Source organism: Campylobacter sp. CN_NE2 (assembly GCF_027797465.1).
Lineage (GTDB): Bacteria > Campylobacterota > Campylobacteria > Campylobacterales > Campylobacteraceae > Campylobacter_B.
Genome location: NZ_CP115608.1, coordinates 115,344 through 173,014, shown reverse-complemented (window position 1 = coordinate 173,014; position 57,671 = coordinate 115,344). Strand labels below are relative to the sequence as shown.

Here is a 57,671-nt window from a genome sequence, read left to right as displayed (position 1 = left end):
TAAACTAAACGCACTAAATAACGCTAAAATCGCACTTAGAGAAAAATATGGAATTTGAAAAATTTAATGCTAAATACCGAGCCGTTTTGCGAGAAAACAAAATCAAGCTTTTTACGCCAAATGATGAGATAATAATATCAAATCAGATAAATTTTGATATAAAAAGCACGGAAAAAAGTTCGCTTGATTATTTCGCAAGTAGCCTTTTAGGTGGAGTTTTGGCTGGAATTTATGAATTTGCAAAATTCAAAAAAATCGCCATTTTAGAAATGGAAGGCAAGATTAAATTTGAAATTTCAAATTCGCTAACCATTTTAAATGTCATCGGCTATGATGATAGCCCAAAAATCGAGCTTTGCGAGATAAAAATTTACATTTCAAGCGATATGAGCGATGATGAATTTAGCAAATTTACAAACGAAGCGTTAAAGCGAAATTTGATATATCAAAATTTGCAAAATTCACTAAATTTAAAGATTAAATTCGAACAAATAATTTAATTATTTTTTCTTTTCTGCACTTTTTTATCCGATTTTTCCGTAGGTTCAGGGATTTTTATGTAACCAAGCTCAACAAGTTTTTCATAAATTTGCTTTACTTTTGGACCGGCTGCACTTCCGCCGCCGCCGCCATGCTCGACTAGCACGGTTACTGCATATTGTGGTTTTTCATAAGGTCCAAATGTCGTCATCCATGCGTGTGAGCGTTGATAATACTCCATATCGGCTTCCTTCATGCGAGTTTTTTCCGTTTGCGAAATTCCTACGACCTGAGCCGTGCCTGTTTTAGCTGCAATCGGCACAACGATACCTTGCAAAACCTTTGTTGCAGTGCCTTTTTCGTGATTTGCAACTTCAAACATAGCCTTTCTTATCATCGGTAGTTGCAACATTTCTGTCGGCGTAAAAAGCTCTTTTGGGGCAAATTCTATTTTTTCGCCTTCGATACTTTTTAAAAAATGCGGCGTCAAGCCATGCCCCGAAGCTAGTTCGGCTGTGTGTTTTGCCATTTGCATAGGTGTAATCAAAATATCGCCCTGCCCGATTGAGGCATTTACGGTTTCGCCTTGATACCACGGGCGCTTAAATTTTTGCATTTTCCATGCTTTATTTGGCACGGTACCTACAAATTCGTTCGGCAAATCGACATTTGTTTTGCGACCAAAGCCCATTCTATCAAGATAACTCGCCATATAATCAATGCCCACAATCAAACTTCCTTCATAAAAATAGACATCGCAACTCTCTCTAATGGCATCGTTTAAATTTACCTTGCCGTGACCCCAGCCTTTCCAACAACGAAATTTACGCCCGCCAAGCTCCATTACACCGCTACAATGTGGCGCCCAATTTTCGGCGATTTTGCCCGAATTTATAAACGACATTCCAATCGCCATTTTTATAACTGAACCTGGCGGATAAAGCCCATTTACAAGCTTATTTGTAAATGGGTGGCTCAAATCGTTTATAAGCTCGTTCCAATTTTCAGCGCTAATGCCCGTTACAAACTGATTTAAATCATATTCAGGAAAGCTTCCCGCCGCTAGTATCGCTCCGTCTTTTATATCCATGACTATGGCGACTCCTGCGTCTTTTTTAAAAATTTCACGCAGGTGTTTTTGCAACTGAATATCAATAGTAAGCTCTATATCACTACTGCTAGGCGGCACAAATGAAATTTCTTCGACGACTTTATTTAGGGCTGTAACTTTTGTTTTTCGCTCACCGATACTGCCTTGCAAAATTCCGTTATAATACCCTTCCACGCCGCTTCTGCCGACATATCCCGTTAAACGCGACATATAGTTTTTTTCTATATCTTTCGAATTTGCACGACCCACATAGCCGATGACATGCGAAGCAAGGGAATTTTGCGGATAAAGCCTTTGAGAGTTTGGCTCGATTTTTAATTTATCTCTTAAATTTAGCGTGGCAAAATGTTTTACGGTTTCGTTATAATCCAAAAATTCGACAACTTTTATAAAATTTTGATTGTAAGGCGAATTTTGTTTTTGATAATCTTTTTTTATCTGCGTAGCATTTAGTTCTGAAAAAATTTCCGTTAAAACTGAAATTTCTTCTTCTAATTCGCTACCCATTTTCAAATGTGGGGCAAGCCAAATCGAAAATCCAAGCCTATTTATGGCTAATGGTGTGCCTTTGGTATCTAAAATTTGCCCTCTAACAGGAGCGATGAGTTCGCTTTTTACCACATTTTGTTCGGCGATTTCTTCGTAATATTCATTTGATTTGATAGAAAGATAGTAAATTCGCACCAAAAGCATAGCCCAAAATATGAGAATAAACGAAAAAACCAATTTTAATCTCATACCAATCTTCCCCTAAAAATAAGAAGTCCGATTAAAATTTCAATAAAAATATACCAAAGATATTCGCTTCCAAAAACCAAATATCCGCTTTTTTTGGCATACGAAATAGCATTGCTAACCAAAAAAGTCCCCGCATAACCGATAAGAACATAAAGTGCGATGAGCAAATTTCTAAATTTAATAAATTTGATCGAAATTTCAAATATAAAAAGATAAAAAATGATAAATGTAACGGCAATTGAAAATAGATGAAATCCGTGAATTTGCTCAGCTATAAAAAGATAAAGTATGCCTATATACCACATTGCGCCGTAGCTTTTAAATTTGTTTTCATTTTCAAATCTTAGCACGATTTGATGAAGAAAAAATAGCCCTATTAGCGGCGGTAATTTTTGATTCATTGAAGTTAAAATCAGATAAATAAACAAACACGCTATCAAAAAAGCATTTGTTATAGCGTATAGATTACTGCGATTTCGTTGCATACCGGAAATTTTTTGCATTTTATACAATCTGCCCAAATTTTCTGAGCTGGAAGCTCTTCTTTTGAAATTTCTTTAAAGCCCAATTTCTCAAAAAAACCTTTTTGATAAGTTAGAGCAAAAACCTGCTTTAAGCCGTAAAATTCGGCTTCTTTGATAAGTTCTTCTACTATTTTTGCGCCTATGCCTTGCTTACGAAAATTCGGCGATACAACCAAACTTCGCACTTCGGCTAAATTCGCATTAAAAATTTTCAAAGACGCAAAACCCGCTAGTTCTCCGTCACGAAAAGCAAGAGTATAAGAACGAATATTTGTCGCAATCTCTTCGTCGCTTCTTGGTAAAAGCACCCCGCTTTCGACCTCATCTTTTACTAAATTTTGCATACTTTCAATATCGCAAAGTCTAGCTTTTTTTAACTCTATCATAAACCAAAAACCCCTTTTATAATGCTTTGTCTAGCGTTTTCTATGCCAAAATTTTTTGAAACTGAGATAAATTTTGCTTCGTTATCAAATTTTAAAACTTTGGCTTTTTCGCTTTGATTTAATTTATCACTTTTTGTGTAAAATTTTATGATTTTTTGATCGTTTCGCAAAAAACTTTTTAGATAATCTTGCAAATTTAAATCGATTTGTAAATCAAACTGGCGAGAGTCGATTAAATGCACAAAAAGCTTTATATTTTTGCGTTCTTTAATAAATTCGTCCAAGTTTTTTTGCCAAATTCCGTGCATTTTTTTTGAAACTTTTGCATAGCCAAAACCGGGCAAATCGACAAAAATAAGCGAAAATTTTTCACTATTTTCGCCCAAATTCTCAATAAATTCGGCTTCGAAAAAATTTACAAGTTGCGTTTTTCCGGGCGTTGAGCTTGATTTTGCTAAGCTTTTTTGACCCACAAGGGCGTTTATAAAGCTACTTTTTCCGACATTGCTCCGCCCTAAAAAGGCAACTTCGCTTTTGCCAAAATCAGGGCTATCGCTAAGCCCACTAGCAGAAGTGATAAATTTAGCCCCGCAAACCTTTATCACTTATTATCCTCGACTTGAAAAATCAAACGAATCGGCTTTTTCTCCGCACCTGAACCACTTTTTACTTCGTAAGTGCCTTTTGTGCGATTTACGATAATCTTATCGCCATAAACTTGTTTTTTTGTTTCAGTTTCATGTAAATATGCGTTATTTTCAAGGGTGTAAATTTCGCTTTCTGGCGTATAAGTTAGCATTCCGCCTTTGCCGTCGTAGTGTTTGCCGTTTAGCAAAATTTTAAAATTTGCATTTCCTGTGGCTGTGTATTTTGTAGGCTGTCTATTTTTATCAAAAGTTATAGTTAGTTTATCCGATTTTAGCGTATCGTAACTTCCTTTTTTTATAGTAACATTACCGCTTAAATGGCTAATTTGCTTCACTTCATCGGCAAAAAAATTATCCGCCATAACTTCGACTTGCTCGCCTGCACTCAAATTTAGTGCAAAAACCGCCAAAAAGGCAGTTAGTTTGTAGAATTTTGATCTTTTATCTGATACCATGCGTGAATTCCTTTTGCGTTTGTCTGCTTTTTATTAATATCATAAACAATGCTTTTTCCACCGACCCTATCTTCGCCTTGCCACATAACAAACGGCACATTGCTCGAAACGATTTTTTTCTTTGTATTGTAAATGATTTCTTGTGAAGTATAGTTTATATTGTCGCTATTTTGGTAGTTTGCGTCTCCTTTAAAGGTCAAAATATCGCCCTTTCTGATAGCCGTTTTTGAACTAAGAGTATGATTTAAATCGACTTCTAAGTGAGTTCCGTTAAAATCCATAAATTCGTCATAATTTTTATACCTAGTTCCGCTTTTGGCTGTGATTTGCAAATTTATTTTTTCTCCTATTTCATAATCATTTATGCCAATCATCTCCATATTTGCAATTGTATTATCTTTTTTAAAAGCTTCCGTTAAATAGGGATCTTGAAGACTTAAAAACACCATTGCCACGCTAAAAATGGCGATTGCCACATAAAAAATTTTTATAACCACTTGCTATTCCAAACTTCTCTCATATCGTTTTTATCGACTAAATATTCGATCATTTCTCGCACAGCGCCTTCTCCGCCGTTTAAATTTAGCGTAATGTCAGTTTTAAGCGAAGCAAGAGCGTTTTTTGGTTTGAAACTCACACCAACTGCTTTTAAAAGTTTTGCGTCATTTAAATCATCGCCTATCGCGGCTGCCTGTGAAAATCTAAGCCCAAGTTCATCTAAAATTTCAGTCGCTTTGGCGAGTTTGTCTTTTACGCCTTGAAAAACAATGTCGATTTTTAGCTCTTTTGCCCTATTTGCGACGATTTGTGATGTTTTGCCTGTGATTATGGCGACTTTTTTGCCACATCTTTGCCACTCTTGGATTCCAAAGCCGTCTTTGACATTAAATTTTTTCATCTCTTCGCCGCTGTTTGAGTGATACAAACCACCGTCCGTCAAGCAACCATCGACATCTAAAAATATAATCTCTATCATAATTTACTCGCTTATCTAAATTTGATGATTTTAGCGAATTTTGGCTGAATTTAACGAATTTTATAAATTTAAAGCAAATTTACATAATTTTTATAAATTTTTTGCGATATATGGAATTAACGATAAAACGCTAAAAATAACAGCTCCGATGATATATTTTCTTGTCTGTTTTTTTGTTGCTGTGATTAAAAATTTCGCTTCATCATCATCTCGTTTGCCAAGACGAATCAAATCAGAAGTGCCATGAAATGTCATAATTATAAAATAAATAGCGATAATTGGGCAAACTAAAACCGAAAAAAAAGAAAAAAAAGAGCCTCCCATTTTAAAAACCTTATTATTAAAATCCCGCAATTTTAGCTAAATTTAGCTAAAAATTTTAGAATTTATTATTTTATCCCAACATATCCGCTTTGCTCGATGATTTCTTGACCTTGTGGGCTCAAAATCCACTCTAAAATTTTAGCGATATTTTCATTTTTATTGTTTTTATCATAAACTGCGTAAATCTCAGCCGTTATCGGATATGAGCGATTTTTTACATTTTCTTTATTTGGGTAAATTCCGTTTAAGCTTAGCATTTTAACCTTACCGTTTGCAACCAAACTCTCCACATAGTAGCGAAACGAAAAGCCAATGGCTGAGCCAAAAAATCCAAGCCTGTTTCGCTTCATTTTTTCATCTTTCATAAATGCACTCATCGCACTTTGCGAACCGCTACCTTCGTTTCGTTGCACAGCATCGATATATAAATTTGCCCCACCCACCTGCGACCATTTTGTGATTTTTCCGCTATAAATTTCCTTGATTTGAGCGGTGCTTAAATTTGATACGGGATTATCTTTATGGACGATAAAAACAAAGGCTTCAAGCCCAATTGGGACAAATTCTAAATTTGCTCCTTTGCTTTTGGCGTATTCTAGTTGCGATTTTGAGGGCTTTGCGACAAAGATAATATCAGCCGTGCCGTCAGCCACTGCCTTGTAAGCACCACGAGTGTTTGTGTATTTTAGTCTGCTTTTTTCGCTGAAATTTTCGCCGTCAAATTCTACTCTATCTTTTGGATAAATCGCACCCACAAAAGCTGAAAACACAGGGAAAAGTGCCGCTGCTCCGTCGATGACGGGCAAGTCGCCTTGTAAATTTAAGTCTGCTTTTGTTTTGTAAATGTGTGAATTTTCATCAAATGGCAAAAATTTGCTAATTTCGATTGATTTTGCCTGCATTTCGGGGTTTGTGGAGTTTTTGTAGCGTTTGGTAATGCCATGATAAAATGCCAAATCAAACGCCAAAAACGCTAAAATAAGCGAAATGATTATTAAAATTTGAGATTTTTTCACGGCTTATTTTCCGTTTGCGATATACGAAATAATCGAACATTTGCTTTGCAAATCAAAAGTATAAGAAATCAGTCCAGCCACGCTAAATGCCCAAATAACGCAAATCGCAAGGATTATTTTATAAAATTTTTCATCACTCATAAATTTTCCTTACATTGTAGCACCGGGCAATGACATTAAAATCATAAGCACCACAAAAGAAGAAATAAGGACAATCGCTACAATTACAAGAGATAAAATTATATAAATCAATGTGTTGGTAAGTTTTGAGCCGTCCCTTGCTTTAAGATAAGCTCTAATTTTTTTATCGACAATTCCAACTCCGACAAGCAATAAAATCGGAATTCCCCACAAAAGTTCGGCAAAAAACAAATCGCTCATTTTAAAATTTTCCTAAATTTACATATGAAAAATTGGCTTTTGGAATATTAAATTTGTAATATATAAATCAATTGTAATAACTGCACAAATGCAGGTTATAATGGTAAATTTTAAGACTACTTTTTTTAAATTTTGATAATCCGAATTCTCTTTATCGCTTTTTTTTAGCTCAATAAAACCATATAATGAAATGATTAACAAAACTATTGTTATACTAATTGGGATAAATAAAAAATACGAAAGTATCCAAAAAAATCCAAAAATCCCAAATAATATATCCATACGCTACAATACGCCTTTTGTGCTTGGAGTTCCTGTGCGTGGGTTTTTAGCCACTGCTCTTCTAAATGCCACTGCAAATGCCTTAAATGTGGCTTCTGCTATGTGATGAGCGTTTTCGCCACGCAAATTTATGAGATGTAGCGTGATACCAGCGTTAAACGCAAGGGCTCTAAAAAACTCAGCTATCAACTCGGCGTCAAATTCGCCGATTTTGCCGGTTTTTAGACCTTCATAAACCAAAAATGCTCTATTTGAAAGATCGATTGCACAGCTAGTTGCCGCTTCGTCCATAACAACCACGCTATCGCCGTATCTCTCGACATTTTGAATCGGATAAATCGCTTCTTTTATCGCTTCACCTAGCACAATCCCGCAATCTTCGACGCTGTGGTGAAAATCCACTTCCAAATCGCCCTTGCAAACAAGCTTCATATCCATTAGCGAGTGCTTACACAAAGCCGTTAGCATGTGGTCAAAAAAGCCAATGCCTGTGTTAATCTCAGCCTTGCCTGAGCCATAAATTTCAAGCTCTAAGCTAATATCAGTTTCTTTTGTAGTTCTTTTTTTGCTTATCATTTTTATTCCCTTACGATAAATGCGCCGCTAAACGGACCGCCATGAGCGAAATCTCTTGCTTCATCTTCGCTTTTAAATCCACTTAAAAATACCCTATAAATCGGTTCTCCGTCAAGCTCAAACTCTTTTACGATAGTTCGGTAACCGGAAGTATTATCAAATTCGCTCTTATACGAATTTGCACCATTTGCGTTTCTAAACGCTCCGATTTGCACCATAAAATTTCCGCCGATCACTGTCGCCTTTGGCGAATTTTTTGCTATCATCTCTCCGCTAAATCCGACAACTTCGAGCTTAACAGGAGCTGTTCCGTTAGCATAAACGCTAAGTTTTTGTGCTGCTGTTTTGCTTAAATCAATAATCCTGCCACTTACAAACGGACCACGATCATTTATGCGAACTACGGCATTTTCGCCTGTGTTTGTGTTTGTTACTTTTACCATAGTATTCATAGGAAAGGTCTTGTGAGCAGCAGTCATAGCATGCATGTCATATCTTTCGCCGTTGCTAGTTTTTTTGCCGTGAAAATTCGGACCATACCAACTTGCAATGCCCTTTTGTGTATCTCCTACGCTGACATGCTCAGGATAATATGTCTTGCCGTTTATGGTATAAGGTCGCATGGTAGCGGGAGTTTTTGAACCACTTGGCTTTGTAGTCGGCGTTTTATGCGAAGTGCTTTTATGCGAACAGCCACTAATGCCAAAAATCAAAAAAAGTGCCAAAAAAATGCTAAATTTACGGTATGTCAATGTTATCTCCGACTACAATCTTACCGTCTTTTATATCGTTTATAGCAACCAAATCATTTATATTTACAGAAAACATTTTTGAAATTCCTGCAAGCGTGTCGCCGTTTTGGACGATATATTTTTTTGTGCTTAAAAGTCTGTCGGCTCCTTGCGGAATTTTGATTTTTTGATTTACTAAAATTTTATCGCTTTTTAATTTATTTGCTACCTTTAAATCTTTTACGCTAACTCCCCATTTTTGAGCTATGACTTTTAAATTTTCATTAGCCGCAACCAAGTGTGTTTGATAATTTTCTCCGCTAACGCCAAATTTATCATCTTTTTTATTTTTATAGTTTGCAACAAAAAGATTTAGCTTGTTTTCAGGGATATAAAAATGATATTTCCCATTTGACGGGGCTGAGCCATTTTTGATATGAGCGTTATAGTTTGACATTTCATTGGCAGAAATACCGATTGATTTAGCCACGCTTGATAGTTTTGTACCGGGCGCTACAAAAATTTGCTTAAAACCCAATGGCTTGTTTTTAAAATCTAGTGTAGCTCTAATATCGCTACTTGTAGCAATATAAGAGTATCTTATGATTTTTTTAATAAAACCGCTTGTTTCTTTTGGTAAATTTCCACTACTCATCAAAGCTTCCAAATCATCGCTCCCTGTTTTTGCGATAGCCTTTTTTAGCCTTCCTTCGCCACAATTATACGCCATAAGTGCCAAATACCATTTTCCAAAATTCTTTTTTAGATGTGAGAAATACGAAAATGCAGCCTCAGTTGAAGCTCGCGGATCTCTTCGTTCATCTACAAATTTATCAATCCTAAGTCCAAAATTTTTAGCCGTAACAGGCATAAATTGCCAAATTCCGGCAGCCTTAACACCAGAAGTTGCTTTGTTTGATAGTTGCGATTCAACCATTGCAAGATAAAGCAAAAATTCAGGCGCTTCAAGCTCATCAAGCTCTTTTTTTATAAGATAAGCATTGTGAGATTTTGTTTTTAGAATTTTACGAAACAAATCTCTATCGGATTTTGGTATATCTTTGTAAATAGAATAAACAAGCAATTTATTTGTCGTATTATTTTCTATGTCGAAATCTTTTAAAACTTTATCGTGATTTATGGTCGAAATTGTCGGTTTTGCAACAGCAAAACAGGTGCATAAAATCACTAAAAGCAGACACCTAAAACTTCGCATTTTTCTCCTTATAAATTTAAATCGAAAACAGCCTAAGAGCATTTTCGGTTGTGATTTCTTCTACTTTTGAAATTTCTAAATTCAAAAGATTTGCTATTTTCTCTGCAACGAATTTAGTATAACTTGGCTCATTCCTTTTCCCCCTAAAAGGCTCAGGCGTAAGATACGGCGCATCGGTTTCGATTAAGAGTTTTTCAAGCGGAATCTCAGGCAAAATTTCAACCAAATTTTTAGCATTTTTAAATGTTAAAACGCCACCGATTCCGAAATAAAAACCATAATCTTTTAAACTAAGAAGCAACCTGCTTGCATTGTAACAATGAAGCACCCCGCCCACCAACTTATCACTATTAGCTTTTAAAATTTCAAAGCTATCTTCGTTTGCATCTCTAATATGGACGATTAGCGGTTTTTGCAGTTTTGCCGCTAAATTTATCTGAGCTAAAAAAACTTCCTTTTGAAGCCTTTTGTTTTGCTCTCTTTCATCGTCGCTTTCAAAATCACTTTTAAGTCTATAATAATCTAATCCACATTCGCCTACCGCAACGCACTTTTCGTCGTTTGCAAAAGTCTGCAAAATGCTTAAATCAAAATCGTTACAATGATACGGATGAACGCCGACGGCAAAGTAGATATTTTCGTTTGCATGAGCTAAATTTCTAGCTTTTTGCAAATCATTTATATCCGCACCCGGAATTATGATTTTGCTAACTCCGTTTGCCTTAGCTCTATCTAAAACTTCGCTAAAATCGCCATCGTAACTATCATCGTCAAGATGACAGTGCGTATCTATAATCATCAGACTCTTTCCAAAAAAAATTTAAATCCGACAAGACAAAAATTTCCTTTTTCCAAAACATATTATTTTATCAAAAAAATTTCTTTACAAGCTTAAATGAAAAAATTATATACTAGCAGACTAATTTTTTAGCGAATTCTAGGGCTTCTTTGGTTATAACTTCGCCGCTTATCATACGGGCTAATTCATTGATTTTCTCATCTTTTCTTAAATTTGTAACAGACGAAACACCTTCGCTTTTGCTGACTAAAAAGTGAGTATGGGCTTTGGAGCTAAGCTGCGGCTGATGAGAGATAGCAAAAATTTGATAAAATTTTGAAATTTTTTGCAAAACAACGGCGATACTCATCGCCTCTTTTCCGCTTAAATTTGAATCAATTTCATCTAATATCAAAACACCGCTTCCGCAACCTGAAATATCTAAATTCGCCGCTATAAAGGCAAGGCGGAGGCGATTTATCTCGCCGGAGCTTAAATTTTTAAACTCGGTTTCATTGATACTTACAAAAACTTCATCGCTTCCGTTTTCATCAATATTTTTTTCTTTGAAATTTAAAATTACATTATTCATATAAAGTTGCGACAAATACGAATTTATCGAATTTTCAAGCAAATTTGCCACGCTTTTTCGTTTCTTTGAAATAAAATTTGAACTTTTTAAGATTTCATCTTGCAAATTTGCAAATTTGCTTTGTAAATCCCGCTTTTCAAAGCTAATTTTTTCATAATGTTCTAGCTCATTTTTTCGAATTTGCAAAATTTTAAGAGTCTCTTCAATGCTTCCGTATCGCCTATTTAAGCCACTTAACGCTTCTATTCTATCTAAAATTTGCTCTATGTCGATCTCGTCAAGTTCGTCCAAATTTAAGCTTTCTTTTTTTACTCTTAATTCGTTCATACAATCTTCAAAAAAACCGCTATCAAATCCGCTTAAATTCAAAGCCTCACTTACGCTTTTTTCCAACTCAAAAATTCGCTCTGCCTTGTCCCAAAGCTCGATAATCTTATCTTTTTTGCTAAGCTTTTTTTTGATTTCTATAAGCTCGTCGTATTCGCCAAATTTAGGCGAAATAGATGAAATTTTATCGATTTCAAATTTAGCAAATTCTTTAAGCTCTTCGATTTTATTTTCTTCTTCTTCGATTTTTTTAAGTTCTTTTAAAACTCTTGAAAATTCGGCAAATTTTGCCCTAAAATTTGATAAAAATTCTCTAAATTCAGGCTCGTTTTTGCAAACTAAAATATCTAACAAATTTAATAAATTCTCGCTACCAAGCTCATCTGCATTTTTAGCGCCTAAAAATTTTATGTATGAACCAACTGCCAAATTTAGATTTTTCTTTGAAATCATCTGCGAATTTACAAAATACCTTGCAGATTTTTCCTTCAAAACTCGAAAATTGTTTGGCTCTTCATTTTCTATGCCAAATTCATCAAGATCAAATTTATGCCCGACATCGGCTTCAACGACATTTGCTTCGCTTTCGCACAGCCCAAACACCGCTAAAATCGCACTCATTAGCACTGATTTTCCAGCCCCGCTAATGCCCGTAAAAACATTTAAACCGCCTGAAAAAACCAGCTCACTCTCTTTAAAGCCGATTAAATTTTTAATGTAAATTCGCTCTATCATTAGGCGTTTTGCCCCCAGCCAAGCTTTTCTTTTAAAATATCGAAATAATCAGCCTTTGCATTGCGAATTAACGAAATTCTAGTTTTATTTATACCCACACTTACGCTTTTAAATTCGCTCATATCAAAAGCGTCTTGTCCGTCGATAACTATGCTAACTTCCGAACCACCGCTATTTTTAAAGCTTACCATACAATCTTTTGGCAAAATCAAAGGTCGTTGCGAAAGACTATGCGAACAAATCGGCGTTAAACAAAAAACATCACAAAGCGGATAAACGATAGAACCGCCCGAGCTCATATTATACGCAGTTGAACCAATCGGCGAACTTACCAAAACACCGTCGCCAAAGTATGTGTTAAAATATTTTCTATTTAAAAACGCGTCGATTTTTGCCATTGAAGAAGTTAGGCTTCTAGTGATAACAACATCATTAAATGCTACTTTTTTAATAACTTTTCCGTTTTTATTTTCAAGCACGACATCTAAAATTATCGGTTTTTGAATTTCATAATTTCCGCCCAAAAAATCGTCCATAAATTTAGCAAATTCATCTAACTTTGTATCGGTTAAAAAACCCAAAGTCCCTGCATGAACGCCCAAAATAAAAGCATTTTTAAGTGCTAGTGTTCTTGCTGTGCTAATTAGCGTGCCGTCCCCGCCAAGGCTGATAAAAACATTTGTGTTTTCTAATATTTCTTTAAATTCGACACCTTTTAAGCCAAAAAATTCGGCACTGCTTTTTTCAACCAGCAAATTTATATTTTTTTTCTTTAAAATTTTAACGATTTTTTCGATTTGCGGTGCGATTTCTTCGCTTTTTTTAGCAACTAATCCGATAGTGTTTAAATTTAGATGAATTTTGTTATTTTGATTTTCCATTTTGGTATTTTATAAAAAATTAGCTTTGTAAAAGCAAAATTTAAATATAATATCAAGTTTTATATTTTTTAAGGAGAAAATTTGCGAAGTCATTATTGCACTGATTTAGGTAAAAACGACATCGGAAAGGAAGTTAGCGTTTGTGGTTGGGTAAATTCTTATCGCGATCACGGCGGTGTTGTTTTTATAGATTTAAGAGATAAAACAGGTCTAATTCAGCTTGTTTGCGACCCAAAAGATAGCAAAAATGCTTACGAAGTTGCAAACGAAGCTAGAAACGAATTTGTTCTAAGAGCAAAAGGTAAAGTTAGAGCCAGAGGCGAAGGTTTGGTAAATCCAAAGCTTAAAACAGGCGAAATCGAAATCGTCGTGGAAAATTTGACAATCGAAAATCCAAGCGAGCCGTTGCCGTTTGTCATCGGCGATAAAAGCGTAAATGAAGAAATCAAACTAAAATATCGCTTTTTGGATTTACGCACAAACGAAAACTACGAGCGATTTAAACTTCGCTCAAAAGCAGCTATTGCGGCACGAAATGCACTCGATGAGCTTGGTTTTATCGAAGTTGAAACTCCGATTTTAACACGCGCTACACCGGAAGGCGCAAGGGATTATTTGGTTCCTAGCAGGGTTTATCCGGGAAGTTTTTACGCGCTTCCGCAAAGCCCACAGCTTTTCAAACAGCTTTTAATGTGTTCAGGATTTGATAGATATTTTCAAATCGCAAAATGTTTTAGAGATGAAGATTTGCGAGCAGATCGCCAACCTGAATTTACTCAAATCGATGTTGAGATGAGCTTTTGCGAACAAGAAGATGTTATAAATGTCGGCGAAAAAGTGCTTAAAGACATTTTTAGCGCATGTGGTCATGAGATCAAAACGCCGTTTCGCCGTATGGAATACAAAGAAGCTATGGAGCTTTACGGCAGCGACAAGCCTGATTTGCGTTTTGAAATGCCGTTAATCGATGTTGCCGATATTTTTGAAAAATCAAACAACGAAATGTTTGCAAATTTGGGTAGTGATAAAAAGAAAAATCGCGTAAAAGCACTTGTCGTCAAAGGCGGAGATAAAATTTTTAGCAAACGACAAATGCAAGGCTTTGAAGAATTTGTTCGCAAATTTGGCGCTCAGGGACTAGCATTTATCCAAGTCAAAGAAGAAGGACTAAAAGGACCTTTGGTTAAATTCTTTGCCGAAAATGAAATCAACGAACTTGTAAGCCGTTGTGATTTAGCTGTCGGAGATGTCGTGTTTTTCGGCGCAGGAAAGAAAAAAATCGTGCTTGATTATATGGGACGATTTAGAATTTTCCTTGCAAACGAGCTAAATTTGATAGATGAGAACAAATTTGAGTTTTTATGGGTTGTAAATTTCCCAATGTTCGAGCAAAATGACGACGGAAGCTATTCAGCGATGCACCACCCATTTACTATGCCAAATAACCCTGACGAAGCAGACATCGAAGATATAACTTCTATCGCTTATGATGTCGTGCTAAACGGCGTTGAGCTGGGCGGCGGAAGTATTAGAATTCACAAAGCAGATATTCAAGAAAAAGTTTTCAAACTGCTTAAAATCGAACCAGACGAGCAAAGAGAGAAATTTGGCTTCTTGCTTGATGCGCTTAGCTTTGGTGCGCCACCACACGGTGGTATCGCCATCGGCTTTGATAGACTTATGATGCTAGTAACCAAATCAAGTAGCATTAGAGATGTCATCGCTTTCCCTAAAACGCAACGAGCGCAATGCCCTATGACAAAGGCTCCTAGCGAAGTAAGCCTTGATCAGCTACAAGAATTAGGTCTAAGAATAAATTTAAAGGATAAAAAATGAAAAATCTATTTTTAATCATCGGAGCGCCGGGCAGCGGTAAAACCACCGACGCAAACATAATCGCGCAAAATAACGAAAGTATCGCCCACTATTCAACAGGCGATTTGCTTCGTGCAGAAGTCGCAAGCGGAAGCGAACTAGGTGCTAAAATCGATAGCTTTATCTCAAAAGGAAATCTCGTTCCACTTGAAATCGTAGTGGGAGCTATAACTTCTGCGATAAAAAATTCGCCAAAAGATTTTGTTATAATTGATGGCTACCCAAGAAGCGTAGAGCAAATGAGTAAATTTGATGAAGTTTTAAAGGACGAAGATGAAATCGAGCTTTCAGCAGTCATCGAAGTCGCCGTTAGCGAAAATACTGCAAAAGAACGAGTTTTGGGTCGTGCAAGGGGCGCTGATGATAACGAAGAAGTTTTTTACAATCGTATGAAAGTTTTTAACGAACCAATCGGCGCAATCCGCGAATTTTACGGCAACAAGGGCATTTTTTACTCAGTCGATGGCGAACGCACAATCGAAGAAATTGTTGCCGATATGAACGAAATAATTGCGAAAAAAATCGCAAACGAAGAGTAGAATTTAGGAAATTCCTGTGAAAACTATTTTTAAATTTCTCGCCGTTTTTGCCGTTTTGATTTTTTTCAGCGGTTGCGAAGCAAAAAAAATCAGTTAATGCCGGTGCTAGTAACGACGGCGGCGGAGTTTTCACGGGATTTTCTATAAATGCGTGGTAAATTTACAAATTTAATAAAAAGGACAAAAAATGGATATTTCTAAAATCAAAGCAGGTTCAAACCCTGATAAAATCAACGCTGTAATCGAAATTCCTTACGGCTCAAACATAAAATATGAAATCGACAAAGAAAGCGGTGCAGTGTGCGTCGATCGCGTTATGTATTCGGCGATGTTTTACCCTGCAAACTACGGCTTCGTGCCAAATACACTAGCAGATGACGGCGATCCTGCCGACATTTTGGTACTAAATGAATATCCGCTTCAAGCAGGCTCAGTTATCCCATGTCGCTTAATCGGCGTTTTGGTTATGGAAGATGAAAGCGGAATGGATGAAAAACTTCTAGCCGTGCCGGTTAGCAAAATCGACCCACGATATGAAAATATCAAATCTCTAAGCGATTTGCCAAAAATCACGCTTGATAGAATCAAAAATTTCTTTGAAACTTACAAAGCATTGGAGCCAGGTAAATGGGTGAAAGTTAAGGATTATGCTGATGCGAAAAAAGCAGAAGAAATCCTAGAAAAAGCGATTAAAAACTATAAATAAATTTGCAAATTTGGCGTGAATTTTGATAAATTTACGCCAAAATTCAGGCTTTTTAAGATGATTTTTTTAGCTCAAACAGATACTACCGCGGGATTTTTAAGCAAAGATTTTACCGAACTTAACAAGGCAAAAGGAAGAGCGCTAGATACGCCGTGCGTAATAACGCTAAGTAAATTTAGTAAGCTAAAAAATTTTGTGCGAGTGCCAAATTTGCATAAAAATTTAATCCGCAGAGCCAAAAAAACTACGATTTTGTATCCAAATTCCCTTGCCGTGCGTGTCGTCAAAGACTGCGAACACTCAAAATTCCTTGATGAATTTGGATTTATGTATTCGACTTCTGCAAACCTGCACGGGGAAAAATTTGATTTCAAAACTGCTGAAAAAATCGCCGATTTTGTCGTCGATAGTGAATTTACCGAAAACCCCCCGTCAAAAATTTTAAAAATTTCAAAAAGTAAAATCAAAAAAATTAGGTAAATTTTACAGATTTTTAAAAAAAATCTACTTCGTAAATGTTTTGATTGATTATTTTAGAAATTTAAATACTGGCGATTGCGAGAAATTGAGCCAATTTGCCTTAATTTACCAACAAAATATTCAAGACAGAGTGGGCGTAGTAAAGTGCAAATTTAGGCGATTTCAAACGAAGTTACCTGTGTTTGGTAATGAGTGCAGAAATTGCCTAAATTTGCACTTTAATCCGTTTGGTATGGGGAATTAAAAGCTAGGCTGGGTTCAATTACAAATCAAACTATAACCGCAAAGCCAAATGAGAAAAATAGAGCCATCAACGCACACACTCCCCCAAACTCAAAGGCGTTTTCGGCGATAGTGCCAAAATACAATGCACTTGCGAAAAATCCACCACAAAATGCGATGAAAACCATAAGAAATCTTGCCAAATTTGCACCAAAAAATGCAAATTTATAAATTAAAATTATTAAAATAAATGAAAATAAAAACCACAAAACGGCAGAAATTTGGCTTTGAAATTTAAGTTCGTTTGTCAAATTTAGCAAATTTAAAACTAAACAAACAATCCAAAAAATGGTAATAAATTTAAAAATTCCGCCCGAATTTTGCGAATTTGAGATATTGTTAAAATTTTCATCTTGCAAATTTTGCTCGTTTTGTAAATTTTTTGGCTCTTTTTTGGGGCGAAATTTAAAAACCTTAACCATTTTCTTCGCCTTTTTGCTCTAAATTTTCATCTTTAAAATTCGGCACAGTATCGTCATCGCTATCGTTTGTAAATTTTTTATGTTTAATTTGCAAATAAATGACAAAAGCAACAAACAAAATCGCGCTAAGCCCGATATAATAGCGATTTTTAAAAAGCAAAATTCCGTCAATCAATCCTGCAATCAAAGCCACAAAAACGGCACTTAAAAACGGAAATCTGGCAACTTTTTTCTCAAAAATCGCCAAAATCACAATCAAAATAACAAAAATCGCCGTCGTTATAAGTCCGATTAAAAGCTTAATTTCGCGAAATAAATTTGGATTTACATTTGCCAAAATCAACAAAGCAAAACCAAAAATGGCAAAAATCACCAACAGCCAAAGGATAATCTTTTTCATTTTACTAGCCCTTTTTTGAGTTTTCGTATCAAAAATCTATTTGGATTTAGCTCATTTGCCACGCTTTTTACCACGCAAAGCGGACGATTTAAAATATAATCACACAAAAGTTCAGCCCCTAAAATTGCCGTCGTTAGCCCACGCGAACCATGCGCCGTTGTGATATATAAATTTGGCAGATATTTTGGGCGTAAATTTGAAGGCTTATTTTTCGTCCAAGGCAAACTTTTAAAATCCCTTATAAATTCATTTTCGCTTACAAAAGCCCCGACTAGCGGAAATCTATCGCCACTATATGAGCGATAGCCGACATTTGAAGCGATGATTTTTGGTTTTTTGCCAAAAAATTCGCTAACACTTTCTAAATTTCGCAAATCATCTTCTTTGCGAGGACCATCGTGGTATAAAAGCCTATCGTAAGTTGCACCGATGAGTTGGCGATTTTTAATCGCAGGGCATATATAGCCACGCGCCGAAAGCGGAATTTTTGTTTTCACGCACGGCTTTAAAAGCGTGGTCTGGCCACGCACAGAGCTAATTTGCACGAATTTATTAAGATTTGTTTTTGGATTTTGCCCTTTGCCAAAAAGTTCTTCGCTATGGCTACCACAAGCAAAAATCAAAATGTCGCAAAAGTCGATTTTTTCGCCTTTTGGCGTAGAAAATTTTACTTCGTATTTTTCGTTTTTTCTTGTAAAATTTATAAATTCGTGCGAAAATAAAATCTCAAATTTTGTTGATAAAAATTTGCAAATTTTCTTTGGTCTTGCCAGTGCTCCGTTTTTGATAAAAATATAGTCATAAGGCTCGTTTTTGGCGCTTTTTTGGCAAAATTTAAAAATCTCGCTTTTGGCATTTTTGTAACGCTCTTTTAGCTCGCCATCATAAGCAAATTCTTTCACGCCGTTAAATTTTATTAGCTTTTTTGGGGCAAATTTTTTATAAAATTTATAAGCCTGTAAAAACGCACAAATATGCATTTCACCTAGTTTCACGCCGTTTTGCGTGATAAGTGGTTCAGCCACACCGCAAAAATTACTACTTCCGTTTGTGGCGACTTCGCCCTGCTTTTCTGCGATTTTAACGCGAAATCCAAGCTTTTTTAGTTTTGTTGCCACCACAAGCCCTGCAATCCCCGCTCCCACAATCAAAACGCTTGTTTTTTTTGGCAAATTTATCGAAATTTTAGGGCGAGAAAAATGGCTATTTTTTATAAATTCATTATTTTTGATTTTTTTGGCTCGTATCATTTCGCGTTTTTTGCCAAAACCCTGCACCTTCTCTACTTCAAAACCATTTTTTTCAAGCGAATTTGCAACATTTCTAGCACTTGTATAAGTTGCGATTTTTGTGCCTATTTTGCTTAAATTTGCGATTTTAAGGATAATCTCATCGCTCCACATTTCTTGGTTTTTACTAGGCGAAAAGCCGTCTAAGAACCACACATCAGCGTCAAATTCAAGCTCACCCAAAATCTCGCTAACATCGCCGACACACAAATCCAAAATAATATTTTTGCTAAAATTTATTCGGTTAATGCCGTGGATTAAATTTTTTGGATATTTTTTAACTAACCTTTGCCAAAGTCCGTTAAATTCGCCAAATTTAGCATAAATTTCTTTGAGTTCTGATTTTGAAAAAGGATACTTTTCGATACTGACAAAGTGCAGTTTTTTACCACTTTTTGCAAATTTTTTGCAAAGCGTTAAAAAATTTCGTCCTATGCCAAAGCCTGTTTCAGCTACGATAAATTCGCTCTTGCTATCCCAAATTTCATTTAAAACACTAGCAAAAACAAACTCGCTCTCGCCAACGGGGCTATCAGAGTTGAAATAAAAATCGTCAAATTTCTCGCTATAAAGTGTGTTGTTTTTGTAAATCATATCTATTTATTTTTATAAAAATACGCATCTACGCCGTTTGCGATGCCGTTTGCAAGTGCGTTTTGATACTCATTTTTGCCTAGCAGTTTGCCTTCATCAGGGTGACTTATATATCCAAGCTCGATTAAAACAGCAGGCATTGTCGCACCCACTAAAACCCAAAACGGCGCTTCTCTAACACCACCGTCTTTGGACTTGAATTTTTGCACAGAGTTAAGAATATAGCCTTGAATATCGATAGCAAGTTTGTTTGAGGCAATGATTTTTTCGCGATTTAAAAAATTTAAAAATGTCTCTTGCGAAAATTCGTTCATATCTTCTAAATCGCCCTTATTTTCAAGAGCGGCGGCATTTTTCGAACGCTCGCTTCTAGCAGGACTTAGAAAAAATGTTTCTACACCGCTGAAATTCGGTGCTTGTTTTTTATTTGGAGCAGCGTTTGTATGAATAGAAATAAACATATCGGCATTTTTCTTATTTGCAAATGCCGTGCGAGATTTTAAATTTATAAATATGTCGTTTGATCTCGTATAATGCACCTTATATCCTCGTTTTTTAAGCAACTCGCCAAGCTTTTTTGCCGTATTTAAAACAATCGTTTTTTCTTTTAATCCGTTGCCAAGAGCGCCCGGATCTTTGCCGCCGTGACCGGGATCAATTACGATAATTTTACCTTTTGTGGAGTTATACTTTGTGCTTGTCGTGGTTGCCGAACTCGGAGTCCTTGAAATCGGCGCAGGAGTAGAAGCTGTTTTTTTGCTCTCATTTTGCGAATTCGCTTTGTCGGTTTTTTTATCATAATTTGCGATTTTTTGAGTGTCTTGAACGACTTTAATGGTTAAAATATTTTTATCAAAACCTAAATTTGCACTAAATTTTTCTATTGAGCTTAAAACTATTCGAACACTTTTTAAATCTCTTTGCGCAATCCTAATTTCATCAACCAAAATTCCATTAAAAAGCTTATTTTTGGAGTTTTGCACCCCGTCAAAATCAATCACAAAGCGATAGCGTTCGCTGTTTTGCAAAACAAAATTTTTAAATTCTTTTGGCGAAATTTCTCTGTTAAATTCAAGCATTAGCTCATTTTGAGATACTTGTGCCGAATTTAGCGATAGTTTTGCTGTTTTTGGATCTAGTTTTTTGGCTGTCTTTATCTCTTTTGGATTTTGCGAATTTACTATCGTTGGTTGCGAATTTTGCGAATTCGAATTTGAATTTTGTGGCTTTAACTTTTCTAGCTCATTACTAGAATTCTTTGGTGGATTTGATGCAACATTTTGTGAATTTTGCGAATTTTTAGTGCTATTTTCCTTTTTTGTAAGGGTTAAATTCGCAGGATAATCATACTCCCCGCCGAGCCTTTTTAGCTCGCTTTCATAACTATTTGCATTATAATCAAGCGCTTTTGAACTAAAAATCAGCCTTTTTAGCGCATCTATGCGATACTCTTTTTGAGAACTTGTCGAAGTGCGAAGATAGACATTTTTTAATTCATTGTGCAAATTTTGTTGTTCTTGTAAATTCGCACTCTTAAATGTTTTGTCGAATTTGGTAAAAAATTCATCATATTCACCGGCGTGCAAACAAATCGCACATAAAAAAATGAGTAAAAATTTAACTATTTTCGCCATTTACCAATTTTTTAATCAAATCCTTAACGGAAATTATCTCTTTTAGCTTGTAGCCGTTTGCGCCTGTGAAAAACAACCCCGTTTCTTTGACACCGTGATACGCATCGGCTAGGCGATCGGCAATACAATACCCTACTTCTTTTGCGCCCTTGCCCCGTTCGCACGGACTTACACAGTTGCTAACGCACTGAATTTTTGGTCCTTCTTTTTTAGCAACCAAATTTATCAAATTTGTTCTAATTCCACGAGCTGGGTAACCAACGGGCGATTTTAAAAGCTCAATTGTCTCTTTTGTCGAATTTAAAATAACTTCTTTAAAACCATCAGCTGCGTCGCACTCAAAAGTGCCGATAAATCTGGTTCCCATTTGAACGCCGTCAGCGCCCAAATTCATGGCTCTATCTATGTCATCTTTATCCCAAATTCCGCCAGCTGCGATTAACGGAAAATCGCCCCACGCTTTGATTTCTTCTTTTACTTGCGGAATTAGTTTTTCTAGTTGATACTCTGGGTCTGTGCATTGCTCGTAAGTAAATCCTTGATGACCGCCGCTTAGTGGTCCTTCTAAAACAACGGCATCAGGCAAACGATCGTATCTTTGCGTCCAGCGTTTGCAGATGATTTTTAACGCTTTTGCCGATGAAACTATCGGCACAAGTGCGACATCTTTAAAATTTGCCGTAAATTCGGGCAAATTTGTAGGAAGCCCGGCACCACTTACGATAATGTTAATCCCTGCTTCACAAGCATCTTTGACAACTCTTGCATAATCACTCGCCGCATACATAATATTTACGCCAAGCGGCAAATCGCCACAAATTTTTCTAGCATTTTCGATAACTGCTGTTAGACCTGCTTTTGAGTAGAAATTATCGCTTCCAAAAGGTTTAGAATTTATCTCTTTTGTGATATGTGCCCTATTTTCATAATATCCCGTTCCAACGGAGCTTACGATGCCAAGACAACCATTTAAGCTAACGCTTCCTGCTAATTTATCCCAGCTAATACCAAGACCCATTCCACCTTGAAATATCGGATATTTAATCTCGTATTTGCCAATTTTTAAGCTTTGCATTTTATTCCTTTTTTTACTCTACAATAAGTTTTGCAAATTTTTTCTTACCGACTTGTAAAACATATTCGCCCGAACTTAGTTGAAGCTGCTCGTCTGTTACTTTATTTTGATCTAGGCTAACGGCATTTGATTTTATTAAGCGTCTAGCTTCCGAGCTAGATGGCGCTAGTTTGCAAGACATAATCGCCTTTACAATCCAAGCAGGAGAGCCGATTTTAAATTCAGGAATTTCGGTAGGAAGCTCATTATTGCCATGAACTTTATCAAATTCTTCTTTTGCTTTTAGTGAAATTTCTTCACTATAAAATCTAGTAACAATCTCCATTGCCAAAGCTTCTTTTGCTGCTTTTGGGTGAATTGTACCGTCTTCGACAAAATTTTTGATTAGAGCCAATTCTTCGTTTGAATTATTGCTTAATAGATTATACCAATCCCACATCAAATCATCGCTAATACTCATAATCTTGCCATACATATCATTTGGCTCGTCGGTTACGCCGATATAGTTATTTAGGCTTTTACTCATTTTATTTACGCCGTCAGTTCCCACTAAAAGCGGCATCATAACGACGGCTTGTTCTTTTCCGACACCATAAGTGCGTTGAAGTTGGCGACCCATAAGAAGATTAAATTTTTGATCTGTTCCGCCAAATTCGATGTCAGATTTCATACAAACACTGTCATAACCTTGCAAAAGAGGATACAAAAATTCACTAATACTAATTGGTTGTTCATTTCTAAATCGTTTTGTAAAATCATCTCTTTCTAGCATTCTAGCGACATTGTAGGTGCTAGCAAGCTCTATCATGCCAGCTGCTCCAAGGCGATTTGACCACTCTGAGTTAAACATAACTACGGTTCTATCTTTATCTAAAATTTTAAAAACTTGTTCTTGATAAGTTTTAGCATTTTTTAGCACAGTTGCGTGATCTAGTTTTTTTCTAGTTTCGCTCTTACCGCTTGGATCTCCGATTTGAGCGGTAAAATCGCCGATTAAAAATTGCACTATCGCTCCGTGTTGTTGCAAAAATGCAAGTTTATTTAAAACAACAGTATGCCCTAAATGCAAATCTGGCGCAGTTGGATCAAGCCCAATTTTAATATGATAATTTTGTTTTTTATCGTAATAATTTTTTATAAGAGCTTCGATTTGCTCTTCGCCGATAATTTCGGCAACACCTCTTTTAAAATTCTCCATAATCTCTTTTATGTCAGCCATTTCTTGCTCCTTTATTAGTTATTATAAACATCGTTTTGTGAAACAAAATCAACTATTTTATAGCGATTTCGTAATTTTTCTCTTATGAAATTTGAATTTAAACTTTCATTTAATTCTATCGTAATTTCAAAGAAATCGGATGAAGTTTCTGAATTTTCGCTAAGTCTAATTGAGACCAAATCCACCTGTAACTTAGACAAATATGTCAAAAACTCAGCCAACGAACCTCGTTTGTTTTCAAGTTTTAAGATGACATTGTAACGATGTGGCGCATTTCTCGTCCATTTTACAAAAATCATCTCATCATTTTTCATCAAATTTGCCGCTCTTTCACAAAGTTTGTGATGAACGGTTACATTATGATGACTTCTAAAACCAATTATATCATCTCCCCTTTTTGGATTGCAACAATAATCGAATTCTACCGAATTTATTTTATAATTTGAATAAACTACAATATTATCGAATTTTTGCTTCTCCACGACATATTTATCACGAATTTTAAAGAGCTTTTCTTTAAGCGGATATTTTTTTAGCGCATTGACAACATCTTTTAAATATACGCTATCGTAAGCTGCTTTTGCTATTTTTTTTATTAAATTTTCACTTTCTAGCCAACTTATGATTTTATCTTGTTTTGTGCTAAATATCGCAGATAATATATTGATTGCTACTTCGTGATTTAAATCTCTTATCTTTTGTTTGCAAAAACTTTTGATTGTAGCCCTTGCTTTTCCTGTTTTGACCGAATTTAACCAACTACAACGATAATGCGGCTCATTTCCTGTGATGATATGAACAATATCTCCGTTTTTAAGCTCGGTTAAAAGTGGTACTTTTATGCGATTTACAAAGGCTTCTGTCGCTTTTAGGCCAACTTGCGAGTGGATTTCGTAAGCATAGTCTAACGCCGTCGAACCACGTGGAAGCGTAAAAATTCCGCCTTTTGGCGAATAAACTGCTATATCTTCGACATATAGGCTATCTTTTGCATATTCATATAAATCTTCTGCGCTTGTTTCATCGACCTCTTGCATACTAATGTCGCTAAGCCAATCAAGCTTTGGATTCATCGATCCACTATATTTATATTTCCAGTGAGCCGCCACGCCAAATTCGGCGGTATTATGCATATCAAAAGTGCGAATTTGCGCTTCAATTATCATACTATCGTTAAAAACGGTTGTGTGTATGGTTTGATAGCCGTTATGTTTAGGAAGTGCGATATAATCCTTAAAACGCGAGATAAGTGGATTAAATTTAGTATGCAAAATACCCAAAACAAGGTAACAATCCATAGGTTTTTTAACCAAAATTCGAATCGCCAATAAATCCAAGACCTCTTCGATAGAAATGCCTTTTCTTTGCATTTTCAAAAAAATCGAATAGTAATGTTTCAAGCGTTTTTGCATTTCAAAACTATCTTCGCTAAAACCATTTGTAAGCAAAAGCTCTTTTACTCTTTCGCTAAATTTGTTTAAATTTATTTGAAGTTGTTGTTTATGCTCGCTTACATAATCATGAATCGTTTTATATTCATCAGGCATAACATACTTAAAGCTTAAATCTTCGAGCATATTTTTTACAGATGAAATTCCAAGCCTGTGAGCGATAGGCGCATAAACTAGAAGCGTTTCTTCGCCTATGCGTTTTTGTTTATCAGGTCTTAGAGCGTCCAAAGTCAGCATATTATGAAGTCTATCACAAAGCTTGACAACCAAAACTCGCACATCTTCAATCGAAACTAAAAGCATTCGCCTAAAAGTAAGCGCAGTTGTGCGAAGTTTAGAATTTGTATCGCTTGATGGGGCAAGTTTATCTTCTCTGATATTTACGATTTTTGTTAGCCCTTCCACGATTTTAGCGACTTCTTCGCCAAATCTCTCTCCGACTTGATCGGCTGTAAAGTCTGTATCTTCGACAACATCGTGCAGAAGCGCAGAAATCACCATATCATCGTCCCCGCCCATAAACGAAACTATACAAGCGACCAAAATCGGGTGAATCGCATAAGGCTCACCGCTTTTTCTAAACTGACCTTCGTGCTGAGTGATACACAAATTTATCGCATCGACCAAAATCGGCGTCGGCTCTTTTAGATGATATAAAAGTTCCTTTGCAGAATTTATATCTTTAATACCGATAATCTCTTCAATGAGTCTATCTAAATAACCCTCATTTATCTGATTCAGTAATTCCATCTAAGCTTATTTTACCTTCTGCAAGTTCCATTATAGCAATGTCTGCGAATTTCATTTTTCTTGTATCAACATCTTTTAAAAGTGTCGGTTCGCCTGCGCTTAGTTGTTCAACTCGTTTTGTAATCATCAAAGAAAGTTTATATCTATCTCCGCCTGTTACTTGCAAAGCTTTTGCTACTATTTGTTCTGTTCTCAAATTTTTCTCCTTATTTTACGATTGAGCAAAAACTCAAATCGCCTTCTTTTGTGATTTTGTGTAAATTTCCGCTTTTAAACATATTGCAAACTATAATCGGAAGTGAATTATCCTTTGCTAATGCAATCGCAGTATCGTCCATAACCTTGATATTATCGTGCAAAGCTTGATCGTAAGTTATTTTTGATAATAGTTTCGCATCATCAAATTTATGCGGGTCTTTATCATAAACACCATCTACTTTTGTCGCTTTTATAATCGCATCAGCACCGATTTCAACGGCTCTTAGAGTTCCTGCTGTATCAGTTGTAAAAAATGGATTTCCCGTTCCTGCTGCAAAAATAACAACTCGGTTTTTTTCCAAATGTCTTTTTGCTCTGCCGATGATGAAAGTTTCGCAAATAGCTTCCATTTTGATAGCACTTTGAACGCGAACATCGATTCCCATATATTCGAGTGCTTCACGCATAGCAATGGCATTTATAACGGTTGCTAACATTCCCATGTGATCGCCGCTTGTGCGTTTTATGATACCGCCTTGCGCTGCACTTACGCCTCTAATTATATTTCCGCCGCCAATAACAATACCAACTTCGATTTTGCTATCAACGAGCTGTTTTATCTCACCTGCGATAAATTTAACTATTTCATTATCGATACCAAAGCCGTTATTTCCGGCTAATGCCTCACCTGAAAACTTAACCAAAACTCGCTTATATTCAGCCATAACAATCTCCTTACAAAACTTAATATAATAGCAAAAAAGTCTTTAAATTTAGATAATTTTGTAAAATTTAGATATAATCAAAAAATGAAAAATTTTAAAATATTTTTTAAATTTATACTTATCTGCATATTTCCCATTGTGATTATTGCAATTCCGTATATATTTTTTTTGTTATTTGTAATTGGCAATGACTATATTTACGAAAAAAATATCATAAGTCATGACAAAAATTTACAACCAAAAATAGAACTTATTTTAAAAAGTGATGAATTTATAAATTTACAAAAGCAATGCGATAAAAACGATTATTTTGCTTGTAATAATTTAGCCTATGAATTTGAAAAAATAGCGTATTTACACAACACTTATGATTACGGCGATAAATATTATCAAGAAGCATTAGAAAATTATGAAAAAGCTTGTTTAGGCGGTTTTATAGCATCTTGCACAAGTGTCGGAAAGCTATATAGTTATAGCCCAAACTATCCTGGCAAACAGGGGCGATTGGCTAACTGTTGGGCAAAAAAATTATATGACAAATCAGAAAAATATCTTAAATTTGCTTGTGAAAATTCCGACTACGGTGCTTGTAAAGATCTAGGATTATTATATAGAGATTGCGGAAGACACTACACGCAAAATTATAACGAAATAGCAAAAAAATATTTTGATTTAGCTTGTCAAAACGGAATAAATAAATCTTGCAAAACAGATACAAAAGCTATTTATTAATCCATTAAATATAGAAATTAGCTATTTCAAACTTATCAAATCAAGCGGATTTATATGATAATTCTGCTGCGTAACTTCAAAAGTCAGTTCCGAATTTATCCGTCCTAAAACATAGCCCTTTTTTATACTACTTCCTACTTTTATGGTCGGTGCGATTTGGCTTAAATGCGCATAAATCGTATGAATTCCGCCTGAATGCTCCAAAATCACAACCTTATCAAGCACGGCGGTATCTTTGGCGAAAACAACCTTTCCAGCCAAAACGCTTTTTACCTGCGTATCAGAGCTTTTTGAACCAAGCACGATATTTTCGTTAAAAATTTTAATATTATAAACAGGGTCTTTATAATTTCCAAAATTTCGCTTGACATAAGCCCCGCTTATCGGTGATATAGTTTTCGCACCTGTATATTTTTTCACTCTACTTGCTTGATAGCTAGAACCATATTGCTTCACCTTTTTATCGATTTTAGCCACCCGTTCATCTTCGATAACAGGCTCAGGTTCGCTAGAAAAAATTTCTTCTACCTTTTTGCCCTCTTTTTTAGCCTTTTCTTCGGCTTTTTTTCGCTCTTTTTCTAGTTTTGCTAGGCGTTCTTTTTCTGCTTTTTCAGCTTTTTCTCGCTCTTCTTTATCATTTATGATTTTAAGCTCTTCTAACGCTTTGCGAATTTCGTCTTGTTCGTTGCTAAGTTTTTCAAGCTTTTTAGCGTATTCGTCTTTGTTTTTTTTCAAATTTGCTAGTTTTTGCTCTTGGAGTTTGCGTTTTTGGCTCAAATCATCTTTTTTCTTGTTGTAATCTTGCATGCTGGCTTTTATAGTTTGTATCTTTTTATCTTGTTCGTCGATTAAATTTTTATTATTTTCATAATCTTTCATAAGTGCACTAAGCTCATTAGACATTATATCGCCTAGCAAATTTAGCACCTCATCGGCGATGATACTATCGCTACTTTTGGTTAAATTTATATCACTAACCAAATCAAAAGAAAGCTCTTTTGAAATCGCATCGATGATCTTGTTTTCCAAATCGCTTTGAGTATTTAGCAAAAAAGCATTTTGCGAATTTAACTTTTCTACCTCTTTTTCTTCACTTGCGTGTTTTTCTTGAAGCTCTAAAACTATCTTTGAAAGCTCTTTTAACTCGCCGTCTTGCTTTTTGGCGTCATTTTGTTCTTTTAAAATTTCATCTGCGATTTCATCTATTTTTTGGCTAAGTTTTTTCTCTTCCTTTTGTGATTTTGCCAAATTTTGCGTGGTTTGCTCGATTTTATCTTTTGTATTTGGTGCTGAAAATACCAAATTCAGGGCAAGTGCTAAAAATAAAATCTTTTTCATTGTTTTTTACTTCCGCTTTCGATCATAACCAAACTAACCGCAATCAGCGATAAAACAATCGCAATGCCAAAAAGCACAAGCCCGTCATAAGGTAAATTTATCGCCACATTTAGATCGGCTATGCTTTGCATGGTGTTTGTAAAAAGCTCCCAACTTGGCAAAAATAGATAAAACGCAATTACAATCAAAGTCGCTATCACGCTATCTACGACCGCCATGCGATAAAGTTTTCCACTTTTGATGATAAAACTTGCGCCAAATAAATCCATAATCTCAATGCGAGATTTATGCTCATAAACCCAAATTCGCATTTGTTTATAAATCAACATTAACCCCAAAAGCACGATTAAAAGGGCAAATCCATAAACCAAACTTTTTAACAAAAGTAAAATTTTAAAAATATCATCATGGGTTTTTTTGAAAATTTCAACCCTATTTAAATCGCCTATATTTTTAAGTTTTTCTTCGATGATTTCAAGTTCCCTTGAATTCGGAAACGACGAGAGTTTTACGCTATAAAATTTAGGCAAATTTTTATTTAAATTTACCAAATTTTCATTTGAAATTCGCCCTTTTAATCTATCTGTTATAGTTTTTGTGCCGATTTGAGAGATACTTGCGACTTCGGGCGCTACTTCTTTTATAGCTTCCAAACTAAGCTCGTTTTTTGCTACCAAAACTATGTTGTATTCGTTTTGAATAGAAATTTCGTAGCTTTTTATCAAATTATTTATAAAAACGCCAAACTGAACCGAAAACAAAAGCGCAACAAGCGAAATAATCACGCCAAAATGTGTTTTAATTGATTTCATAAACTTTTGCGTCCTTTATCTCAAAATGTCTATACGCAAAACGAAGCGTAGCCGGTCTTTTGTGCGTAACTACAACCACACACGCACCCCAAGCTTCTCTTGCCGAGCGAAGCAAACGCCAGATGATTTCGCTTGATCTATCATCAAGGTTTCCTGTTGGTTCGTCGCAGATTAAAAGTTGCGGATTGTGTGCTAAGGCTCTTGCCATCGCCACTCGTTGCTGTTCGCCACCAGAAAGCTCCATAGGAAATTTATCGGCTTTATGCAAAAGCTCGATATGCTTTAAAAGCTTTTCTGCTTGACTTTTGCAAACTTGCGGTGATTGCCCCATTATCATCAACGGAAGCATTATGTTTTTTTCGATAGTCCACTCATTTATCAAACGATAATCTTGAAAAATAATGCCGATTCGTTTGCGTAAAATTCGTAGCCCACTTGCACTAATATCTTTTAAATCACACAAACAAACATTTAAATAGCCGCTTTTTATGCCAATTCCGCCGTAAAATGACTTTAAAAGCGTAGATTTACCGCTTCCGCTAAGTCCTGTTATAATGACAAAATCATTTACTTTTATGCTAAAATCAGCTTCGCTAATAATATCAATGTCGCGTTCATAACCAAGTGTGAGCTTTCTAGCCGTGATTATATCGGGTTTTTCGTCGTTTAAATACTGCATTGCCATTTTTCTAGTATCTCCGTAACTTTTTTGTGTGCCTTAAAAGTTTGCCTGATGACCAAAGGAAATTTGATAAAATATGACGAAAAATCTTCGCCGATAACCAAATAGCATTGTTGTGGCAAATCAAAAGCACCAAGCGAAACTCTTATAAAAATTTTCTCATCGTTTTTGTAAATTTCTTCAAAATGCACAAAAAAATCATCGCCTTTAAAGGCTTCATTTGTGAAATTTTTATAAATTTTATCTTTGTCAAATTTTGGAAATTCCAAAACAAAATTCTCTTTTAAATCGTCCGAAATTTGCGAATTTTCAAAGATAAAATCAAAAATATCTTTATCCATTTTTTTCCAGCGATCTTCATATTTGCTTGAAATTTGCAAATTTTGATTTTTAAAAAACTCGCTTTTGCCAAATTTGCTAAATTCGCCAAAAATCTCTTTTGCAAATTCAAAATATAGCTTGCTATCGGTTCTAAGCTCGAATTTACCGCCAATTTTGAGCGTTCTAACACACTCTTTTGCAAATTCGTGCGAAATCACTCTTCGGTGCGGCGCATCGTCCCAAGGGACGGGAAAATGAAGAAAAATTTTATCAATTAAATTCGAATCAATCATACTTAGCAAAATTCGCGCATCGGTATTTATCAAAGCGACATTTTGTAAATTTTCTTTGATTGCTAGTTTTGCGACCTGCTCGATTGCAGGTTTGTAAATTTCGATGCCGATTACCAATGTATCGCTATTTTGCCTAGCTTGAAAAAGCAAATGTCTGCCAGAACCAAAGCCAATTTCGATAAAAATTTTGCTAAATTTGTATGCTTTTATCAAATTTAAAACTTCGTTTTCATCTAAAATTTTTGTAGTTTTTTCTATCAAAGATTTATTTTTAAAAGCAAAAGATTCGCTTACGATTTCATCACAAAATTCATCTTTAAAAATTTGCAAAGCTTTTTGTAAATGCCCTATTTTAGCTGGTTTGCTAACCTTTTCGCCTTTTATGATAAATTTATCCCCGCTTGGTTTAAGAGTGATAAAAAACTCGCTATCAAAGCTTTTTGTGTGGATTAGATCTAGCTTTCTACCGTTTATCAAAGATAAAAATTCCGTCTCGCCCAAGCGAAACGGAAAATTTAGCTCTTTGATTTTTTTTGCTATGAAATTTGGCATTAATTAACTTCAACGCTTAATGAATTTGAAGCTGGCGAAGTTACGCCGTATTCATCGACGCCATAAACTTTGTAATAATAAGTCTTGCCTTTTTCGATATTTGTATCACTAAACGAATTTCCGCCCGTGACTTCGAATTTTTCATCAGGCACCATGCCTAGAATTTGACTTTTTTCAATGTGATATTTTACAACCCTTGTATCAGAATTTTCCCAGACTATGCGGACAGCCTTGCCTTCTTGCGTTACGCTTTGAAGCGATGGTGCATTGGGCGCATCTAGCGTTTGACCTTTTACGGCTTCGCCTTTTGGACTTTCAAGTCCGTCTTTATCTACTGCTGTTACCTTATAAAATCTTACTCCGCCGTTATCATCGATATAATCATCATAGCTATTTGCCGTAGTTTCGCCAAGTATCGTAAAAGGCAAATACTCATTTCGTGAGCTATAAACTCTATAAGTTTTAAAGTCTTCTGCTGTCGTGCCGACCCAAGAAATGTTAATTCGTTTTGGCAAATTTGAACTTGCCGTTACTTGGCTAACGCCGTTTGGCAAATTTTTTGTTGTGGCTTGAAGTATTTCGCTTGGTTTTGAAAGTTCGCCGCTAGCGGTTTTTACAAAAATTCTATACTCATAGCTTTGTCCGCTACCGACTTTATCAATATATTCGGCACTTAATCTGCCATTTACTTCGGCTCTTTTGCTCCAACTTTGACTACCCAAGCTTCTGCGTTCGATGACATAAGATTTCACACGCAAATCAGGGTGCGGTCGCCAAATGATTTTTATGCGTTCAGGCAAACCATAAATCGCTTGTGCAAACGGAACAGAATCCATTAGTTTTGTGGTACTTGCGACCGTTACCGGCGCACTCTCTGATACTGCGCCGCCGCCGTAGGTTTTAACCACATATTTATAAGTCGTTTCAGGGGCTAATTTTGTATCGACAAAGTGAGTTGAGTATTTATCTTTGACGACTGCTACGCGTTTCATCTCGCCACCGTTCATCTCGGCTCTAAAAATTTGAAATCCTTGAACATCGCTGTATTCGGCATAGCTTGGCCATTCAAGTCCGATTTCAGTCGTTCCGCTTATGGTTTTTACATTTGTTACTTGTGGTAAATTCGCATTTACACTCGCAGTATCTGGGCTAGTGTTAGCGCAACCTGCTACAAATAAACTCAAAGCTGCGCTCAATGTTAGTCGGTAAAATTTTCTCATAAATTTCGTCCTTTTTAGCTGATTTTGCTATCAAATTTTCAAATTCTTTTGGCAAATTTGCCGTTATTTTTAGCATTTCGCCCGTTCGTGGGTGCGTAAAATAAAGCAAATATGCGTGTAAGAAAATTCGCTCAATTTTATCATTTTGGCTCTTAAATCCATATAAAGTATCGCCTAAAATGTGGCGATTTAGACTTGCTAGATGAACTCTGATTTGATGAGTTCTGCCTGTGAAAAGTTTTGCACCGATTAGGTTAAATCCTGCTTCACTATGCAAATTTACAAACGCACTTTTTGCAAATCTTGCATCACTCGCACTTTGGCTAAGAACTGCCTTTTTTAGGCGATTTGACGGATTTCGTCCAATGAAATTTTCTATCACGCAGTCATCTTTTAACGCTAAATCCGTCATCGCTAGATAAATTCGCCCCATTGATTTATCGCTTAGTTGTTCGCTTAAATTTGCATGGGCAAAATTTGTTTTAGCCACCACTAACGCCCCGCTTGTGCCTTTATCAAGGCGATGAACGATTCCGGCGCGAATTTCGCCGTTAATCGTCGAAAGCGTGTAAGAATTTTGCTTTAACCAATCCACAAGCGTAGGCTCTTTGACACTTGGTGCGCTATGCACGACCAAATTTGCGGGTTTATTAATGACTAATAAATCATCATCTTCGTATAAAATTTCCACTTCGAATTCGCAAATTTGCGAATTTGCCCCGTCCTTGTCGGTAGTATCGGGGTAAAAAATTTCCACAAGATCGCCCAAATTTAGCTTAAAAGACGGCTTATTTGCTAAATTTGAATTCACAAAAACGGCGTTTGATTTTATCAAATTTGCGATTTGATTTCTCGAAATTTGCAAAACGCCACTTAAAAAAACATCAAGTCTAGCCGAATTTTCTGCGATAAATTTATCCAAATGAAACCTTTTTTCGTTATAATTTCGCCAAAAATATTAAGGATTTTCTTGTTTAAATTTGACAAAAGCATTTTAGCACATTTTGATTTTATTCAACCTTTGTTGATTTTGCCGATTGTTTTTTTATCTCATCTTCTCATAAGCGAAGCAAATTCGACACTTGCGATGAAACAATATGTCTATTTTGCAGTTGGAGCTGTGCTTTTTTTCGTTTTGTTTTTGCTTCCGCTTCGCAAATTTTCATACCTTGTGCCGATTTTTTACTGGGTAAATATATTTTTGCTTATAAGTGTCGAATTTTTCGGCGTTAGCAAACTAGGCGCGAAAAGGTGGCTTGAAATCCCGTTTGTGCATTTTACGATTCAGCCAAGTGAGCTTATGAAACCTGCATTTGTCTTAATGCTTGCATATCTCATCAGAAAATTTCCGCCGCCGCAAAACGGATATAATCTCAAAGATTTTGCCAAAATTTCATTTCACATTTTATTGCCTTTTATTTTGGTCGCAAAAGAGCCTGACTTAGGAACTGCGCTTATTTTATTTTTGACAGGTTTTGCGATTTTATTTATCGTCGGGGTTGATAAAAAAATTTGGCTTAGCATTGTCGTTGCTGTCGGTATCGCTTCGCCCGTGCTTTATAACGGACTGCATGATTATCAAAAAAAGCGAATTACCGATTTTATCAGCGAAGAGCCGTCTTATCAAGTCAAACAAGCCATCATCGCTATCGGAAACGGTGGAATTTACGGCAAAACAAAAGACGAAGCCACGCAAACGCACTTTAAATTTTTGCCGATTTCTACAAGCGATTTTATTTTTGCTTATCATATCGAACGCTTCGGATTTGTCGGTGCTGCGGGACTTATGCTACTTTATATGCTGCTCATTATGCACCTTTTAAGTCTAAATTTTCACTTTAAGGAAGATCCGTTTTTGCGGGTTTTTGCCACGGGCGTGGCGTGTTTGATATTTATTTACGGCGGCGTTAATATCGCTATGGTTATCGGTTTTGCGCCTGTTGTGGGTGTGCCGCTACCTTTTTTTAGCTACGGGGGAAGTAGTTTTATAACTTTTGCTTGTCTGTTTGGAATTTTGCAAAATTTAATAACATTTCGTATAAAAGATGCCTACGAAACTACGCATATTAGGTTATAGCGTGTTTGCGATAGAATTATAAGCGTAAATTTATTTTGTCATTACGAGTTTTACGAAGTAAAACGAAGTAATCGCCAAAGTTTAATTCACTGCTTGGTTTTTTAAATTTATCGTAGAGTTGGCATTTTGCCCACCATAAGGTTACCGAATTTTTGGTGGGCAAGGATGCCACCCTACTCATAACGGCAAATTCTAGCAATGACAGATTAAACAAATTTACGCCTGTTTAATCGCCGTTTCTACCTTTGTTTTCGCTGATTGTAGTAGCTCGTTAGCTCTTACTCGCAAAGCAAAGGATTGTTTTATTTTTTCGGCAATTTGAGTTTGAATTTGCAAATTTATTTTTGGAATTATGATATTTTCAAGTGAATAATTTGAAATTTTAGGTTGTGCTGTTTGCGTAAATTCTCTCGAAATTTGCTCTTGCACGAAAATACTTCTTAAAAGCAATTCTAAAAATTCAGGCAAAATATAATTATCAAACAAACTAAATTTGGAAGTATTGTTTGAAATAAAACTTCCGTTAAGTTCTTTTGGTATTAAATTTACTTTTCCGATAGTATTACCGATAGTTGCGATAACAAAATCATTTTCTTTTACGGTTGTTTCATTTTTTGCTTCAAAATTATCATCAATAAAAACACTTTCTGCAATTTTAATCGGTTCGTTAAAAGAAAGTTCTTTTATGCGAATATAGGCTCTTTGAGCTTTTTCTACATAAAAATCTTCTGAAATCAAACTGCCATTTTTAAACTCGCCTATATCTTTTAGTTTTAAATATCCACCACTATAATTTTTAATCACCTTTTCGATTTCGTCGTATTTGATTTGATAATATTCGCTATCAAGGCGACCTGTGGTATGCAGACTTTCTTTAAGCGTTCGCACGGAAAAGTTCAGGCTCTGTGAAACAGGCGTGATAGTGGCTAATGGATTTTGCGGATTTAGCCCGAGTTCTTGGTATAACAAAACTTCCGCTTCTCGGTAAAGGTCTTTGGACTGCTCCAAACACTCGTGCGACTGACGCACCATTTGCTCAATTTGTTGTTGAAATTCAAGGGGGAAAAGGGGGATAGGTAATTTTCTTAATCTTGACATTGCTACTGTCGGCTGTGCTGATAATGTTTTTTCCTTATCTAAAATGATTTGACCTATTTTTGAGTTAAAAAAGGTAGATACAACAAAAGGACTAACATTATTTTTAATTTGTCTAATTCTGCAAATATTCGGACCAAGTTGAAATTCCTGTTTGGTTTGCATTACTAATGAGCGTCTATATTCACCAGTATAAGACAAGACAACATCGTGCTTTAATATTTTTGAACGAATTAAATTTTTATCAGCAACATTTTTATCAATAGTAATATAATCCGATATGTCCAATCTTTCATTTTGAATATTTTTACTTGTTAATGCTATATAGTTTTCGCTTGAATTCATATTTTCTTCTAAAAAATACTTAGTAAATTCAAAACCTGCCAATTTTGAAATATTATAATCTTCTCCTAAAATAATATGTGGCATATTGCAAATTTTATTCAATAGCATTAATGCAGACTTTTTAAAATATTCTGCATCAATTCTTTTACACTCATTATCTTTCATAGCGTCTGAATATTTCAAAACGCTAATTTCCAAATTCGGATATTTATTTTGCAATGTTTGGTTTAAATTTAAAGCCATTTTGTTGTCCTTTTTTATATGTTAAAAATTATGCTATTTTTAACATATTTCTATAATATGTTAAAAATTTTGATTTTTTTTAACATGTTATTCAATAATCAATCCTTTCTTTAAAATCTTAAATAAACGAATATTAATAAAATAATTTATTCTACCGAGCTTTACACATTCAAATTCTCCCAAGTTCTCACATATTCTTAAATATTTAGAAGCTGTTTGCCTTGAAATACCCAATTTGTTTTTTACGGATTCGATTTTTGTATATGGATAAGCAAATAATAATTCCACAAAATCTTTACTATAAATTTCTGGTGATTTATCTTGCAAAAGACTACTAAAATCCGACATAGCTTTGTCTATACTTTTGATTAAATTTACCGAAGCAATAGAAGTTTGCTCAATACCTTTTAAAATATATTCTATCCAGTCATTCCAGTTTGAATTTTTACTTACTTGTTCTAATAAATGATAATATTTAGATTTGTTTTTTATAATATACGCACTAAGATATAAAATAGGCAAATCCAAAAGACCTTTGTATGTAAGATACAATACATTGATTATACGCCCAGTTCTACCGTTACCATCATAAAATGGGTGTATGGTTTCAAACTGATAGTGAATAATAGCAAGTCTGATTAGTGGGTCTAAATCGTCTAATTCATCATTTATATATTTTTCTAAATTTGACATTAAGCGAAGTATATCAGCACTATTTTGCGGTGGAATATGCTTGATTTCGCCTGTGGCTGGGTTTTTAAGCATTGTTCCGCTTTGTGTTCGAAATCCTGCGGAATGGCGTTCTAATCGCCTTTGAATTTCTAAAATATGGCGATTTAAGAATAATCTATCTTTTTTAATTAGCAAATATCCTTTTTTGAGTGCTTTTTCGTAATTTATAACTTCTTTGGCTGACTGTGTAATTTTAGCTTCATCTATTTTAGCTAAAAATAACTCATCATGAGTTGTTATAATATTTTCGATTGCATTAGAATCTTTGGCTTCTTGCAAAACCAATGAGTTGATTAAAATATCTTGATTTGGTATAGTTCTAATAAAACCATTTAATTCACCTAATTTTCTTGAAGCATTATTTAAAGCTTTATAAATTTTTGGAGTTATTTCAAAATTTACAGGCAACTCTTGTGGAATAAATTCTTTCATATAATCTCCTTAACTCAATTTTTTTACAAATTCTCGTAAAAGCCAGTATGCGTTTTCATACGCTTGTTTAGTTTCTGTGTTCTCTGGGTCTATTTCACTATGAAATAAAGCATTTCTCATTGAATAGATTATTTCAATAAATGCTCGATAAATATCTTTTTTTTCATCATCAGTTAAAGTTTCTTTGTTTGATAATTTTGTTATCAATGGTGTTATATCTTTGACATAACTATTTATCTCATTTGTTATATATGACCTTACTCTATTTTTTTGTGTATCTGTTAATGAAGAATTATTTAATTTATTTTCAAATTCATTATATGGACAGTCTATTATTTCATTGTTATCAATTCTTACAATAACTCGCCCATTGGACAGTATTTTTATATAATATGTTTTTGTATAATGTTTTTGATTCTTACAAATTTCATTATCTTGAAAAGATTTAATTTTTACATGTTCAAAACATACTGGTTCATTATCGTTTATAATAAATCTATTAGATAATTTATTCTTTAATTCTATTAAATTTTGAATAAATAAATCTTCTTTTAATAATCTTGTGAATATTGAAGAATTTGCATTTTTCATTTTGTCTATTTTATCTCTATCTGCCTTGCAGTTAGAAAATTTATCTTTTAAATAACAATTAAAAGCAAAATAAGCCTTTGCAAAATAGGCAAAATAATCTATTTCCATTTGTTCTTTATATGCTTTTAATTGCCCACTCATTTATTCTCTCCAAAAACTCAAATTCTCAGCTTTGACAAAATCGGCAAAGGCTTCGGCGATGCCGTCTTTGTCAAATTCGGCATATTTTTGGAGATTGTCTTGATACTCCGTTAAGCGTTTTTGAAATGTGTCTTCGCTTTCGTCCTTTTTGCGTATAGGCTCATCTCCTGCTAAATGTGGATTAAATAAATCGTGTTCTACAACCCAATGCCCGTGCGTATCTTGCAATGGATAGTAGATTTTATCGCCAGAATTATCCTTGCTTGGCTTACTCATCGTGGCAAAAAATATATTGTAATCGTCCCTTTTAGGGCAGAGTTTATCGTCCCATTTCTGCACAAATAAAACGCTTGTTTTAGTGCCTGTGTGTGGCTTAAAAACATTGCCGTGAAGCCCCACGACTGCTAGAATTCGTGCGTGTTCGCTAATAAATTCACGGATATACTTATCGCTTGAATTATTAAATCTACCCTGTGGCAAGACAATCGCCATTCTACCGCCTGATTTAAGCATATTTAGGTTGCGTTCGATAAATAAAATATCTCGCCCCACTTTTTGTTGCCATTTGCCGTTAGCGTTTTTGCCAAGTTCGTAAGCGTGAAGTATGCGTGGCTCTTTAATATCACCTGCAAATGGTGGATTTGCCATTAAAATATCAAATTCAAAATCTCGGTTTTCGTTTTTGGTTGAACGCAGATTTTTAAGGCGTTTAAATCCGTCAAAATAAATATCTTCCCACTCTTCGTCTTTGGTAAATTCGTCCCAACGGGCATAGTCAATGGAATTGAGATACAATACATTGGTGTGTCCGTCTCCTGCGATTAAATTTAGCATTTTAGACACTCGCACACTTTTTTCATCAAAGTCTATACCAAAGACTTTTTCTTTGACATAGTCTTCGCATTCGGGAATTTTCTTTTCGGCAGTAAATAAATCAGACGGTTCTAAACCTTTGCTTTTGTAAATGTTTTTCCATACATAAAAACAAGTGTGTATCGGAAAACCGCAACTACCACTGGCGGTGTCTATCATAGTTTCATCAGGCTTTGGATTTAGCATTTTTACGCACATATCAATCACATAACGGGGTGTGAAATACTGCCCTTTTTCGCCTTTGGCGGATTTATTGACTAAATATTCAAATGCGTCATCAATGACTTCTAAATTTGAATTAAATAATTTAATGCTTTCTAATGACGCTACGCAAATACTCAAATGCGACGGCGATAGTTTGATTTTGTCATCGCCTGCAAAAACACCATCCCATTTTTTCTTGGCTTTTGAAAAAAGATTTTCGATTTTAACTTTAAGTTCGCCATCGCTCTCGCCGTAGTTTTTAAACTCTAAATTGCGTGTTTCATTTCTTGCGCCTTCTAATTCGTCAAATAATTTAATAAAAATCAGTTTAAAAACTTCTTCAAATACATCAACTCCTGCATTGGCTAAAACTTCGTCTTCCATATCCAATACAATGCTTTTAAGCGTGATTTTTTGTGTTTGCAGTTTGTCGGCTTTTTTTAAATCATCAAATGTAAAGTCTTGTTTTAAAACATCTTTTAAACTTTTGCCACTTTGTGGAATATTTGGAATTGGTTCGAAATAATTCGGGTCTTTGCGGTGATAATATGAGATTACTTCACCATTGCTCCATACGGCAATGGTTGCTCCTGTGGAGTTGCAATAACTTTTGAGTTGTTCTTTGCCGTCTTTGGCTTTTGGTTTTTTGAGTTCTACGATAATATACGGGGCAGTGATTTGAATGTCATCAAAGATAACAATATCTGCTCGTTTGACTTCACGCCCAAAATGCACGGGATATTCTAATTGTATGCGTGTTTTGGTATAGCCGTATTCGCCAATTAGCTTGTCTAAATATAGTTGGCGAACGATTTCTTCGGGGGTAAGTTTGACTTCTTTATCGCGGATTAGACATTTTGTATAGTAGGTAAAGCCCACCCCACTTGCGTTTTTGTTAGGTTTTTGTGTTATTTGCTTTTCTAAATTTTGTATGCTAGTAGGCGAAAATAAATCAAGTTTATAATCGCTATCTTTTAAAATTTCGCTGATAATTGACATTTTTTAACCTTTTAAATTTGCAAATTTGAACTTTGAATTTTAGCTAAATGTTTATAAAATCGGAGTTAAAATGAATTTTGGAATTTGTAAATTTAGATGATAACGACGATGATTTCAGAATAAATTTGCAAATTTAAAACGCCTGGTCAGCGTGGCTGGATTGCTTCGACTTGCCTAACGGCAAGTCTCGCAATGACAATTTAAAGCAAATTTGCAAAATAATTCAATGCAAATTCTACGCTACTACATTAGGAAATTCAAAAACTACACGACCGCTTTTTATAGTTAGCACACACGCACCTTTTAGCTCTTTGCCAAAAAGTGGCGAATTTTGCGATTTTGACTTATTGATTTTTTCGTCATAAATGTATTTTAGCTCAGGGTCAATTATAGCTATGTCAGCTAGTTTGCCAACGGCGATTTCGCCTTTGTCCTTTAAATTTAAGATTTTCGCAGGATTATACGAAGTTAAAAAAACCATTTTTTCTAGGCTGATTACGCCGTCTTCCACCAAACGCAAAGTCAAAGGAACTAGCGTTTGAAGCCCCAAAATCCCAAACGGCGCTTTGTCAAATTCGACAAATTTATCGTCCCAGCTGTGCGGTGCATGGTCTGTGGCGATGACATCGATTAAGCCGTTTTTTAAGCCCTCTCGCATAGCCTCTACATCGGCGTTCGTGCGAAGCGGCGGGGACATTTTGAAATTCGTATCATAGCCCATAAGTTCGCTCTCATCGTATGTGAAGTGGTGTGGCGTAACTTCGCAGGTTACATTTATGCCTTCTTTTTTGGCTTGTTCGATGAGTTTTAGCGACCACGCCGAGCTTACATGGGCTACATGCAGGTGTCCGCCCGTTTTTTTGGCTAACAAAATGTCGCGCGAAACCATAATCTCTTCTTTTTCACTTGCCATGCCTTTTAGCCCTAAAATGGCACTTACCTTGCCTTCGTTCATCACTCCGCCACGACAAAGTGAGCAGTCTTCGCTGTGATTTGAGACAAACGAGCCAAAGTGCGCCGTGTATTCAAGCGCTTGTCGCATGACCGAGCTATCGGTTACGGGAAGTCCGTCGTCGCTAAATGCTACACAACCGGCTTCAAGCATTTCGCCCATTTCGGTTATGCGTTCGCCTTTAAAGCCTTGCGTTATCGCACCAAACGGCAATAAATCGATAAGTCCGCGTTTTTTTGCTTTTTCTATCATCGCTCTTGTGATTGCGGCGTTGTCATTTACGGGCTTTGTGTTAGCCATAGGAAGTGCCGTTGTTACGCCACCTGCGACGGCTGTTTCGCTACCTGAATTTACATCGTCTTTATACTCAAATCCCGGATCTCTAAAATGCACATGCATATCTATAAGTCCGGGCATGACGAATTTGCCCGTTGCGTCGATGATTTTATCGGCGTTAGGCTCGTCTTTTGTAAGTGCCAAAATTCTGTCATTTTCTATTAAAACATTGATTTTTTCTTTGCCGTCGTGGTTGATGACGGTGCCGTTTTTTATCAAAATTTTCATTATTTGTTCCTATTTAAATTTAGTGTGTGAAGCACCGCCATACGCATTGCCGTGCCGTTTTCGACTTGATCTAGTATGCAGGTAAATCGTGGGTCATCAGCCACATCTGAATTTATCTCCACGCCCCGATTTATAGGACCTGGGTGCATGATGATAACTCCGTCTTTGGCGTGGAGCATTTTTGATTTTGTTAAGCCAAAAAATTTGCTGTATTCTTTCACGCTCGGAAAGCTTGGTTCGCCGTCTTGGCGTTCTAGCTGAATGCGAAGCATGATGATGACATCGGTGCCTTCGACGGCTTCTTCCATGCTTTTGCAAATTTGGCAACCAAACGCATCGCAATCTCGCATCATCATCGGCGGTCCAAAAAGTTTCACGCTAATGCCTAATTTTCTCATCGCCCAAATGTTTGACCTAGCAACTCTACTTTTAAAAATATCGCCGATGATAGCAACCGTAAGCCCATCAAATTTGTCCTTAGCTTCGTAAATCGTAAATAAATCTAAAAGCGATTGCGTTGGGTGTTCGTTTAAGCCGTCCCCTGCATTGACAATCGAAGCGTCGCAGTTTGCGGCGATGAATTTTGGCACGCCCGAGCTTTCATGGCGAACGACGAAAATATCGCTACGCATGGCTTGCATATTTTTTATCGTATCGATTAGCGTTTCGCCTTTTTTGGTGCTACTTGAACCTGCGCTGAAATTTATAGCGTCCGCTCCAAGCCGTTTTGCGGCGATTTCAAATGAAATTCGCGTTCTAGTGGAATTTTCAAAAAAAGCGTTGATGACGGTTTTTCCGCGAAGCGAATCGGTTTTTTTTACAGGTGTGCGATTTAACGCCTTAAATTCCTTTGCCAACTCAATAAATGAAAAAATGTCTTCTTTGCTTAAATCTTGCATACTTAAAAGGTGTTTAAGTTTGTAACTCATCTGATTTCCTTGCGAGTTTTGAATTTTGTAATTTTATACAATTTTATCTGATAGGCTGATAAATTTTTGGAATTTAATAAATAATAAAATTTGAAAATTCGCCTAATGATTTAAAAAAATTCAAGACAGAGTTGGCGTAGTAAATTTAAAAAATTCATTACCAAATTTGAAGACCAAATGCCGACGATTTCACGCCGAATTTGCATAAGATAAGACTTATTTCGTCTATCGTTGCAAATTCGGCGTGAAAGCTAGGCTAAATTCTATGTCAAATTTAAATTTGAGCGTTTGCAAGCATTAATTTTATGCGGTTTTCTTGATTTACCGCACTTGCACCCGGGTCATAGTCTATCGCTGCTATGTTTGCGTCCGGAAAATTTTCTTTGATTTTTCGCACCATGCCACGAGCTATGATATGATTTGGCAAACACCCAAAAGGCTGAGCACAGACGACATTTTCTATGCCGTGACTTACAAATTCGACCATTTCAGCAGTTAGCAACCACCCTTCGCCCATTTTCACGCCGTGGCTGATATAACCATCAGCTGCCTTTCGCACAGCTTTAAACGGCGTTGGAGCGCGAAATCCGTAGCTTTTGATAAGCGAAATTAACCTTGCTTGGATAAATTCGATTATTTTTGCCACTGCAAATGACGCATAATACGCCACTCCGCCCTTGCCGTAAAGCTCTTTGTCATAAATGGCGTCATAAATGCAAGTTAGCACAAAATCCATAAGCCCCGTATTTACGGGCTCTGCGTTTTCTTTGATTAAGTATGAATTTAATCCGTTATTGCCAATTGGCGAGTATTTTAGATAAATTTCACCCACAATGCCGACTTTTACCTTTTTTTCGTCGCTTCTGTCGATTTTAGCGAAATTTGAAAGTATAAATTTAAAGTTTTTTCGCAACCTAAAAAAGCTTTTTTTAGCCACCAAATCGCAAATATGATTTACGCAAAGCTCAAAAATTTCATCGGTAAAATCTGGCTTTTTTTCATAAGGTTTGCATTGATTATAAAGGCACATTAGCAAATCGCCGTAAAAAATGGCTCCAAAAAGCCTAAGCAAGGCTTTTTTTGATAGCACAAATTCATTTTCATCAAGTGAGCTAAAATTTAGCGAAATCACAGGCACATATTCAAAACCGCTGTCTTCAAGGGCTTTGCGAAGTAAATTTATATAGTTACTAGCCCTACAACCGCCGCCCGTTTGCGATATTAGCAAAGCGACTTTGTGCGTATCAAATTCACCACTTTTAAGCGCATCGATAAACTGCCCGATGACAAGAAGCGCCGGATAACACATATCATTATGAACGCTTTTTAAGCCCTCTTCTACGATATTTTGGCGATTTTCTGAGAGCAAAACGCTTTTGTATCCATCAGCTGCTAAAACGCCTTGCATAAAGCGAAAATGCGGATCTATCATCGTGGGAATTAAAATAGTATGGGTTTCTTTCATATCTTTTGTAAATTTGGCAAACAATTATTTTCCTTTTTTTGCTGATTTTGCTCTTTCAAAAATGGCGGCTTTCAAGCTTCTTAGGCGAATTTTTACAGCTCCCAGATTTGTAACTTCATCGATTTTTAGCTGGGTGTAAATTTTGCCTTTTTTGGCTAGTAAATCTCTAATCTCATCACTTGTAATGGCGTCGATTCCGCACCCAAAGCTAACAAGCTGAACAAGTTCGAGATTGTCAAATTTAGCTACAAAATTTGCCGCATTATACATTCTAGCGTGATAAGTCCATTGATTTAGGCTTTTGGTTTGGACATGTTCAAGCGGCAAACAATCTTCGCTAAGCACGACAAATCCGATAGAATTTAGATATTTATCGATTCCGTGATTTACAAATTTATCTATATGATACGGGCGAGACGCCAAAATAACGGCATTTTGATTATTTTCTATGACGAATTTCAAGGTTTCTTCGCCTTTTGCAAGGATAGCTTTTTTGTATCTATTTAACTCTTTTTGTCCGTGATATACGGCGTTTTTGATAGCTTCTAGGCTAAATTTAAAGCCAAATTTTTCAAATTCATTTTTTAGCGAATTTGACATAAATTCTAAATCATTTATATCAATATGCGGATAGATAAATTTGGTATCTTTAAGTGCTCCTACATTTGCTTTGATGAGTTCTGGGTAATACGCCACCACAGGGCAGTTGTAGCAGTTTTCGCTGATTTTTTCGTCGATATTGTAGCTCATGCACGGATAAAAAATAAAATCAACTTCTTTTTTAAGCAGGTCATAAATATGTCCGTGCGTGATTTTAGCGGGATAACACACAGTATCTGACGGTATGCTTTGGCTTGATAAAAATAGCGTCTCTTTTCTAGGACGATTTGAAAGCACCACGCTAATGCCTAAATTTTCAAAGAATTTCGCCCAAAACGGCAGCATTTCATACATATTTAGGACAAACGGGATTCCTACTTTTAATTGCCCTGTTTTTGGTGCTTTTTTGTAGCGTTTCAAAAGCTCATTTTTAAACTCAAACAAATTTGGCAAATCATTTTTGATCTCTTTTCCGGCACCCCGTTCGCATTTGTTTCCTACTACAAATCTGCTTCCGTCGCTAAAAATATTGATTGTCAAAGCACATTTATTTGTGCAAAGTTTGCAAGAGCCAAATTCGCTCTCATGGCTAAAATTATTAAGTTCGTCTATTGATATTAAATTTGAAGTGGCAATCGCGTTGTTTTTGGCAAAAAGTGCCGCACCATAAGCACCCATAATCTCGCTAATATCAAGCCTAATGACATTTTTGCCAAGCTCTCTTTCAAACGCCCTTAAAACGGCATCATTTAAAAATGTCCCGCCTTGAACCACGATATGCTCTCCCAGCTCGTCGGCGCTTCTAGCACGAATTACCTTATAAATGGCATTTTTAATAACGCTAATTGCCAAACCAGCGCTTATATCTTCGACTTCTGCGCCGTCTCTTTGGGCTTGTTTGACTGATGAGTTCATAAATACGGTGCAACGACTGCCTAATTTAGACGGATTTTTCGCAAACAACGCCATTTTGGCAAATTCGCCAATCTCATATCCGAGTGAATTTGCAAATGATTGCAAAAACGAGCCACAGCCAGAACTACACGCTTCATTTAGCACGATAGAATCGATACTTCCGTTTTTAATAGAAAAACATTTTATATCTTGTCCGCCGATGTCGATGATAAAATCAACATCCCTGTTAAAATGCTTTGCCGCGCTATAATGTGCGATCGTCTCAACAATGCCATAATCAAATTTAAACGCAGCCTTTATTAGCTCTTCGCCATATCCAGTTACGCCGCTACCTGCGATTTTAATGCGGTTTTCGCACATAGAGTAAATTTTTTTAAGCTCAGGGAGCAAAATCGCAATCGGATCGCCTTTGTTTGATGAATAAAATTTATACAAAAGTTCGTTATTTTCGCCGATTAGAGCGATTTTGATTGTGGTTGAGCCACAATCCACGCCCAAATACGCTTTTCCGCTATATGATAAAATGTCCATTTTAGGCGCACTTGCCATTGCGTGGCGATTTAAAAACTCGCTGTATTCGCTCTCGTCTTTAAAAAGTGGTGGTTCTGCGTTTATCACTTCTTTGTGCGGTTCGTGTTCGAGTAAATTTAAAATATCTTCTAAATTTTGCACTTTTGCACTATCTTTGGCATAAAGCGCACTTCCGTAAGCCACAAAATAAGGAGCTAACTCAGGAAAAACAGAATTTGATTCATCTAAATTTAGGGCTTTTTTAAAACTATTTCTAAGCCCTTGCATAAAATATAACGGACCGCCCAAAAATAGGACATTTCCTTTGACTTCTCTGCCTTGCGCAAGTCCTGAAATAGTCTGCTCGACGACTGCATTAAAGATACTCGCACTTATATCTTCTTTTCTAGCGCCTTGATTGAGAAGTGGCTGAATATCGCTTTTGGCAAACACACCACACCTTGAAGCGATAGGATAAATTTTTTCATAACCAAAGCTTAATTTATCGAGCATCGCAAGGCTAATATTTAGCAAATTTGCCATTTGGTCGATAAAAGCACCCGTCCCGCCGGCGCAGCTGCCGTTCATACGCTCTTCTACACCGCCTGTAAGAAATAAAATCTTAGCGTCTTCTCCGCCAAGCTCGATAACGACATCGGTTTTTGGAAATGCCTTTTTTACGCCAAGCGAAGTGGCAAAAACCTCTTGAACGAAGTCGATATTACAGCTTTTTGAAATGCCAAGTCCAGCTGAGCCTGTAATAGCCACGCGAAACTGCGAATTTGCAAATTTATCTTTTAAAAATGAAAGCGTTTGTGCTACGGCAAATTTGGGCTTTGCAAAATGACGATCATAGCTTTTGTGTATAATCTCGCAATCTTCGTTAAGTAATACGGTTTTTACGGTCGTAGAACCGACATCTATGCCTAAAAAATAGTTCATTTTTCTCGCTTACATTAAAAATTAGGAATAATTTTATCTAAATTTGATTAAAAAAAATTAAATAAAGGGATATTTTACCAAATTTAGTAAAAATTTATATAAATTCAAGGTGAATTTCATTCATTTTTTAATTTAAAAATTTGCCTAAATTTTTCCCAAATTTTAGATAATCCATAATTAATTTATCAAATTTATCCCTTGTTGATTTCGGCGAAAGTATTACAAAATCAGGAAACCAACGCCTTGCTAGTGGCATTAGCATATCATCGCTACTTATGGTAAATTCGACCACTCGCCATAAATTTTCTAAAATTTCATCGGTGATTTTTTGCGAAGCGAAAAATGTCTTTTTCTCGAAAAATTTAACCACTTTTGGCGAGATAGCCACTCGCACCACAAAGGGCTCGGCTCTGTATCCGTCGAAAAATGTTTCTAAATTTTGTATAAAATTTTCTGTGTATTTGTCGGTATAAAAAGTGTTTTTAAGCAACCTAATCTCATCTATAAAATTTACTCTTAAAACCTCGAAACCGCTGTTTTTATCGCAATCCCTGAGCGTTGCGACAGACCAATTTCCCTTTGAATAAATAAGCTTTAAAATTTTTACATTTTTTAAAATTTCATTATCGTATTTTAAATTTGTATATTTTTTAAATTTAATCGCTTGTTGAAGTTTGGCAAAAATATCTAAATTTGGCGTTTTTTCGTGCGGTGAGCCTTTTATTAAAAAAATTTCGCTTAGCTCTTTTTCGAGTTTCTCATCGACTTTTTTGTGCGCAGAAGGCAAAAATTTACTAAATCCGGGATTTATGATATGGAGCAAATCGATGAGTTTTTCGCTTTCGTTTTGGTATTTGTTGGGACTGATAAAGGTTTTGAAAAATTCTGTATTTTTGCAGATATAGCTTCCTTTGGCGAGTTTTGCGATAAATTCTTCGCCAAAAATCTCTCGCAGATCTTTTACATATCTTCTGGCTGTGCGGGTTGAAATGCCTGTTTGTAGGGCATAATCCTCGATGATTATCTCTTTTCCGCTAACGAAATCTTTAAGCAATTCCAAAATTTCAAAAACTTTTTTATTTGCCATGAAAAATCCAAATTTAAAAATTAAAAAGAGCGGAAAAATCCGCTCTTTTATTTTACCATAAACCTAGAACTTTCCACCAAATTCCGCCTATTACCGTCCAAATAAACAGATTTATCAGCGTTGTGATAAAGCCTAGTCTCCACCACTCGTTTTGGGTGTTGTAACCTGCACCAAAGATTATCGGTCCAGGAGCACCGCCGTAGTGGGTGATTGGCATCATGAGATTGCTTGCATAAGCAAACACGAGCGCTACGAAAACGCTAGGAGCTCCCGCTGCGATAGCAACTGCACCAAAAGCCGCATACATCGCAGTAATGTGCGCTGTTAAACTAGCAAATAAATAGTGCGAATAAACATAGATTAAAAGCAAAATTCCCATTATCAAAATCCAGTTTATATCGCCCATACCGCCTGCTACGGTGTCTGAAAACCACTTGATAAAGCCAAGTTTATTTAAACCGCCTGCAAGTGCGATTAGCGCACCCATCCACATTAGCGTATCCCATGCGCCTTTTTCGCCGATTACATCGTTCCACTCTAAAATTTTTAGAGCAACCATAACACAAACCGCTATCATACCGACATTGGTCGCATTTATGCCTGTTAAGCTTCCGGTTGCCCATAAAAGCAATGAGCCGATAAAAACGCCTAGCATACATTTTTCACTTTTTTGCATAGGTCCGATTTTTGCAAGTTCGGCTTTTGCGATTTCTTTGCCTTGTGGAAACGCCTTTATCTCAGGCGGATAAATTTTATAAAGCACAAAGGGGATTATTATAAGCGAACAAATTGCAGGAACTATCGCACCAAGCGCCCACAATGTCCAGCTAATCTCCACACCAAATGAGCTTAACGCTAAGCTTGCAATCAGCGGGTTTCCTGCCATAGAGGTTAGAAACATACCATTTGTAATGGTGTTTCCTTGCCAAAGCGTTTGCATAAAATATGCTCCTGCCTTTTTTCTGCTTCCCTCATCAGGCTCAGAACCTAACGCCTTAGCTAACGAATTTACGATAGGAAATAAAATTCCACCAGCCCTAGCACCACTACTTGGCATAGCAGGGCTGATAACCGCATCGCTTATGACGATGGAGTAACCTAGCTTTAAGGTGCTATCTCCCAAAAGCGAGATGATTTTATAAGCAATGCGCCTACCAAGCCCTGTTTTGATAAATCCGCGCGCTATCATATATGCGCTTACGATCAACCAAATAGTCGAATTCCCAAAACCAGCTAATGCTTCTGCTGGTTTCATTGTTTTGGTTAAAATCGTAACCGTAACGCCGATAAACGCAACCGCTCCTATTGGAAGCGGTTGGAGAATAAGACCTAAAATTGTGGCAAAAACTATGGCAAAAAGATGCCATGCTTGATCACTCACAGCCTCAGGGTGCGGACAAAACCATATAAGTATTCCGACAACAATGACTAGAATTCCTTTTGTAAGCTTATTCATAGCTTATCCTTTTAAATTTATCCGAAGTATTTTTTACTATCTTCGATAACTCTATCTACAAAAGTAGCACTCAATCCGACATATTTTTCAGGTTGCATGATTTCTTCTAAATCTGCTCTTGTGAAATATTTACTAACCTCTTCGCGCTCTAAAAGATCGTCGATTACTGGTTTGCCGTCTGTGAAGGCTTTCATACAAACTTCATAAACGATTTCGTGCGCAGTTAAACGACCAAGCTTTTCGCCTAGGTGTAGCATTACGGCTTCGCTTAGCATTGCGCCTTTTAGTGCGTTGAGATTTCTTTTCATATTTTGTGGATAAACAAGTAAATTTTCTAAAATATCGTTGATTTTTTCAAGCGCACCTGCGATTAAAATAGAGCTTTTTGGAATTGCGTCCCACTCGACCGCCTCGCAACCCCAGTCGCGCTCGTTTTCGCACTCCATAGCCTCTACCATTAAAGGTGCTTGTGCGCGGACAATTTTAGTTAGAGCGATTACGCCTTCGCAAACTTGCGGATTTCGTTTATGTGGCATAGTAGAGCTTCCTACTTTTCCCATGAAAAACGGCTCTTCAACCTCGCAAATTTCGGTTCTTTGAAGACTTAAAATTTCTCTTGCGATGCGTCCGATTGTTCCTGCGATTATCGCTAGCGTAGATACATACTCAGCCATGTGATCTCTGCTTGGGTGCCATGAAATCACAGGGATATTTAAGCCCAAATCCTCCATCATAAGTTTTTGCATTTCTAAGCCTTTGCCCTCTTGGCTCGCCATAGTGCCAACCGCTCCGCTTAATTGACCAACTAAAACTCTTGGAGTAATCTCTTTTAATCTATCAAGGCTTCTGCGAATTTCTTGCGCCCACATTGCAGTTTTAAAACCAAATGTAATAGGCAAAGCGTGTATTACATGTGTGCGTCCAGCCATAACGGTGTTTTTGTGCTCGGCTGAAATTCTTAATGCTTCTTTGTAGGTTTTTTCTAAAAGTTTTTTGATAAGCGGTAAGGCTTCTTTGATTTGCAAAACCATACCATTATCCATAATATCTTGGCTTGTCGCACCCCAATGCACAAATTCGCCACTATCATCATCAAAGACCTTTTTAAATTCTTTTAGCAAAGGAACGATTGTGATAGAGCTTTTGTAGTTTTCACCTATCGCGTCTAAATCTAAAAGCTCGGCTTTGGCAAATTTTGTGATTTGCTCGGCGCGTCTTGGCTCGATAATGCCTAGTTTTGCTTGCGCTCTTGCAAGAGCAGCTTCGGTATCTAGCCATTTTTGCGCTTTGTTTTCGTCGCTGAAAATCTTTCTCATCTCTTCGCTGACGAACATAACTCTAAAAACTCTACTATCTACTACACCTGATGCCATTTTGCACTCCTTAAAAAGAAATTTATTTTTCTAATTTTCTTGGCAAAATTTTACTGAATAAAAATGTCAGAAATTGTCCGTTTGGATTTTAAAAAATTTGGATTGTCGAAATTTAAATTAAAAAAGTGCGCTGTTTTGGGAATTTGCTGAAATTTGGCTAAATTTGATTTATTTAAATTTAAGCCCAAATTTAGGGAATAATTTTAAAAATAGTGTCAAAATTTGTCCGTTGAAATTTAAAAAATTTAAACTAGTAAAAATTCAAAAAAATATCCACTATAAATTTAAGTTAAAAAATTATATAATCACGCTTTAATTTTGCAATTTTAGGGAGCTTTATGCAAGCTTTTTTACAAGGAATTTTACTAGGTCTTGGCGTTAGTGTGCCGATAGGTCCTATCAATGTTTTGATTATGTCTTATGCTTTAAAAAGCTATACAAAAGCACTTTGTTTGGGGCTTGGCGCGATGAGTGCTGACGCATTTTTTCTGCTTTTATCAGCTTTTGGTGTAGCAAAACTGCTAAATTCGCCTAGCATTTTTAAAATTTTAGCCATTTTTGGGGCATGTTTTTTGCTTTATATGGCGTGGGGTATTTTCAAAAGTGCAAAAAATGAAATCAAAACAAAAAGCGTAAATACCTACGAAATCGGCTCTCACGCTTCGATTTATCTAAAAGGGCTTTTGCTAAATTTGCTAAACCCTTATGTTATAATGTTTTGGTTAAGTGTTTCGGCTACGACTGCCAAAATCGGCGGTAGCTTTGGCGTAGTTTTGGCTGGGCTTATTCTTGGAATTTTTTCGTGGATTAGCCTATTTCCGCTTGTGATTTATAAAAATCGCAAATTTGTTAGCCACAGAGTTGCGATGTGGCTAGCCTACATTTCGGCTTTGATTTTAGTATTTTTCGCATTTAGTTTGATTTATAAGACATTTTTCACACTATCGTAATAAAAATTCTAATGCAATCTTGGCAAATTTAAAGTCTGAATTTGCCAAGATTTATAAATTTCATTGATAAAAATTAGTCTTTTTTTGCTTTTTTAGTGCTTTCTTTTACTTCGTCTTTTGCTTTATTTGCAGTTTTTTCTGATTTTTCTTTTACTGTTTTAACTTTTTCTTTTGTTTGGGTTTTAGCCTTTTTGGTACTATCTTTTGCTTCTTTTGTCATTTCTTTTACTTCATCTTTTGCCTTTTTGACATTTTTTTCTGTTTTTTTGGCTTTTGCTTTTGCCTTTCTTTCTGCTTTTGCTTTTTCTTTTTCGATAGCTGATTTTAAATTTGTCGTATCGGTTTCGCCGCTAACGCTCAAATCATCTTTTAGCATTTCAAATCTTTTATTTCCGATACCTTTTATATTTTTTATATCTTCAATTCTTTCAAATTTATTTGATTTTCTATATTCTATGATGGCTTCTGCTTTCCCTGCACCAATACCTGGTAGCATCATAAGTTCTTTTTTTGTAGCTGTGTTAAGGTTTATCTGCGCAAACGCAAAACTCGCCACCGCCGTAACTAGAACTAGAATTTTAGAAAACTTCATTTTTGCTCCTTTAAAGAAAAGTTAAGAATTAAATCGTAACTTTAAATGGCTTAAAATTTGGTAAATTTGAAAGAAATTTAGTTAAATTTGTAAAAATTTTATAGATTATGAGTTATATTTTGGTATTGAAATCGATGAAATTTATATTTATCTAATTAAAATCGTCTAGGTGGTTTGCGAGATTTTAATTTAGGACGGCGACGCTTAAAGCTAACAAATGGAACATTGCGATAATACATTTTGTGAGATTGTATATTTTGTCTTTGTTTTCGGTATTGTATTAATTTCTGCAATTCATTTACGCAATTATTAACCAAATTTGCCCACAAACCACTTTTGGCAGTTTCAATAAAATACTGAATTGGAATTTGAATTAAATATCTATGAAAAATATCTTTCAAAGGCAATAAGCAAAAAACAGATTGTCTTAAATCATTGGGCTCATTAATTTCATTTAATCCCTTAAAATCAAAAACAACCGGAACACTGCTATTTAGCCAATTTTTAGGTAATAATTCGTCTGCAAAAGAAATTTCTAAAAGATTACCAACTTGTACAGGAAAAATCTCTTGACCACTAGAATTATAACCATATTGAACACCTGCTTCTTGTTCAATATATCTAATTTGAGAAATAGTTCTTGCATTTTTCGCAATCCCTTTCTCAAATCTTTTATAATCATTTTTAAGCTTTGTGCCATCAACAACCCAATTCATATTTTTATAAAATTGTTCGCGAGACAGCCTTTCTTCTGGCTTGATTGGTGAGTGCTGAAATTCTAATGTAAATCCATTTTCCGTGCAAACATCGGCAATATGTTTTTCGCCAGTCTCTTGGTCATATTTAATAATTTCTTGCCAATTTTCCGAAAAATAATTTTTCCACATACGATGCCAATCGGTCTCTACTTCATGCCAAGAATCGCAGTTTTTCTTAGATTTATGAGACCAATGGGCCATTTTCACTTCTCCGCATTTAGCAATTACTTCTGCTTTGCAACAAGGACATATTCCTTTTGCTCCTTTTGTAGCATGAACTCTTTTTCCATTTACTTCCGCAATTAACATATTAAATTTACCCACTTATTTATCGATTTGCAAAAATTTATATTACAAAAACACAAATTAAATTTGGATAAAACAACCCTAACCCAAAATTTCAACACCAAAAACCCAAATAATCTCAGATTTTAAAAAAAGATAAGAAGCTTAAAAAAAGAATAGAATAAATAACAACAAAGTCCGCAACGACCTACTTTCCCCGTCCCAGTAAGGGATAGTATCATCAGCCATGATGAGCTTAGCTTCTTGGTTCGGTATGGAGCAAGGCGTTTCCTCATCTGTATAGTCACGGACAGTGTTAAAAAAGGAAACTTTATAAGTTTGCTTTTTTAACACTGCAAAAGTCATCAAGCTTAATAAAATCTTTTACCATATTGTTAAAGGATTTCTAATACCTTTAACAAGGAAGTAATGCTTAAAAAGATAAGCAAACGAGCTATTAGTACCGGTCAGCTAAATGACTTTCATCACTTACACATCCGGCCTATCAAACAGATAGTCTTTCTGAGCTCTTAAAAGAAGATTCATCTTGGAGTTGGCTTCGAGCTTAGATGCTTTCAGCTCTTATCACATCCGAACTTAGCTACTCGGCGATGCTCTTGGCAGAACAACCGATACACCAGTGGTTCGTTCGACTCGGTCCTCTCGTACTAGAGTCAACTCTCCTCAATCTTCTTACGCCCACGGCAGATAGGGACCGAACTGTCTCACGACGTTCTGAACCCAGCTCGCGTACCGCTTTAAATGGCGAACAGCCATACCCTTGGGACCTGCTCCAGCCCCAGGATGCGATGAGCCGACATCGAGGTGCCAAACCTCCCCGTCGATGTGAGCTCTTGGGGGAGATCAGCCTGTTATCCCCGGGGTACCTTTTATCCTTTGAGCGATGGCCCTTCCACACAGAACCACCGGATCACTAAGACCGACTTTCGTCTCTGCTTGACTTGTGTGTCTCGCAGTTAAGCTGGCTTATGCCTTTATACTCTACAAGCGATTTCCAACCGCTTTGAGCCAACCTTTGTAAGCCTCCGTTACATTTTGGGAGGCGACCGCCCCAGTCAAACTACCCACCAGACATTGTCCTACCTGAGGATATACTCAGGCTAGTTAGCTACCCAAATAAAGAAGAGTGGTATCTCAACAATGGCTCACCATAAACCGGAGTCTATGGATCAAAGCCTCCCACCTATCCTGCGCATCTTTATCCAAGTAGCAGTGTCAAGCTATAGTAAAGGTCCACGGGGTCTTTCCGTCTTGCCGCGGGTAGGAGGAATTTTCACCTCCACTACAATTTCACTGGATCCCTCTTTGAGACAGCTCCCATCTCGTTACGCCATTCATGCAGGTCGGTATTTAACCGACAAGGAATTTCGCTACCTTAGGACCGTTATAGTTACGGCCGCCGTTTACTCGGGCTTCGATCAGATGCTTCGCGTGAGCTGACATCATCAATTAACCTTCGAGCACCGGGCAGGCGTCACACCCTATACATCCAATTGCTTGTTAGCAGAGTGCTGTGTTTATGGTAAACAGTCGGGAGGGACTCTTTGTTGTAACCTTCTTTGCTTACGGAGTAAATCTTTCACAAAGTTAGGCACACCTTATACCGAAGATACGGTGCTATTTTGCAGAGTTCCTTAAAGAGAGTTCTTCCACGCGCCTTAGAATACTCATCCCACCCACCTGTGTCGGTTTACGGTACGGGCAATATTAGCTAAACTTAGAAACTTTTCTTGGCTCGATAGTATCAAGGATTCTCCATCTACTCCGAAGAGCGTCAAGAGCCTTTAATGTCTCGGATAAAGAGTTACGGATTTGCCTATAACTCAACCTACACACTTAGACCAGCACTTCCATCAGCTGGCTCCCCTAACTTTAAGCGTCCTTCCATCGCACACTAATATTGGTATCGGAATATTAACCGATTTTCCATCGCATACCCCTTTCGGACTTTGCTTAGGACCCGACTAACCCTACGATGACGAGCATCGCGTAGGAAACCTTGGGTTTACGGCGAATATGATTCTCACATATTTTATCGCTACTCATGCCTGCATGCTCACTTCTATCCGCTCCACCACTCCTTGCCGGTATGGCTTCGACGCTGAATAGAACGCTCTCCTACCACTTACACAAAAGTGTAAATTTAAAGCTTCGGTACTTATTTTAGCCCCGTTATATTTTCCGCGCAGAATCACTAGACCAGTGAGCTATTACGCTATCTTTAAAGGATGGCTGCTTCTAAGCCAACCTCCTGGTTGTTTCAGTAACTCCACATCGTTTTCCACTTAAATAAGATTTAGGGACCTTAGCTGTTAATCTGGGTTGTTCCCCTCTTGACGACGGATTTTATCACTCGCCGCCTGACTGCTGTGATTACATTATAAGTATTCGGAGTTTGATAGGGTTTGGTACATTGGTGTATGCCCTAGCCCATTCAGTGCTCTACCCCTTATAATTACGACACAACGCTATACCTCGATATATTTCGGAGAGAACCAGCTATCACGATGTTTGATTGGCCTTTCACCCCTATCCACAAGTCATCCGGAGCTTTTTCAACAGCCGTCGGTTCGGTCCTCCACCGGTTCTTACACCGGTTTCAACCTGCTCATGGATAGATCACATCGTTTCGGGTCTGCAGCATCTGACTTAGCGCCCTATTAAGACTCGCTTTCGCTACGGCTCCGGGTTTCCTTAACCTTGCCAGATACCACAACTCGCAGGCTCATTATGCAAAAGGCAGTCCATCACCCTGATAAATCATAGGGCTCTGAATGATTGTAAGCAAACGGTTTCAGGTTCTATTTCACTCTGATCACCTCAGTTCTTTTCACCTTTCCCTCACGGTACTTGTGCACTATCGGTCTAGTAGTAGTATTTAGGGTTGGATAGTGGTCTACCCGGCTTCAGACAGGATTTCGCGTGTCCCGCCCTACTCAGGATACTGCTAAGTAAAAAGGAGATTTCGCATACGGGATTATCACCCTCTATGATTAAACTTTCCAGTTTATTCTGCTATCTGCTTTTAGTCTTTTATGCAGTCCTACAACCCCACTAGCAAGCTAGTGGTTTGCCCTCTTACGCTTTCGCTCGCCGCTACTAGCGTAATCTCTTTTGATTTCTTTTCCTGAGGGTACTAAGATGTTTCAATTCCCCTCGTTCGCTCCCGTAGGTAGTTAATATTACTATTAACTGGGTTGCCCCATTCGGAAATTCCCGGATCAAAGCCCCTTGACGGCTCCCCGAGACTTATCGCAGCCTGGCACGTCCTTCATCGCCTCTACTAGCCAAGGCATCCACCGTTTGCTCTTAGTAGCTTACCTTTTTTTACTTCATAATAAAATGAAGTATTAGACTATGTTAATATTCTAATTTGCATTACTTCCTTGTTAAAGATAAAAGATTTAATTTATAAATTTAAATTTAGTTAAATTTGAAGCTTTTAAATTTGATTTGTTAAATTTAATATCAAATTTGCTAAATCATAAAATTTTATAAATTGCTTTTACAATATTTAAATTTAAAACACCCAAGACGGAAAGCATTAACAACAACTAGATAAGTTTTAACTCTAATTGTTTGTGCCGTTAAACTTGATTTAGTAAATGTAAAATTTAAACTTTATGATTTAAATTTGAAAATTTAAATCTCAATCATTTAAATTTGGGATAACAAATTTACTAAATTTGCATTAGTGTCTAAATTTAAAGCTTTAACAAGATCCTGTAAAATCGTTTTTATTAAAACTTGATTGTGACTTTTAACAATGGTAAGTTAAGGAACATAGGCATAAAG

54 protein-coding genes and 2 rRNA genes (1 of these 56 only partly in view) are annotated in these 57,671 nt (G+C 36.3%); 9 read left to right on the top strand and 47 right to left on the bottom strand.

Annotated features, from left to right (window positions below; all coding sequences use genetic code 11):
* On the top strand, positions 1–58 hold the 3' end of the coding sequence (locus PF028_RS00895; RefSeq protein ID WP_270860788.1) for a cobalamin-independent methionine synthase II family protein. Its footprint begins 1,115 nt before the window's first position; 58 of the gene's 1,173 nt are visible here — the last part of the coding sequence; the start codon falls outside the window, past its left edge; it ends in the stop codon at positions 56–58.
* Positions 48–500: a hypothetical protein gene (locus PF028_RS00890; RefSeq protein ID WP_270860787.1), complete on the top strand. Its 453-nt coding sequence runs from the start codon at positions 48–50 to the stop codon at positions 498–500. Before PF028_RS00895 ends, PF028_RS00890 begins: the two co-directional genes overlap by 11 nt.
* On the opposite strand, the gene mrdA is transcribed toward PF028_RS00890, so the two are convergent.
* From mrdA to PF028_RS00805, 17 genes are all read right to left on the bottom strand, one after another.
* Complete coding sequence (mrdA, locus tag PF028_RS00885; protein ID WP_270860786.1) at positions 497–2,329, bottom strand: penicillin-binding protein 2; 1,833 nt, start codon at positions 2,327–2,329, stop codon at positions 497–499. The two genes, PF028_RS00890 and mrdA, sit on opposite strands and share 4 nt — an antisense overlap.
* Positions 2,326–2,832 carry a hypothetical protein gene (locus PF028_RS00880; RefSeq protein WP_270860785.1) on the bottom strand — a complete coding sequence of 169 codons (507 nt, stop codon included), beginning with the start codon at positions 2,830–2,832 and terminating at the stop codon, positions 2,326–2,328. The genes mrdA and PF028_RS00880 overlap by 4 nt, the downstream gene beginning before the upstream one ends.
* Positions 2,781–3,239: an N-acetyltransferase gene (locus PF028_RS00875; RefSeq protein ID WP_270860784.1), complete on the bottom strand. Its 459-nt coding sequence runs from the start codon at positions 3,237–3,239 to the stop codon at positions 2,781–2,783. The genes PF028_RS00880 and PF028_RS00875 overlap by 52 nt, the downstream gene beginning before the upstream one ends.
* Positions 3,236–3,844: a ribosome biogenesis GTP-binding protein YihA/YsxC gene (gene yihA / locus PF028_RS00870; protein WP_443101137.1), complete on the bottom strand. Its 609-nt coding sequence runs from the start codon at positions 3,842–3,844 to the stop codon at positions 3,236–3,238. The genes PF028_RS00875 and yihA overlap by 4 nt, the downstream gene beginning before the upstream one ends.
* Positions 3,841–4,341 (bottom strand): lipopolysaccharide transport periplasmic protein LptA, encoded by a 501-nt coding sequence (gene lptA / locus PF028_RS00865; RefSeq protein WP_270860783.1) that lies wholly within the window; start codon positions 4,339–4,341, stop codon positions 3,841–3,843. The genes yihA and lptA overlap by 4 nt, the downstream gene beginning before the upstream one ends.
* Entirely contained in the window at positions 4,305–4,838 is a 534-nt protein-coding gene (locus PF028_RS00860) for an LPS export ABC transporter periplasmic protein LptC (RefSeq protein ID WP_270860782.1), read from the bottom strand. Before PF028_RS00860 ends, lptA begins: the two co-directional genes overlap by 37 nt.
* Positions 4,829–5,317, bottom strand: a complete 489-nt coding sequence (locus tag PF028_RS00855; RefSeq protein WP_270860781.1) for a KdsC family phosphatase — start codon at positions 5,315–5,317, stop codon at positions 4,829–4,831. The genes PF028_RS00860 and PF028_RS00855 overlap by 10 nt, the downstream gene beginning before the upstream one ends.
* 90 nt (positions 5,318–5,407) lie before the next feature.
* A complete protein-coding gene (locus PF028_RS00850) occupies positions 5,408–5,641 on the bottom strand; it encodes a hypothetical protein (protein WP_270860780.1) in 234 nt (77 codons plus the stop codon).
* A 65-nt stretch (positions 5,642–5,706) separates the two neighbouring features.
* The gene (locus PF028_RS00845) at positions 5,707–6,657 is read right to left on the bottom strand and encodes a PstS family phosphate ABC transporter substrate-binding protein (RefSeq protein WP_270860779.1); all 951 of its coding nucleotides are present in this window, start codon (positions 6,655–6,657) and stop codon (positions 5,707–5,709) included.
* A 3-nt stretch (positions 6,658–6,660) separates the two neighbouring features.
* Positions 6,661–6,798: a hypothetical protein gene (locus tag PF028_RS00840; RefSeq protein WP_270860778.1), complete on the bottom strand. Its 138-nt coding sequence runs from the start codon at positions 6,796–6,798 to the stop codon at positions 6,661–6,663.
* A 9-nt stretch (positions 6,799–6,807) separates the two neighbouring features.
* On the bottom strand, positions 6,808–7,038 hold the full coding sequence (locus PF028_RS00835; protein ID WP_270860777.1) for a hypothetical protein: 231 nt from the start codon (positions 7,036–7,038) through the stop codon (positions 6,808–6,810).
* A gap of 285 nt (positions 7,039–7,323) precedes the next feature.
* Entirely contained in the window at positions 7,324–7,896 is a 573-nt protein-coding gene (hisB, locus tag PF028_RS00830) for an imidazoleglycerol-phosphate dehydratase HisB (RefSeq protein ID WP_270860776.1), read from the bottom strand.
* Positions 7,897–7,898: 2 nt separating this feature from the next.
* Positions 7,899–8,648, bottom strand: a complete 750-nt coding sequence (locus PF028_RS00825; RefSeq protein WP_270860775.1) for a septal ring lytic transglycosylase RlpA family protein — start codon at positions 8,646–8,648, stop codon at positions 7,899–7,901.
* A complete protein-coding gene (locus tag PF028_RS00820; RefSeq protein WP_270860774.1) occupies positions 8,635–9,843 on the bottom strand; it encodes a lytic transglycosylase domain-containing protein in 1,209 nt (402 codons plus the stop codon). The genes PF028_RS00825 and PF028_RS00820 overlap by 14 nt, the downstream gene beginning before the upstream one ends.
* Before the next feature lie 16 nt (positions 9,844–9,859).
* Complete coding sequence (locus PF028_RS00815; protein WP_270860773.1) at positions 9,860–10,642, bottom strand: TatD family hydrolase; 783 nt, start codon at positions 10,640–10,642, stop codon at positions 9,860–9,862.
* A gap of 112 nt (positions 10,643–10,754) precedes the next feature.
* Positions 10,755–12,275, bottom strand: a complete 1,521-nt coding sequence (locus PF028_RS00810) for an AAA family ATPase (protein WP_270860772.1) — start codon at positions 12,273–12,275, stop codon at positions 10,755–10,757.
* Positions 12,275–13,156: an NAD(+) kinase gene (locus PF028_RS00805; protein ID WP_270860771.1), complete on the bottom strand. Its 882-nt coding sequence runs from the start codon at positions 13,154–13,156 to the stop codon at positions 12,275–12,277. Before PF028_RS00805 ends, PF028_RS00810 begins: the two co-directional genes overlap by 1 nt.
* A gap of 81 nt (positions 13,157–13,237) precedes the next feature.
* Here PF028_RS00805 and aspS point away from each other — a divergent pair, with 81 nt between their 5' ends.
* The 4 genes from aspS (at position 13,238) to PF028_RS00785 (ending at position 16,756) form a co-directional block, all read left to right on the top strand.
* Complete coding sequence (gene aspS / locus PF028_RS00800) at positions 13,238–14,992, top strand: aspartate--tRNA ligase (RefSeq protein WP_270860770.1); 1,755 nt, start codon at positions 13,238–13,240, stop codon at positions 14,990–14,992.
* On the top strand, positions 14,989–15,570 hold the full coding sequence (locus PF028_RS00795) for an adenylate kinase (protein WP_270860769.1): 582 nt from the start codon (positions 14,989–14,991) through the stop codon (positions 15,568–15,570). The genes aspS and PF028_RS00795 overlap by 4 nt, the downstream gene beginning before the upstream one ends.
* Positions 15,571–15,757: 187 nt before the next feature.
* The gene (gene ppa, locus PF028_RS00790) at positions 15,758–16,276 is read left to right on the top strand and encodes an inorganic diphosphatase (RefSeq protein ID WP_270860768.1); all 519 of its coding nucleotides are present in this window, start codon (positions 15,758–15,760) and stop codon (positions 16,274–16,276) included.
* A 57-nt stretch (positions 16,277–16,333) separates the two neighbouring features.
* On the top strand, positions 16,334–16,756 hold the full coding sequence (locus PF028_RS00785) for a Sua5/YciO/YrdC/YwlC family protein (RefSeq protein ID WP_270860767.1): 423 nt from the start codon (positions 16,334–16,336) through the stop codon (positions 16,754–16,756).
* Between the two features lie 269 nt (positions 16,757–17,025).
* Here PF028_RS00785 and PF028_RS00780 read toward each other — a convergent pair whose 3' ends face one another.
* The 9 genes from PF028_RS00780 to pyrH are packed head-to-tail and all read right to left on the bottom strand — an operon-like array spanning position 17,026 to position 26,795.
* Positions 17,026–17,460, bottom strand: a complete 435-nt coding sequence (locus tag PF028_RS00780) for a hypothetical protein (protein WP_270860766.1) — start codon at positions 17,458–17,460, stop codon at positions 17,026–17,028.
* Positions 17,453–17,860, bottom strand: a complete 408-nt coding sequence (locus PF028_RS00775; protein ID WP_270860765.1) for a hypothetical protein — start codon at positions 17,858–17,860, stop codon at positions 17,453–17,455. Before PF028_RS00775 ends, PF028_RS00780 begins: the two co-directional genes overlap by 8 nt.
* Positions 17,857–19,743 carry a bifunctional tRNA (5-methylaminomethyl-2-thiouridine)(34)-methyltransferase MnmD/FAD-dependent 5-carboxymethylaminomethyl-2-thiouridine(34) oxidoreductase MnmC gene (gene mnmC / locus PF028_RS00770; protein ID WP_270860764.1) on the bottom strand — a complete coding sequence of 629 codons (1,887 nt, stop codon included), beginning with the start codon at positions 19,741–19,743 and terminating at the stop codon, positions 17,857–17,859. Before mnmC ends, PF028_RS00775 begins: the two co-directional genes overlap by 4 nt.
* A 2-nt stretch (positions 19,744–19,745) precedes the next feature.
* Positions 19,746–21,377: an N-acetylmuramoyl-L-alanine amidase gene (locus PF028_RS00765; protein WP_270860763.1), complete on the bottom strand. Its 1,632-nt coding sequence runs from the start codon at positions 21,375–21,377 to the stop codon at positions 19,746–19,748.
* On the bottom strand, positions 21,361–22,452 hold the full coding sequence (locus PF028_RS00760; protein ID WP_270860762.1) for a nitronate monooxygenase: 1,092 nt from the start codon (positions 22,450–22,452) through the stop codon (positions 21,361–21,363). Before PF028_RS00760 ends, PF028_RS00765 begins: the two co-directional genes overlap by 17 nt.
* A gap of 13 nt (positions 22,453–22,465) precedes the next feature.
* Entirely contained in the window at positions 22,466–23,671 is a 1,206-nt protein-coding gene (gene tyrS, locus PF028_RS00755) for a tyrosine--tRNA ligase (protein ID WP_270860761.1), read from the bottom strand.
* Positions 23,672–23,685: 14 nt separating this feature from the next.
* On the bottom strand, positions 23,686–25,872 hold the full coding sequence (locus PF028_RS00750; RefSeq protein WP_270860760.1) for a RelA/SpoT family protein: 2,187 nt from the start codon (positions 25,870–25,872) through the stop codon (positions 23,686–23,688).
* Positions 25,847–26,068 (bottom strand): DNA-directed RNA polymerase subunit omega, encoded by a 222-nt coding sequence (locus tag PF028_RS00745; protein ID WP_270860759.1) that lies wholly within the window; start codon positions 26,066–26,068, stop codon positions 25,847–25,849. Before PF028_RS00745 ends, PF028_RS00750 begins: the two co-directional genes overlap by 26 nt.
* A 10-nt stretch (positions 26,069–26,078) precedes the next feature.
* Positions 26,079–26,795, bottom strand: a complete 717-nt coding sequence (gene pyrH / locus PF028_RS00740; protein WP_270860758.1) for a UMP kinase — start codon at positions 26,793–26,795, stop codon at positions 26,079–26,081.
* A 168-nt stretch (positions 26,796–26,963) separates the two neighbouring features.
* Between pyrH and PF028_RS00735 the strand changes: the two genes are divergently transcribed.
* Complete coding sequence (locus tag PF028_RS00735) at positions 26,964–27,527, top strand: hypothetical protein (RefSeq protein WP_270860757.1); 564 nt, start codon at positions 26,964–26,966, stop codon at positions 27,525–27,527.
* Between the two features lie 21 nt (positions 27,528–27,548).
* On the opposite strand, the gene PF028_RS00730 is transcribed toward PF028_RS00735, so the two are convergent.
* The 6 genes from PF028_RS00730 to PF028_RS00705 are packed head-to-tail and all read right to left on the bottom strand — an operon-like array spanning position 27,549 to position 33,667.
* The gene (locus PF028_RS00730) at positions 27,549–28,865 is read right to left on the bottom strand and encodes a murein hydrolase activator EnvC family protein (RefSeq protein WP_270860756.1); all 1,317 of its coding nucleotides are present in this window, start codon (positions 28,863–28,865) and stop codon (positions 27,549–27,551) included.
* Positions 28,862–29,677, bottom strand: a complete 816-nt coding sequence (locus PF028_RS00725; RefSeq protein ID WP_270860755.1) for an FtsX-like permease family protein — start codon at positions 29,675–29,677, stop codon at positions 28,862–28,864. Before PF028_RS00725 ends, PF028_RS00730 begins: the two co-directional genes overlap by 4 nt.
* Complete coding sequence (locus PF028_RS00720; protein WP_270860948.1) at positions 29,664–30,356, bottom strand: cell division ATP-binding protein FtsE; 693 nt, start codon at positions 30,354–30,356, stop codon at positions 29,664–29,666. Before PF028_RS00720 ends, PF028_RS00725 begins: the two co-directional genes overlap by 14 nt.
* Positions 30,344–31,525 (bottom strand): tRNA (guanosine(46)-N7)-methyltransferase TrmB, encoded by a 1,182-nt coding sequence (gene trmB, locus PF028_RS00715; protein WP_270860754.1) that lies wholly within the window; start codon positions 31,523–31,525, stop codon positions 30,344–30,346. Before trmB ends, PF028_RS00720 begins: the two co-directional genes overlap by 13 nt.
* The gene (locus PF028_RS00710; RefSeq protein ID WP_270860753.1) at positions 31,525–32,745 is read right to left on the bottom strand and encodes a hypothetical protein; all 1,221 of its coding nucleotides are present in this window, start codon (positions 32,743–32,745) and stop codon (positions 31,525–31,527) included. Before PF028_RS00710 ends, trmB begins: the two co-directional genes overlap by 1 nt.
* A complete protein-coding gene (locus PF028_RS00705) occupies positions 32,681–33,667 on the bottom strand; it encodes an RluA family pseudouridine synthase (RefSeq protein WP_270860752.1) in 987 nt (328 codons plus the stop codon). The genes PF028_RS00710 and PF028_RS00705 overlap by 65 nt, the downstream gene beginning before the upstream one ends.
* A gap of 48 nt (positions 33,668–33,715) precedes the next feature.
* On the opposite strand from PF028_RS00705, the gene PF028_RS00700 reads away from it, so the two are divergent.
* A complete protein-coding gene (locus PF028_RS00700) occupies positions 33,716–34,822 on the top strand; it encodes an FtsW/RodA/SpoVE family cell cycle protein (protein ID WP_270860751.1) in 1,107 nt (368 codons plus the stop codon).
* Positions 34,823–35,038: 216 nt separating this feature from the next.
* On the opposite strand, the gene PF028_RS00695 is transcribed toward PF028_RS00700, so the two are convergent.
* The 11 genes from PF028_RS00695 to purB form a co-directional block, all read right to left on the bottom strand.
* Entirely contained in the window at positions 35,039–36,505 is a 1,467-nt protein-coding gene (locus PF028_RS00695) for a restriction endonuclease subunit S (protein WP_270860750.1), read from the bottom strand.
* 87 nt (positions 36,506–36,592) lie between these two features.
* Complete coding sequence (locus PF028_RS00690; protein WP_270860749.1) at positions 36,593–37,669, bottom strand: Fic family protein; 1,077 nt, start codon at positions 37,667–37,669, stop codon at positions 36,593–36,595.
* Between the two features lie 9 nt (positions 37,670–37,678).
* Entirely contained in the window at positions 37,679–38,401 is a 723-nt protein-coding gene (locus tag PF028_RS00685; RefSeq protein ID WP_270860748.1) for a hypothetical protein, read from the bottom strand.
* Positions 38,402–40,471 (bottom strand): N-6 DNA methylase, encoded by a 2,070-nt coding sequence (locus PF028_RS00680; protein WP_333720455.1) that lies wholly within the window; start codon positions 40,469–40,471, stop codon positions 38,402–38,404.
* Positions 40,472–40,712: 241 nt separating this feature from the next.
* A complete protein-coding gene (locus PF028_RS00675) occupies positions 40,713–41,993 on the bottom strand; it encodes a dihydroorotase (RefSeq protein ID WP_270860746.1) in 1,281 nt (426 codons plus the stop codon).
* Positions 41,993–42,922 carry an aspartate carbamoyltransferase catalytic subunit gene (locus PF028_RS00670; RefSeq protein WP_270860745.1) on the bottom strand — a complete coding sequence of 310 codons (930 nt, stop codon included), beginning with the start codon at positions 42,920–42,922 and terminating at the stop codon, positions 41,993–41,995. Before PF028_RS00670 ends, PF028_RS00675 begins: the two co-directional genes overlap by 1 nt.
* Before the next feature lie 274 nt (positions 42,923–43,196).
* Complete coding sequence (locus tag PF028_RS00665; RefSeq protein WP_270860744.1) at positions 43,197–44,411, bottom strand: 2-hydroxyacyl-CoA dehydratase; 1,215 nt, start codon at positions 44,409–44,411, stop codon at positions 43,197–43,199.
* Complete coding sequence (locus PF028_RS00660; protein ID WP_270860743.1) at positions 44,412–47,354, bottom strand: acyl-CoA dehydratase activase; 2,943 nt, start codon at positions 47,352–47,354, stop codon at positions 44,412–44,414.
* Between the two features lie 127 nt (positions 47,355–47,481).
* The gene (locus PF028_RS00655; protein ID WP_270860742.1) at positions 47,482–48,441 is read right to left on the bottom strand and encodes a helix-turn-helix transcriptional regulator; all 960 of its coding nucleotides are present in this window, start codon (positions 48,439–48,441) and stop codon (positions 47,482–47,484) included.
* A 52-nt stretch (positions 48,442–48,493) separates the two neighbouring features.
* Entirely contained in the window at positions 48,494–49,897 is a 1,404-nt protein-coding gene (locus tag PF028_RS00650) for an anion permease (protein ID WP_270860741.1), read from the bottom strand.
* Between the two features lie 17 nt (positions 49,898–49,914).
* Positions 49,915–51,270 (bottom strand): adenylosuccinate lyase, encoded by a 1,356-nt coding sequence (purB, locus tag PF028_RS00645; RefSeq protein ID WP_270860740.1) that lies wholly within the window; start codon positions 51,268–51,270, stop codon positions 49,915–49,917.
* Between the two features lie 338 nt (positions 51,271–51,608).
* On the opposite strand from purB, the gene PF028_RS00640 reads away from it, so the two are divergent.
* Entirely contained in the window at positions 51,609–52,220 is a 612-nt protein-coding gene (locus tag PF028_RS00640) for a LysE family translocator (protein ID WP_270860739.1), read from the top strand.
* A 73-nt stretch (positions 52,221–52,293) separates the two neighbouring features.
* Here the strand turns inward: PF028_RS00640 and PF028_RS07745 are convergent, their stop codons facing one another.
* The 4 genes from PF028_RS07745 to PF028_RS00620 all read right to left on the bottom strand — a co-directional run bounded on the left by PF028_RS07745 (position 52,294) and on the right by PF028_RS00620 (position 57,199).
* Positions 52,294–52,812, bottom strand: a complete 519-nt coding sequence (locus PF028_RS07745; protein ID WP_443101123.1) for a ComEA family DNA-binding protein — start codon at positions 52,810–52,812, stop codon at positions 52,294–52,296.
* Between the two features lie 155 nt (positions 52,813–52,967).
* The gene (locus PF028_RS00630) at positions 52,968–53,894 is read right to left on the bottom strand and encodes a competence protein CoiA (RefSeq protein WP_270860738.1); all 927 of its coding nucleotides are present in this window, start codon (positions 53,892–53,894) and stop codon (positions 52,968–52,970) included.
* A gap of 156 nt (positions 53,895–54,050) precedes the next feature.
* A 5S ribosomal RNA gene (gene rrf, locus PF028_RS00625) occupies positions 54,051–54,167 on the bottom strand.
* A 125-nt stretch (positions 54,168–54,292) separates the two neighbouring features.
* Positions 54,293–57,199 (bottom strand): 23S ribosomal RNA (locus PF028_RS00620).
* Between the last annotated feature and the right edge of the window lie 472 nt (positions 57,200–57,671).

Bases quoted from the DNA above. Each gene is read 5' to 3' on its own strand.
- tyrS (WP_270860761.1), bottom strand. From the start codon at position 23,671: ATGGCTGACATAAAAGAGATTATGGAGAATTTTAAAAGAGGTGTTGCC.
- PF028_RS00725 (WP_270860755.1), bottom strand. From the start codon at position 29,677: ATGAAATCAATTAAAACACATTTTGGCGTGATTATTTCGCTTGTTGCG.
- pyrH (WP_270860758.1), bottom strand. From the start codon at position 26,795: ATGGCTGAATATAAGCGAGTTTTGGTTAAGTTTTCAGGTGAGGCATTA.
- PF028_RS00890 (WP_270860787.1), top strand. From the start codon at position 48: ATGGAATTTGAAAAATTTAATGCTAAATACCGAGCCGTTTTGCGAGAA.
- mnmC (WP_270860764.1), bottom strand. From the start codon at position 19,743: ATGATTTACAAAAACAACACACTTTATAGCGAGAAATTTGACGATTTT.
- PF028_RS00855 (WP_270860781.1), bottom strand. From the start codon at position 5,317: ATGATAGAGATTATATTTTTAGATGTCGATGGTTGCTTGACGGACGGT.
- PF028_RS00720 (WP_270860948.1), bottom strand. From the start codon at position 30,356: ATGCAGTATTTAAACGACGAAAAACCCGATATAATCACGGCTAGAAAG.
- PF028_RS00775 (WP_270860765.1), bottom strand. From the start codon at position 17,860: ATGAAAAAGATTATCCTTTGGCTGTTGGTGATTTTTGCCATTTTTGGT.
- lptA (WP_270860783.1), bottom strand. From the start codon at position 4,341: ATGGTATCAGATAAAAGATCAAAATTCTACAAACTAACTGCCTTTTTG.
- PF028_RS00815 (WP_270860773.1), bottom strand. From the start codon at position 10,642: ATGATTATAGATACGCACTGTCATCTTGACGATGATAGTTACGATGGC.
- PF028_RS00685 (WP_270860748.1), bottom strand. From the start codon at position 38,401: ATGAGTGGGCAATTAAAAGCATATAAAGAACAAATGGAAATAGATTAT.
- hisB (WP_270860776.1), bottom strand. From the start codon at position 7,896: ATGATAAGCAAAAAAAGAACTACAAAAGAAACTGATATTAGCTTAGAG.
- PF028_RS00810 (WP_270860772.1), bottom strand. From the start codon at position 12,275: ATGATAGAGCGAATTTACATTAAAAATTTAATCGGCTTTAAAGAGAGT.
- PF028_RS00880 (WP_270860785.1), bottom strand. From the start codon at position 2,832: ATGCAAAAAATTTCCGGTATGCAACGAAATCGCAGTAATCTATACGCT.
- PF028_RS00820 (WP_270860774.1), bottom strand. From the start codon at position 9,843: ATGCGAAGTTTTAGGTGTCTGCTTTTAGTGATTTTATGCACCTGTTTT.
- PF028_RS00780 (WP_270860766.1), bottom strand. From the start codon at position 17,460: ATGGTTAAGGTTTTTAAATTTCGCCCCAAAAAAGAGCCAAAAAATTTA.
- PF028_RS00730 (WP_270860756.1), bottom strand. From the start codon at position 28,865: ATGAAAAAGATTTTATTTTTAGCACTTGCCCTGAATTTGGTATTTTCA.
- PF028_RS00670 (WP_270860745.1), bottom strand. From the start codon at position 42,922: ATGAGTTACAAACTTAAACACCTTTTAAGTATGCAAGATTTAAGCAAA.
- PF028_RS00765 (WP_270860763.1), bottom strand. From the start codon at position 21,377: ATGGCGAAAATAGTTAAATTTTTACTCATTTTTTTATGTGCGATTTGT.
- PF028_RS00835 (WP_270860777.1), bottom strand. From the start codon at position 7,038: ATGAGCGATTTGTTTTTTGCCGAACTTTTGTGGGGAATTCCGATTTTA.
- purB (WP_270860740.1), bottom strand. From the start codon at position 51,270: ATGGCATCAGGTGTAGTAGATAGTAGAGTTTTTAGAGTTATGTTCGTC.
- PF028_RS00695 (WP_270860750.1), bottom strand. From the start codon at position 36,505: ATGGCTTTAAATTTAAACCAAACATTGCAAAATAAATATCCGAATTTG.
- PF028_RS00875 (WP_270860784.1), bottom strand. From the start codon at position 3,239: ATGATAGAGTTAAAAAAAGCTAGACTTTGCGATATTGAAAGTATGCAA.
- PF028_RS00760 (WP_270860762.1), bottom strand. From the start codon at position 22,452: ATGCAAAGCTTAAAAATTGGCAAATACGAGATTAAATATCCGATATTT.
- PF028_RS00805 (WP_270860771.1), bottom strand. From the start codon at position 13,156: ATGGAAAATCAAAATAACAAAATTCATCTAAATTTAAACACTATCGGA.
- PF028_RS00675 (WP_270860746.1), bottom strand. From the start codon at position 41,993: ATGAAAATTTTGATAAAAAACGGCACCGTCATCAACCACGACGGCAAA.
- PF028_RS00660 (WP_270860743.1), bottom strand. From the start codon at position 47,354: ATGAACTATTTTTTAGGCATAGATGTCGGTTCTACGACCGTAAAAACC.
- PF028_RS00655 (WP_270860742.1), bottom strand. From the start codon at position 48,441: ATGGCAAATAAAAAAGTTTTTGAAATTTTGGAATTGCTTAAAGATTTC.
- trmB (WP_270860754.1), bottom strand. From the start codon at position 31,525: ATGCCAAATTTCATAGCAAAAAAAATCAAAGAGCTAAATTTTCCGTTT.
- PF028_RS00795 (WP_270860769.1), top strand. From the start codon at position 14,989: ATGAAAAATCTATTTTTAATCATCGGAGCGCCGGGCAGCGGTAAAACC.
- PF028_RS00785 (WP_270860767.1), top strand. From the start codon at position 16,334: ATGATTTTTTTAGCTCAAACAGATACTACCGCGGGATTTTTAAGCAAA.
- PF028_RS00640 (WP_270860739.1), top strand. From the start codon at position 51,609: ATGCAAGCTTTTTTACAAGGAATTTTACTAGGTCTTGGCGTTAGTGTG.
- PF028_RS00750 (WP_270860760.1), bottom strand. From the start codon at position 25,872: ATGGAATTACTGAATCAGATAAATGAGGGTTATTTAGATAGACTCATT.
- PF028_RS00690 (WP_270860749.1), bottom strand. From the start codon at position 37,669: ATGAAAGAATTTATTCCACAAGAGTTGCCTGTAAATTTTGAAATAACT.
- PF028_RS00840 (WP_270860778.1), bottom strand. From the start codon at position 6,798: ATGAGTGATGAAAAATTTTATAAAATAATCCTTGCGATTTGCGTTATT.
- PF028_RS07745 (WP_443101123.1), bottom strand. From the start codon at position 52,812: ATGAAGTTTTCTAAAATTCTAGTTCTAGTTACGGCGGTGGCGAGTTTT.
- PF028_RS00650 (WP_270860741.1), bottom strand. From the start codon at position 49,897: ATGAATAAGCTTACAAAAGGAATTCTAGTCATTGTTGTCGGAATACTT.
- mrdA (WP_270860786.1), bottom strand. From the start codon at position 2,329: ATGAGATTAAAATTGGTTTTTTCGTTTATTCTCATATTTTGGGCTATG.
- ppa (WP_270860768.1), top strand. From the start codon at position 15,758: ATGGATATTTCTAAAATCAAAGCAGGTTCAAACCCTGATAAAATCAAC.
- PF028_RS00850 (WP_270860780.1), bottom strand. From the start codon at position 5,641: ATGGGAGGCTCTTTTTTTTCTTTTTTTTCGGTTTTAGTTTGCCCAATT.
- PF028_RS00710 (WP_270860753.1), bottom strand. From the start codon at position 32,745: ATGAGAAAATTTTACCGACTAACATTGAGCGCAGCTTTGAGTTTATTT.